At 70.0% G+C, this 55,927-nt stretch carries 53 protein-coding genes, 1 tRNA gene and 1 riboswitch (1 of these 55 only partly in view); of the genes, 31 read left to right on the top strand and 23 right to left on the bottom strand.

Annotation, left to right across the window (positions count from 1 at the left end; translation table 11 throughout):
- Positions 1 to 126: 126 nt before the first annotated feature.
- Positions 127 to 474, bottom strand: coding sequence for an ATP-dependent helicase (locus LGR69_RS08665; protein ID WP_230365785.1), 348 nt, complete (start codon positions 472 to 474; stop codon positions 127 to 129).
- Positions 475 to 728: 254 nt separating this feature from the next.
- Between LGR69_RS08665 and LGR69_RS08660 the strand changes: the two genes are divergently transcribed.
- Together LGR69_RS08660 and LGR69_RS08655 are read left to right on the top strand one after the other, a co-directional pair.
- A complete protein-coding gene (locus LGR69_RS08660) occupies positions 729 to 1,178 on the top strand; it encodes a hypothetical protein (RefSeq protein WP_230365784.1) in 450 nt (149 codons plus the stop codon).
- Between the two features lie 106 nt (positions 1,179 to 1,284).
- The gene (locus LGR69_RS08655) at positions 1,285 to 1,530 is read left to right on the top strand and encodes a hypothetical protein (RefSeq protein ID WP_007561348.1); all 246 of its coding nucleotides are present in this window, start codon (positions 1,285 to 1,287) and stop codon (positions 1,528 to 1,530) included.
- A gap of 10 nt (positions 1,531 to 1,540) precedes the next feature.
- On the opposite strand, the gene LGR69_RS08650 is transcribed toward LGR69_RS08655, so the two are convergent.
- The 3 genes from LGR69_RS08650 to LGR69_RS08640 all read right to left on the bottom strand — a co-directional run bounded on the left by LGR69_RS08650 (position 1,541) and on the right by LGR69_RS08640 (position 3,950).
- Entirely contained in the window at positions 1,541 to 2,608 is a 1,068-nt protein-coding gene (locus tag LGR69_RS08650) for an acyltransferase family protein (protein WP_230365783.1), read from the bottom strand.
- Positions 2,609 to 2,713: 105 nt separating this feature from the next.
- The gene (locus tag LGR69_RS08645) at positions 2,714 to 3,088 is read right to left on the bottom strand and encodes an HNH endonuclease family protein (protein WP_007561344.1); all 375 of its coding nucleotides are present in this window, start codon (positions 3,086 to 3,088) and stop codon (positions 2,714 to 2,716) included.
- A 22-nt stretch (positions 3,089 to 3,110) separates the two neighbouring features.
- Entirely contained in the window at positions 3,111 to 3,950 is an 840-nt protein-coding gene (locus tag LGR69_RS08640) for an alpha/beta hydrolase (protein WP_230365782.1), read from the bottom strand.
- 196 nt (positions 3,951 to 4,146) lie between these two features.
- Positions 4,147 to 4,252, top strand: a riboswitch (TPP riboswitch).
- A gap of 70 nt (positions 4,253 to 4,322) precedes the next feature.
- On the opposite strand from LGR69_RS08640, the gene thiC reads away from it, so the two are divergent.
- From thiC to LGR69_RS08615, 5 genes are all read left to right on the top strand, one after another.
- Entirely contained in the window at positions 4,323 to 6,209 is a 1,887-nt protein-coding gene (gene thiC / locus LGR69_RS08635) for a phosphomethylpyrimidine synthase ThiC (RefSeq protein WP_230365781.1), read from the top strand.
- A 186-nt stretch (positions 6,210 to 6,395) separates the two neighbouring features.
- Positions 6,396 to 6,734, top strand: coding sequence for a flagellar protein FlaG (locus LGR69_RS08630; RefSeq protein ID WP_007561339.1), 339 nt, complete (start codon positions 6,396 to 6,398; stop codon positions 6,732 to 6,734).
- 180 nt (positions 6,735 to 6,914) lie between these two features.
- A tRNA-Gly gene (locus LGR69_RS08625) sits at positions 6,915 to 6,989 on the top strand.
- Positions 6,990 to 7,350: 361 nt separating this feature from the next.
- Positions 7,351 to 8,670, top strand: a complete 1,320-nt coding sequence (locus tag LGR69_RS08620) for an O-antigen ligase family protein (protein WP_230365780.1) — start codon at positions 7,351 to 7,353, stop codon at positions 8,668 to 8,670.
- 292 nt (positions 8,671 to 8,962) lie between these two features.
- The gene (locus LGR69_RS08615; protein WP_230365779.1) at positions 8,963 to 9,772 is read left to right on the top strand and encodes a glycosyltransferase family 25 protein; all 810 of its coding nucleotides are present in this window, start codon (positions 8,963 to 8,965) and stop codon (positions 9,770 to 9,772) included.
- Positions 9,773 to 9,833: 61 nt separating this feature from the next.
- Here LGR69_RS08615 and LGR69_RS08610 read toward each other — a convergent pair whose 3' ends face one another.
- A complete protein-coding gene (locus LGR69_RS08610) occupies positions 9,834 to 10,523 on the bottom strand; it encodes a class I SAM-dependent methyltransferase (RefSeq protein WP_230365778.1) in 690 nt (229 codons plus the stop codon).
- Between the two features lie 546 nt (positions 10,524 to 11,069).
- On the opposite strand from LGR69_RS08610, the gene LGR69_RS08605 reads away from it, so the two are divergent.
- The 6 genes from LGR69_RS08605 (at position 11,070) to LGR69_RS08580 (ending at position 16,741) form a co-directional block, all read left to right on the top strand.
- Positions 11,070 to 12,752: a hypothetical protein gene (locus tag LGR69_RS08605; protein WP_230365777.1), complete on the top strand. Its 1,683-nt coding sequence runs from the start codon at positions 11,070 to 11,072 to the stop codon at positions 12,750 to 12,752.
- Positions 12,749 to 13,150 carry a DCC1-like thiol-disulfide oxidoreductase family protein gene (locus LGR69_RS08600; RefSeq protein ID WP_230365776.1) on the top strand — a complete coding sequence of 134 codons (402 nt, stop codon included), beginning with the start codon at positions 12,749 to 12,751 and terminating at the stop codon, positions 13,148 to 13,150. The genes LGR69_RS08605 and LGR69_RS08600 overlap by 4 nt, the downstream gene beginning before the upstream one ends.
- Positions 13,151 to 13,341: 191 nt before the next feature.
- Entirely contained in the window at positions 13,342 to 14,103 is a 762-nt protein-coding gene (locus LGR69_RS08595; RefSeq protein ID WP_230365775.1) for a 5-oxoprolinase subunit PxpA, read from the top strand.
- Entirely contained in the window at positions 14,100 to 14,837 is a 738-nt protein-coding gene (locus LGR69_RS08590; protein WP_230365774.1) for a 5-oxoprolinase subunit B family protein, read from the top strand. The genes LGR69_RS08595 and LGR69_RS08590 overlap by 4 nt, the downstream gene beginning before the upstream one ends.
- The gene (locus tag LGR69_RS08585) at positions 14,834 to 15,850 is read left to right on the top strand and encodes a 5-oxoprolinase subunit C family protein (protein ID WP_230365773.1); all 1,017 of its coding nucleotides are present in this window, start codon (positions 14,834 to 14,836) and stop codon (positions 15,848 to 15,850) included. The genes LGR69_RS08590 and LGR69_RS08585 overlap by 4 nt, the downstream gene beginning before the upstream one ends.
- Positions 15,851 to 15,952: 102 nt before the next feature.
- Complete coding sequence (locus LGR69_RS08580; protein ID WP_230365772.1) at positions 15,953 to 16,741, top strand: aldolase; 789 nt, start codon at positions 15,953 to 15,955, stop codon at positions 16,739 to 16,741.
- Here the strand turns inward: LGR69_RS08580 and LGR69_RS08575 are convergent, their stop codons facing one another.
- A complete protein-coding gene (locus LGR69_RS08575; RefSeq protein ID WP_230365771.1) occupies positions 16,742 to 18,040 on the bottom strand; it encodes a lytic murein transglycosylase in 1,299 nt (432 codons plus the stop codon).
- Between the two features lie 285 nt (positions 18,041 to 18,325).
- Here LGR69_RS08575 and LGR69_RS08570 point away from each other — a divergent pair, with 285 nt between their 5' ends.
- The 3 genes from LGR69_RS08570 (at position 18,326) to LGR69_RS08560 (ending at position 20,587) form a co-directional block, all read left to right on the top strand.
- Positions 18,326 to 18,823, top strand: coding sequence for an SRPBCC family protein (locus LGR69_RS08570; RefSeq protein WP_230365770.1), 498 nt, complete (start codon positions 18,326 to 18,328; stop codon positions 18,821 to 18,823).
- A gap of 139 nt (positions 18,824 to 18,962) precedes the next feature.
- Entirely contained in the window at positions 18,963 to 20,375 is a 1,413-nt protein-coding gene (gene pyk / locus LGR69_RS08565) for a pyruvate kinase (protein WP_230365916.1), read from the top strand.
- 83 nt (positions 20,376 to 20,458) lie between these two features.
- Positions 20,459 to 20,587, top strand: coding sequence for a hypothetical protein (locus tag LGR69_RS08560; RefSeq protein WP_007561257.1), 129 nt, complete (start codon positions 20,459 to 20,461; stop codon positions 20,585 to 20,587).
- Between the two features lie 54 nt (positions 20,588 to 20,641).
- On the opposite strand, the gene LGR69_RS08555 is transcribed toward LGR69_RS08560, so the two are convergent.
- Positions 20,642 to 21,829 (bottom strand): patatin-like phospholipase family protein, encoded by a 1,188-nt coding sequence (locus LGR69_RS08555; protein WP_091860456.1) that lies wholly within the window; start codon positions 21,827 to 21,829, stop codon positions 20,642 to 20,644.
- Between the two features lie 417 nt (positions 21,830 to 22,246).
- On the opposite strand from LGR69_RS08555, the gene LGR69_RS08550 reads away from it, so the two are divergent.
- A complete protein-coding gene (locus tag LGR69_RS08550) occupies positions 22,247 to 22,777 on the top strand; it encodes a GcrA family cell cycle regulator (protein WP_007561252.1) in 531 nt (176 codons plus the stop codon).
- Positions 22,778 to 22,788: 11 nt separating this feature from the next.
- Here LGR69_RS08550 and LGR69_RS08545 read toward each other — a convergent pair whose 3' ends face one another.
- Positions 22,789 to 23,751 (bottom strand): TAXI family TRAP transporter solute-binding subunit, encoded by a 963-nt coding sequence (locus LGR69_RS08545; protein ID WP_230365769.1) that lies wholly within the window; start codon positions 23,749 to 23,751, stop codon positions 22,789 to 22,791.
- Positions 23,752 to 24,032: 281 nt separating this feature from the next.
- On the opposite strand from LGR69_RS08545, the gene cysK reads away from it, so the two are divergent.
- The 5 genes from cysK (at position 24,033) to LGR69_RS08520 (ending at position 26,815) form a co-directional block, all read left to right on the top strand.
- A complete protein-coding gene (gene cysK, locus LGR69_RS08540; RefSeq protein ID WP_230365768.1) occupies positions 24,033 to 25,007 on the top strand; it encodes a cysteine synthase A in 975 nt (324 codons plus the stop codon).
- Positions 25,008 to 25,393: 386 nt separating this feature from the next.
- A complete protein-coding gene (locus tag LGR69_RS08535) occupies positions 25,394 to 25,891 on the top strand; it encodes a hypothetical protein (RefSeq protein ID WP_230365767.1) in 498 nt (165 codons plus the stop codon).
- Between the two features lie 123 nt (positions 25,892 to 26,014).
- Entirely contained in the window at positions 26,015 to 26,353 is a 339-nt protein-coding gene (locus LGR69_RS08530) for a hypothetical protein (RefSeq protein WP_007561244.1), read from the top strand.
- A complete protein-coding gene (locus LGR69_RS08525; RefSeq protein WP_230365766.1) occupies positions 26,353 to 26,670 on the top strand; it encodes a hypothetical protein in 318 nt (105 codons plus the stop codon). The genes LGR69_RS08530 and LGR69_RS08525 overlap by 1 nt, the downstream gene beginning before the upstream one ends.
- On the top strand, positions 26,663 to 26,815 hold the full coding sequence (locus LGR69_RS08520) for a hypothetical protein (protein ID WP_007561240.1): 153 nt from the start codon (positions 26,663 to 26,665) through the stop codon (positions 26,813 to 26,815). Before LGR69_RS08525 ends, LGR69_RS08520 begins: the two co-directional genes overlap by 8 nt.
- A 427-nt stretch (positions 26,816 to 27,242) precedes the next feature.
- Here the strand turns inward: LGR69_RS08520 and typA are convergent, their stop codons facing one another.
- The gene (gene typA, locus LGR69_RS08515) at positions 27,243 to 29,069 is read right to left on the bottom strand and encodes a translational GTPase TypA (RefSeq protein WP_007561238.1); all 1,827 of its coding nucleotides are present in this window, start codon (positions 29,067 to 29,069) and stop codon (positions 27,243 to 27,245) included.
- A gap of 368 nt (positions 29,070 to 29,437) precedes the next feature.
- Here typA and LGR69_RS08510 point away from each other — a divergent pair, with 368 nt between their 5' ends.
- The 3 genes from LGR69_RS08510 to LGR69_RS08500 all read left to right on the top strand — a co-directional run bounded on the left by LGR69_RS08510 (position 29,438) and on the right by LGR69_RS08500 (position 34,684).
- The gene (locus tag LGR69_RS08510; protein ID WP_007561237.1) at positions 29,438 to 30,139 is read left to right on the top strand and encodes an SDR family oxidoreductase; all 702 of its coding nucleotides are present in this window, start codon (positions 29,438 to 29,440) and stop codon (positions 30,137 to 30,139) included.
- A 330-nt stretch (positions 30,140 to 30,469) separates the two neighbouring features.
- On the top strand, positions 30,470 to 33,118 hold the full coding sequence (locus LGR69_RS08505; protein WP_122162520.1) for an ABC transporter ATP-binding protein: 2,649 nt from the start codon (positions 30,470 to 30,472) through the stop codon (positions 33,116 to 33,118).
- A gap of 120 nt (positions 33,119 to 33,238) precedes the next feature.
- Positions 33,239 to 34,684, top strand: a complete 1,446-nt coding sequence (locus LGR69_RS08500) for a cytochrome P450 (RefSeq protein WP_230365765.1) — start codon at positions 33,239 to 33,241, stop codon at positions 34,682 to 34,684.
- Here LGR69_RS08500 and LGR69_RS08495 read toward each other — a convergent pair.
- The 5 genes from LGR69_RS08495 to minC (LGR69_RS08475) all read right to left on the bottom strand — a co-directional run bounded on the left by LGR69_RS08495 (position 34,665) and on the right by minC (LGR69_RS08475) (position 38,859).
- On the bottom strand, positions 34,665 to 35,549 hold the full coding sequence (locus LGR69_RS08495; RefSeq protein WP_230365764.1) for an alpha/beta fold hydrolase: 885 nt from the start codon (positions 35,547 to 35,549) through the stop codon (positions 34,665 to 34,667). The two genes, LGR69_RS08500 and LGR69_RS08495, sit on opposite strands and share 20 nt — an antisense overlap.
- 159 nt (positions 35,550 to 35,708) lie before the next feature.
- Positions 35,709 to 36,047 carry a cell division topological specificity factor MinE gene (minE, locus tag LGR69_RS08490; RefSeq protein WP_007561229.1) on the bottom strand — a complete coding sequence of 113 codons (339 nt, stop codon included), beginning with the start codon at positions 36,045 to 36,047 and terminating at the stop codon, positions 35,709 to 35,711.
- Positions 36,044 to 36,859, bottom strand: coding sequence for a septum site-determining protein MinD (minD, locus tag LGR69_RS08485; RefSeq protein WP_007561227.1), 816 nt, complete (start codon positions 36,857 to 36,859; stop codon positions 36,044 to 36,046). The genes minE and minD overlap by 4 nt, the downstream gene beginning before the upstream one ends.
- Positions 36,860 to 36,887: 28 nt before the next feature.
- The gene (gene minC, locus LGR69_RS08480) at positions 36,888 to 37,616 is read right to left on the bottom strand and encodes a septum site-determining protein MinC (RefSeq protein ID WP_230365763.1); all 729 of its coding nucleotides are present in this window, start codon (positions 37,614 to 37,616) and stop codon (positions 36,888 to 36,890) included.
- Between the two features lie 487 nt (positions 37,617 to 38,103).
- Positions 38,104 to 38,859 (bottom strand): septum site-determining protein MinC, encoded by a 756-nt coding sequence (gene minC / locus LGR69_RS08475; RefSeq protein WP_230365762.1) that lies wholly within the window; start codon positions 38,857 to 38,859, stop codon positions 38,104 to 38,106.
- 112 nt (positions 38,860 to 38,971) lie between these two features.
- Between minC (LGR69_RS08475) and addA the strand changes: the two genes are divergently transcribed.
- The gene (gene addA, locus LGR69_RS08470) at positions 38,972 to 42,460 is read left to right on the top strand and encodes a double-strand break repair helicase AddA (RefSeq protein ID WP_230365761.1); all 3,489 of its coding nucleotides are present in this window, start codon (positions 38,972 to 38,974) and stop codon (positions 42,458 to 42,460) included.
- Positions 42,461 to 42,809: 349 nt separating this feature from the next.
- Positions 42,810 to 43,133, top strand: a complete 324-nt coding sequence (gene trxA, locus LGR69_RS08465) for a thioredoxin (RefSeq protein ID WP_007561219.1) — start codon at positions 42,810 to 42,812, stop codon at positions 43,131 to 43,133.
- 119 nt (positions 43,134 to 43,252) lie between these two features.
- Here the strand turns inward: trxA and LGR69_RS08460 are convergent, their stop codons facing one another.
- The 4 genes from LGR69_RS08460 to trpA form a co-directional block, all read right to left on the bottom strand.
- The gene (locus LGR69_RS08460) at positions 43,253 to 44,152 is read right to left on the bottom strand and encodes an outer membrane protein (RefSeq protein WP_122162514.1); all 900 of its coding nucleotides are present in this window, start codon (positions 44,150 to 44,152) and stop codon (positions 43,253 to 43,255) included.
- A 206-nt stretch (positions 44,153 to 44,358) separates the two neighbouring features.
- On the bottom strand, positions 44,359 to 45,684 hold the full coding sequence (locus tag LGR69_RS08455; protein ID WP_007561216.1) for a bifunctional folylpolyglutamate synthase/dihydrofolate synthase: 1,326 nt from the start codon (positions 45,682 to 45,684) through the stop codon (positions 44,359 to 44,361).
- Between the two features lie 9 nt (positions 45,685 to 45,693).
- Complete coding sequence (gene accD / locus LGR69_RS08450; RefSeq protein WP_007561214.1) at positions 45,694 to 46,590, bottom strand: acetyl-CoA carboxylase, carboxyltransferase subunit beta; 897 nt, start codon at positions 46,588 to 46,590, stop codon at positions 45,694 to 45,696.
- A gap of 72 nt (positions 46,591 to 46,662) precedes the next feature.
- Entirely contained in the window at positions 46,663 to 47,502 is an 840-nt protein-coding gene (gene trpA / locus LGR69_RS08445) for a tryptophan synthase subunit alpha (protein ID WP_230365760.1), read from the bottom strand.
- A 189-nt stretch (positions 47,503 to 47,691) separates the two neighbouring features.
- Here trpA and LGR69_RS08440 point away from each other — a divergent pair, with 189 nt between their 5' ends.
- The 3 genes from LGR69_RS08440 to LGR69_RS08430 all read left to right on the top strand — a co-directional run bounded on the left by LGR69_RS08440 (position 47,692) and on the right by LGR69_RS08430 (position 51,670).
- Positions 47,692 to 47,928 carry a hypothetical protein gene (locus LGR69_RS08440; RefSeq protein WP_007561210.1) on the top strand — a complete coding sequence of 79 codons (237 nt, stop codon included), beginning with the start codon at positions 47,692 to 47,694 and terminating at the stop codon, positions 47,926 to 47,928.
- Positions 47,929 to 48,011: 83 nt separating this feature from the next.
- The gene (locus LGR69_RS08435; protein WP_230365759.1) at positions 48,012 to 48,677 is read left to right on the top strand and encodes an HAD-IA family hydrolase; all 666 of its coding nucleotides are present in this window, start codon (positions 48,012 to 48,014) and stop codon (positions 48,675 to 48,677) included.
- A gap of 341 nt (positions 48,678 to 49,018) precedes the next feature.
- A complete protein-coding gene (locus LGR69_RS08430; RefSeq protein WP_230365758.1) occupies positions 49,019 to 51,670 on the top strand; it encodes an MGH1-like glycoside hydrolase domain-containing protein in 2,652 nt (883 codons plus the stop codon).
- A 39-nt stretch (positions 51,671 to 51,709) separates the two neighbouring features.
- Here LGR69_RS08430 and LGR69_RS08425 read toward each other — a convergent pair whose 3' ends face one another.
- On the bottom strand, positions 51,710 to 52,117 hold the full coding sequence (locus LGR69_RS08425; protein ID WP_007561203.1) for a Ros/MucR family transcriptional regulator: 408 nt from the start codon (positions 52,115 to 52,117) through the stop codon (positions 51,710 to 51,712).
- Between the two features lie 304 nt (positions 52,118 to 52,421).
- On the opposite strand from LGR69_RS08425, the gene LGR69_RS08420 reads away from it, so the two are divergent.
- A complete protein-coding gene (locus tag LGR69_RS08420) occupies positions 52,422 to 53,519 on the top strand; it encodes an NAD(P)/FAD-dependent oxidoreductase (protein WP_230365757.1) in 1,098 nt (365 codons plus the stop codon).
- Between the two features lie 3 nt (positions 53,520 to 53,522).
- On the opposite strand, the gene LGR69_RS08415 is transcribed toward LGR69_RS08420, so the two are convergent.
- The 4 genes from LGR69_RS08415 to LGR69_RS08400 form a co-directional block, all read right to left on the bottom strand.
- Positions 53,523 to 54,239 carry an LrgB family protein gene (locus LGR69_RS08415; protein ID WP_050733821.1) on the bottom strand — a complete coding sequence of 239 codons (717 nt, stop codon included), beginning with the start codon at positions 54,237 to 54,239 and terminating at the stop codon, positions 53,523 to 53,525.
- A gap of 3 nt (positions 54,240 to 54,242) precedes the next feature.
- Entirely contained in the window at positions 54,243 to 54,644 is a 402-nt protein-coding gene (locus LGR69_RS08410) for a CidA/LrgA family protein (RefSeq protein ID WP_050733820.1), read from the bottom strand.
- Positions 54,645 to 54,659: 15 nt separating this feature from the next.
- On the bottom strand, positions 54,660 to 55,121 hold the full coding sequence (locus LGR69_RS08405; protein ID WP_007561194.1) for a tellurite resistance TerB family protein: 462 nt from the start codon (positions 55,119 to 55,121) through the stop codon (positions 54,660 to 54,662).
- A gap of 108 nt (positions 55,122 to 55,229) precedes the next feature.
- Positions 55,230 to 55,927 carry the 3' portion of a DJ-1/PfpI family protein gene (locus tag LGR69_RS08400; protein ID WP_230365756.1) on the bottom strand. Its footprint extends 85 nt past the window's final position, so only the last 698 of its 783 coding nucleotides appear in the window; the start codon falls outside the window, past its right edge — the gene reads right to left on this strand; the stop codon is at positions 55,230 to 55,232.

The following is a 55,927-nucleotide window of genomic DNA, read 5'->3' as shown; positions in this document are numbered from 1 at the left end:
GGACGCACCGCCGAGCGCCGGCAATCGATCGCGCGATGCCGGCGGAACTCCTTTGAACGGGGGCTCGCGTTCCGACAGCGCTTTCGCTGCGCGTCCGCCCGATGACAGCTTAAGGCGATCTTGGCTTTAACCGGCCGCCGTCGGATCCTGGCCGAGCACCCGACGCGCCTCGGCAAGCAGCACCGGGTGCCGGACCGACTGAGGGCCGGCATCGGGGGTCTCGCGCCCGAGCCGGGCGATGCGCGATTTGAACAGGCGCCGGCGCAGCCCGAACCGGCCGATGCTGGCCTTCAACGCCAGCAGGACGGTCCGCACCGCCTCGGTGCGTTCGCGCTCCTCGACAATCTCAGCCTTCAGCACGGCCTCGCGTTGCAGGGCCGCGTCGAGTTCCAGACGCACGGCGGCGCGGGACGCCTCGTCCTGCCGCGCGGCTTCGAGCTGCAGCCGGCATTCCTGCAGCGCGCTGAGGATCATGAGCTCCTGCGCCGACGCATCCCGCATTGGTTCCTCCCGACGCGCCAGTCCCGGTGGACAATCCGGCGCGCGCCCGATCCCTGTCACACGATATCGGTCCCGGCCTGCGACCGCGTGTGGACCGTCATGGGTTCGCCATACCGGTGCCGGGCTCTAGCCGGAAGCCACCGCGCCGCGATATCGAGGCCGCGATCAACGGCCAGAAAGGGATCGACGACGTGCGTTGCAGGATTGCCGTGGCCCTCGGAGGCCTCTTGCTCGGCCCAGCTCTGGTCGAGCCAGCATCGGCGCGGGTCGAGCAGCTCGACACGGTGAACCTGGTCGCGTGCGCCCAGGACGGCGGGGTGTGCCGGATGCCCTACCCGACCAATGTCTATTACGGCGTGCCCGGCAAGACCAACGGCCGGCCGTTCCCGCAGGGCGGCATGGTCCCGTGCAACAGCCAGACGTTCGGGGATCCCGCCCCGGGCCAGCCCAAGAGCTGCTGGTACGCGCCGCGCCTCAGCGAAACCCTCGGTGGCGGCCCGCGCGCCCGTGACCGCGACCGCGACGACGATTACGACGACCGCCGGCGCGACGATTACCGGCGGCGCGACGATTATCGCGACGGCCGCGACTACGACCGCCCGCGGCCGCGCCGGTCCTACGACGAGGATTACGGCCCGCCCCGCCGCAGCTACCGGGATGACCGGGACGAGTATTGATCGGTCGGCGGCGAGATCAGTCTCGCCGCCATATCCGGGCTGTTAACCGGCTTCCGGCATCGTTCGGCTCGCGAATCTTGGCTTCGCGGGCCGGGTGGAGGGTGCGATGACGGAGGATCGCCGCGGGGCATTCCGCAAGAATGCCTTCACGTTCGGCACATTGCTGCTTGCCTGCGGCGAGGTCGGCTGCCTCGTCTGGGACGCGACCGAGACGGGCGCACAGATCGAGGTCGAGAGCGATCAGGCGGTGCCGGACCGGTTCCCGATCCGCCTCGCCGAGGGCGCAGACCCGCGGCCGGCCGCGGTGGCCTGGCGGCGGAGCCGCCGGATCGGCGTCGCCTTCGAAGGCTGACCTCCGCCGCTCAGGTCGTCGCCAAGGTCGAGCGCGGGCGGGGCCGGCTCGCAAGCCGAAACAGCTTCGGGCGCACGAACAGCAGGTTAAGCGGCGTATCGCGCACCAGCCGCTCGAGTGCCAGCGGCAGCAGGAGGGCGGCGGCCATCACGATCAGCCCGGCAAGACCGATATCCGTCACGAGGCCGGTGCGGATTAGGACTTCTCGGGTCGCGGCCATCGGCAGCGAGAAGGCGAGATAGATCACGATCGAGCGTTGGCCGCAGATCCGCAGGGTCTCGGCCAGGACGCCGCCAGCCCGCTCGATCAGCGCGGCCGTGACCACGATCGCCAGCGCGCCGGCCGCACCGAGGCCGAGGCTGACCAGCGGCAGGCTGGCCAGCGTCGGGTAGACCGGGTTGCCCGTCGCCGTCAGGGCGAGCCATCCCTCCAGGCCGGCCCAGGCGGCGAGACCGCAGAGGGCGAGGCCGGCATGCCGGCGGGCATCCTCCGCCAAAGCGAAGATCCGGCCGGCGAAGAGGTAGCCCGCCACGAAGTAGACGTAGCGGCCGCAGAACTCCTCGATCAGGGTCGCGTCGCTGCGGAGATCGGCCATCTGCAGGAGGGCGGCCCCGGCCAGCAGGAGAGCCCCCGGGCATCGGCGCAGGGCCTTGGTCACCACCGAGAAGACGGCCAGTAGGTAGACGAACCACAGGCTGGAATACGGTTCGATCAGCGCGTGGGCGAGATGTGCGGCGAACGCCCCGGGCCCGGCCTCGCCGACGAGGCTGCCGTATCGGGCCGCCGACTGGATCACGAGCCAGAGCAGGTAGAAATACGCGAAATGCACCACCCGGCGGTCGGCGAACAGGCGCCAGTCCCGGTCGATCACCCGGCCCAGGAACAGGCCGGACAGGAGGAAGAAGTCCGGGATCCGGAACGGCTTGGCGAAGGCCACGACCGGGTGGAGGAACCCCTCGCCCCCCATCGCCAGGCCGGTGCCGATGACGGAATGCATCATCACCACCAGGAGGATGCAGATCCCCTTAGCGACATCGACCCAGGCCAGCCGGCCATCCGCGTCCCCTGCCCCGCCCATCACGCCACTCCGAGACCGAGGCGAGCGTGCACCGAGAAGGTTGACGGGGATGCGTGAGCCGGGCCGTAACCTCAGGATGTGCTGAGCGCCGGGTAAACGGCGCGCTCAGTCCCGGCGCCGGCCGGCACGCCGGTCCCGGGTCATGCGCGTGGCGGCGTAGAAATCGTCGGGCTTGCCGCGGATCCAGACCAGGAAGCGCGCGATCTCGGGATCGGCCCGCAGCGCGTCCACGTCGGCGAGGCGCTTGGCGATCTCGGCCTCGCTGTAGCGGGCATGGATCGCCGAATGACAGATCTGGTGCAGGCGGACCGTGCCCTGGTGTGTGCCGCCCTTCAGCTTCGGCGTGAGGTGATGCAGGCTGGAGCGGGCGCGCGGCGGGATCGATCGGCCGCAGAGCGGGCAGACCGGGTCCGCCCGGGGAACGGCGCCGGGCATCTCCGGATCGTCGGCGTTCCAGCGCCGGGAGCGGCGTCCGACCAAGCAATCCCTCCTCTCAACCCGATCACGGCACGGCGCCGTCCGCAGGACAACAGGCCGTCCCGACGCGACCGCGAAACGCCACCTCGGCCTCGCGATCCCGCACGCCGAAGATCGAGACGTGATCGCCCGGGACCAGCGCGAACCGCGCCCGCGGCCCCGCGGCCTCGGCCAAAGCCCGCGCGAGCTTGGCCGGCACCACCGGGTCGTCGGTGCCCTGGACGATCAGGACCGGCTCGGTTCCGCCGCGGATGCGCAGGTCCGAGCGGTAGGTGTCGCGCAGGAGCCAGGACGGGGCCAGCGGGACATGCAGCCGCACGGCATGGGCGAGCGAGTCGAACGGCGCCTCGAGATAGAGCCCGATCGACGCGATGCGCCCGGCCAGCGCTACCGCCACCGCAGCCCCCAGGGAATGGCCGTGCAGCAGGATCGGCGCCCCCGGGGCCCGCTCCTGCACGGCCGCGATCGCCGCCGCCCCATCGCGGATCAGCCCGTCCTCGGTCGGCGTCCCGGTCGAGCCGGGATATCCGCGATAGGCGGGTGCCAGCAGGCCCCACCCGGCGGCCCGCCAGGGATCCGCGGCGAAGCGGGCGGCATGCGGCTCCGGCCGGGACCCGTTGCCGTGGAAGCTGACGATGACCCCGCATCCCGGCCTCGGCGCCCGCCACAGGGCGAAGAGCCGCTCGCCGTCCTCCGTGGTCAGGGTGATCGGCTCGGTCCCGGGCGGGGTGAAGCGGCCGATCGCGGGCTCACCCTTCCAGGCGGCGCCGGGATAGATCAGCCGCCGCTGGAACACCGCGAGTGCGATGAGCGCGGCCAGATAGATCAGGGCCACGACGGCCAGCAGCAGGAGCAGGATGCGCATCGGCGATGTTCGGCGGCTTCAGGCGGCGAAGGTTATAGCCGCGTTTCACCTGCCCGGGAGGCAAGTCCGATCCGACAGCGCGCGGCCTCACCGCATTGTCGGCGGTCCGCCGGAGCATTGAGACCGAGTCCCACTGTCCTGTCAGCCTCCGCGCTTGCCGCAGCATTGACAAACCCTTTGCCGGGGCCGAGTCTTGAACCGTTCCGAGGGGGGCCCTGCAGGGGGCTGAGATTGGGCACGCTGCCCTGACCCTTGAACCTGATCCGGCTCATACCGGCGGAGGGACGGGAACCTGCGGCTGCCTGCGTGCAGCCGGATCTCATCTCAGCCATCGCGTGGTCCGGAGCACTCCAACACGAGGAGAGGCCCACGATGAACGCACCCGTTCTTCCCAAGGACGTGAAAGGCAGCCCGGAGACCGTGACCACCGGTCCGGTCACCGGATCGCGCAAGGTCTATGCGAGCCCGGCGGGCCGGTCGGACATCCGCGTCCCCTATCGCGAGATCGTCCTGTCCGATCCGAAAGAGGAGCCGGTGCGGGTCTACGATCCGTCGGGCCCATACACGGAGACCGACGCGCGCATCGACCTCACCGCCGGCCTGCCCGGCGTGCGCGAGCCCTGGATCGCCGCGCGCGGCTACGCCGCCGTCGAGCCCCGCGCGGTCAAGCCCGAGGATAACGGCTTCGCCGGCGACAAGCTCGTGGCCCCCTGCCCGGCCGAGCGGACGATCCGCAAGGCGGCGCCCGGCCAGATGGTGACGCAGTACGAGTTCGCCCGCGCCGGGATCATCACCGAGGAGATGATTTACGTCGCCCATCGCGAGAATGCCTGCCGCGACGCGATGCTGGCGGGCGCCGAGGCCACGCTCGCCGACGGCCAGAGTTTCGGCGCCTCGGTCCCGCCGTTCATCACCCCCGAATTCGTACGCGACGAGATCGCCCGCGGCCGGGCGATCATCCCGGCCAACATCAACCACACCGAGCTGGAGCCGATGGCGATCGGCCGGAATTTCCTGGTCAAGATCAACGCGAATATCGGCAACTCGGCCGTTACCTCGTCGGCGGCGGAAGAGGTCGAGAAGCTCGTCTGGTCGATCCGCTGGGGCGCCGACACGGTCATGGACCTGTCCACCGGGCGCAACATCCACAACATCCGCTCGTGGATCATCCGCAACAGCCCGGTGCCGATCGGGACCGTGCCGATCTACCAGGCGCTGGAGAAGGTCGGCGGCGACCCGCTGAAGCTCGACTGGGAGGTGTTCAAGGATACCCTGATCGAGCAGGCCGAGCAGGGCATCGATTACTTCACCATCCATGCCGGCGTGCGGCTCGCCCACGTGCCGCTCACCGCCCGCCGGGTCACCGGCATCGTCTCGCGCGGCGGCTCGATCATGGCGCGCTGGTGCCTAGCCGGGCACCGGGAATCGTTCCTGTACGAGCATTTCGACGAGATCTGCGACATCATGCGGGCCTACGATGTCTCGTTCTCGCTGGGCGACGGCCTGCGCCCGGGCTCGATCGCCGACGCCAACGACGCCGCGCAGTTCGGTGAGCTCGAGACGCTGGGTGAGCTGACCAAGGTCGCCTGGGACAAGGGCTGCCAGGTGATGATCGAGGGCCCCGGCCACGTGCCGATGCACAAGATCAAGGTCAACATGGAGAAGCAGCTGCGGGAATGCGGCGAGGCGCCGTTCTACACCCTCGGCCCGCTGACCACCGACATCGCCCCCGGCTACGACCACATCACCTCGGGCATCGGCGCCGCGATGATCGGCTGGTTCGGTACCGCGATGCTCTGCTACGTCACCCCGAAGGAGCATCTCGGGCTCCCGGACCGGGACGACGTGAAGACCGGGGTGATCACCTACAAGATCGCCGCCCACGCCGCCGACCTCGCCAAGGGCCACCCGGCCGCCCAGCTGCGCGACGACGCGCTCAGCCGCGCCCGGTTCGACTTCCGCTGGGAGGACCAGTTCAACCTGGGCCTCGATCCGGATACGGCCCGCCGCTACCACGACGAGACCCTGCCAAAGGACGCCCACAAGGTCGCGCATTTCTGCTCGATGTGCGGCCCGAAATTCTGCTCGATGAAGATCACGCAGGATCTCCGCGCCGAGGTGCTGGCGATGGAGGAGGCCGGCGAGGTGGTGGGCGCGTCGCCGATCATGTCCAAGGCCGAGGCCGAAGCCGGCATGCGGGCGAAGTCGCAGGAGTTCCTGGCCGAGGGCGGCAAGCTCTACGTCGACGCCGCCGAGTGAGGGCCGGGCACGCCTCGCCCGTTCAGGGCGGGGCGTGCCGGTCAATTTATCCTGATCCGGTAACCCGATCTTCATCGCGAGTCCGGACGGGCGGCGCCCATCCCGCCCGGCGGGGGGCGGTGTTAACGAACGCTTAGGCGCCAGATCCGCTGAATCCCCCGATCACAGGATCGTAGGAGATCAGCCATGGATATCCGTCCGCTCAGTGCGACGACGCCGGGGCCTCAGGGTCTCGACGCCCTCGCGGCATCCGCGGCCTCGGCCGTCACGCAGCAGAACACGCCGGCGCAGGACGCGACCACCCCGCTCGAACCCGCGGTGAAGCTCGACATCGCCCCGGCCGGCGACAAGGCGCGCTATATCCAGGATCCGGACACCAGTTCGATCGTGTTCCAGGTGGTCGATCCGAATTCCGGCACCGTGATCGACCAACTCCCGAGCGAGACGGCGTTGCGCAACCGCGCCTACGACGCTGCGCGCGAAGCGCGCGAGGCCCAGCCCGGAAAACTGTCCCGCGTCGCCTGACCCGATCCCGGCTCCGCACGTCACGTCGCGGAGGCCACGGGCCGCCGATCCTGTCGAAACCGCAAAACCCCGTTTGACGCCATCGCCGCGGGGCTGCTAGATCAATTCCGTACACGGGCGTGCGGAGCCCCGACGGCGCTGCGGCCTCGTCGGTGCCGAGAACACCGCACCGATCGTGTCGCGGGCGTAGTTCAGTGGTAGAACGTCAGCTTCCCAAGCTGAATGTCGTCGGTTCGATCCCGATCGCCCGCTCCATCGTCTTTCCTGTCATGGTCGAACGGCCTTGCGAACCCGCATCAGGGTGATCGCCTGTCTGCGCCATGCAGACTATGCCCCCGCACGGCGCTCGGCCGGAAGCCATCCGGTTTTCCGACGCGGCGCCTACGAGCCCCCCGTCTCCGCGCATGCTGCGAAACGCGGAGGCGCCGCGTTCGCGGATCGGTCGTCGAACCGGATGGAACGGCCTAGCCAAGCTGCTGGTCGGATCGATTACCCATCCGGCCTACCTCGATTGGCGGATTCGGCCCGGCACCGCGCCCCGATAGACTGCCCTTCGTAAGGAACCCCCGACGCCTCCGCCCGGCGGCGGCGATCGGGAGGTTCGGGACGGGGTGCGATGGCTTTGCGTCGAGATACGGCCGGCTTCGGGTTGGACCACGCCGCCGGGCTGAACTGGCTCGCGACGGGCGCCCCGGGGGCGGCGGTGGAGCGGGCCTCCGGACGGGGCGCGGGACGCCGGAACCGCCCCGCTGACTTGCCGCGCCTCGGGCTCGCCGCCATCCCCTGGATCCTGCTGATCCTGCTGGCGCCGTTGAGCGGGGAGCAGCTCAAGCTTCCGGGACTCGATAAGGCCGTCTGGCTCGGCGCCGACCTGGCCGCCCTGGCCTTCCTGGTCCTGCGGCGGGATCTGACCAGCACGCTGTTCGGAAGCCGACCGATCCTTCTGCTCTGGCCGGCGCTGGCCATGCTGTCGGCGGCTTGGTCCCTGACGCCGGGCATCACGGCCTATCACGGCCTCCAGCTGCTCGCCACGATCGTGGCCGGCATCGCCCTGCGCGCCACGGTGGGACTGTCGGGCATCGTCCGGATCGTGTTCCTCGGGCTGCTCGGCGGTCAGATCCTGTCGATCGTGCTGGGCGTGGCCGCCCCCGGCATGACCCGCGGGCTCAGCGGCGAATGGTCCGGCGTCTACTCGCACAAGAACGTGCTGGGCAGCCTGATGAGCCTCCAGCTCCTCTGCGCCGCGTGCCTGTTCCTCCAGGGCTGGCACCGGCTCCTGACCGGTGCCGCCTTTCTCGGAGCGCTGGGGCTGCTCGCATCGTCCCATTCCGCCACCGCCCTCGTGGCCGGTGCCCTGGGGCTCGCGCCGCTCGTCGTCATCATCGCTTGGCGCCAGGGAAACCTCGTCACGGGCTTCTGCCTCGGCGTGGCCATCGCGCTTGCCGGCATCGGCATCCTGATCGCGGCGACCCATGGGGCTGCCCTGTCGACCAGCCTCCTCTCGGATCTCGGGAAGGACACGACGCTCACCGGGCGTACGATCCTCTGGCAATTCGGCATCGACCAGTTCTGGCGGGAGCCCTTCATCGGGATCGGCTACAAGGCCTATTGGGAAAGCCCGATCACCACGGCCCCCTATCTCCACTTCACCACCAAGCAGAAGGTCTGGTTCTTCCACAACAACTTCATCGACATCGCCGTGGCCTTCGGAACCGTCGGCCTGCTCGTCTTCGCCTGCGTCCTGCTCGATACGGCGCGCCGGATCATCCGGCACTTCGCCCGATCGCCCGGCTACGTGGAAGCCTGGCCGATCCTGTTCCTCGCGCAGATCACCGTGCTGATCTGTTTCGAATGCCCGCTCTTCGTGAACCACGGCGTGCATCAATTCCTGATGGCCGCGATCCTGCCGGTCCTGCGGTCACGGCGGGCGCACTGACGATCCGCTGCCGGGCACGTGAACCGGCATTGAGACGCAGGAAGGTGATTCGCTCGAAGCTCCCACGCTTCGCGTGGAGTATCTTTGGCTGCCCTTTCGTCAGATGCCGGTCGTTAGCCTTGAACTCCGATTTTTTATAGTCATACGGGCAGATTTACATATTCCGGTCACACCGAAAATCATGAACTCACCCTGCGTTTCCGGTCGTCTATTCACACGCATACAGTCGTAAAATCTATTTCGCACAGAGCGGTCAGTTGCGAAATCTTCATCGGCTCGATTACTGAATTCGATGAAGATTTTCATTGCAATACATCGAACAAATGCGCATTATTGCGCATCAAAGGTCGGTTTCATGTGCTGCATTGCAATATCCGCACCGCGGTATCGCGAGAGACATGCTTATATCACCCGGCATCTCCATTCTATCTGGGGGCCGGACTTCGAGATCATGGGCATCGACGGAACGATAGCCGGCCGCGACGCGTCGCCCAATTCCGATCTGACGCCGGAACAGGTCGGCTGCGCCCTGTCGCATCTGGCGGCCTACGAGTCGGTGATAGCCCGCAAGATGCCCTGGGCGCTGATCGTCGCGGATGACGCTGTCCTGCCGCCCGACATTCACGACATTCTGGTTCGGGTCGAGGCAACGCTGCGCCGGGGTGACGTGGTGCTGCTTCACAATCGCCCGCCGCACCGCGCCAGCTTCAGCACCGTGGATGCCGTCTCGATCGGCGATTATCGGCTGTGCCTGCCGATGCGCATGAGCGGGCTCGGCACGAGTGCAGCTTACGTGATCACCCGGCAGGCCGCGGAAGGCATCCTGGCGGCGAACCGGCCGGTCGTGGCGGCCGCGTATGAGTGGGGATACTTCTACGAGCGCAAGGCTGTCAGCCGGGCGCGCGTGATGTCGCCGAATCCGGTCTCGATCCATGCCTTCGATGCGCCGCTTCTCCCGGCCGGGTCGAACGCCCGCGGCCTCGTGAAGGGCAGCCTCCGGCCATTGCTCGCTGCCGGCCGCAGGTTCCTGGACGCGCGCATGGCAGGAACCACGGTCTTCGTGGACGAAGCCTCGCCCTACGGGACCATGTCGCCGCAATAGCGGCGCGAATTGGGGCTCCGGTCGGGGCGCTTTGCCCGGCCGAAGCCCCGCATGAGACCGTTCAGTTCAGCTTCTTCGTCAGCCGCAGGCAGAGGATGCCGGGCTTGTCCGAGCCAGGGAACGGATGGCGGTCCGTCAGGCTGCCGTACACGTCGTGATCGTCCCGGATCCCGAACACCTCGATGCGTGCGACGGTGAAGTCGTCGAACTGGCCGACGATGCTCATGTCCAGCAGGTGCGGCTCGGTGACGGTCGGCGGATGGTTGATCTCGACGATCAGCAGGATCGTCCCGCCGGGCGCGCAGACGCGCTTGAGCTCGCCGACGGTGCGGCCAACATCCTCGACGTGATCGAGGGCGTTGAACATCGTGACGACGTCGAACCGGCCGTTGGGGAACGGAATGTTCTCGCTCGGCGCCGCGACGTAGCGCATCTGGTGGAGGCCGCGATTGAGCTTCACGTAGGAATCCGCCAGCGGATCGAGACCGACCCGCTCCAGAGCCTCGGTGGCCCATTCCAGGCTTCCGACCGGGCCGCACCCGACATCGAGAACTCGTTTGCCGGCATAGAACTCGCGATCCAGGCCGAAGAACGTCGTGTAGAACGGCACCAGATGCGCGTTGTAGAAGCGCCCCTTCGACTTCCACAGGGTCTTGCGCCAGAAGGCCAGTTCGACCAGCTCCTTAATCGACGACCGCAGGGCGGGCCGCTGGGCGAGGAACCGGCCGGCGCTCTGCTTGATCAGCAGCATCTCATATCCTCCTGTCTCGATCGCGTCGCGTGCGTGGCACCCTTCGTCGCGTGGCTGGCGATCCCCTGAACTGTTCGCGCGCGTCTTCTCGGTGATCGCCGGATCCGGGCGGTGAACTCACGCTGTGCCGGCGCGTCGGGCTCGGGCCACGAGCGAACCCATCTCGCAGGCGTTCGGGCGGAGAGGCAGGTCATCCTTTCGGATAAAGACGCCGGGCCGCACGAGGTATCTGGGACCCGCCATGGGGCCGGTCGCCCTGACAGCCGCGAACCCCGTCGCGCTGGCCGGACGATGCGCCGAAACGGAATGCGAAGCTTGGCTTTGTTCGCCAGCTCAGACCGAAAGGCGTAGCCGGCATCCGCCGACTTTGCGCTTGGTCCGAACTGCGACCGTGGCACGCTCGCCGTCGAAGCACTGGACCGCTCGAGGACCACGCGCACAGGGGTGATGCCCCTCGCCGGTCCCACGGCCCCGCGCCTTCAGGAGCCACCCGGCCGCCGCGCTGCCGCTGCGTCCGCCACGCGAAGCTGGCAGCGAAGATCGACGATGATCAGATCTCTTTCAGGCCTGGGTCCGAACGGTACGGTCCGGCTCCGGGAATCCCGGCTGGCGGGCACGGTCTCCTTCGCACAGGCGCGGCCCTACCTGATCCTGCTCGCGCAGATCGCCGCCCTCCTGACGATCATCAAGCTGTCCCGGGTCATCGACGAGCGGAACAACTATTACATCATGGTCCTGCCGTTGGTGCTCGCCGCCGCGATGCTCCGCCGAACCTATGCGGACTCGGACAGGGCCGCGGTCCGGCTGCTCCAGTTGATCGGCGTGATCTCGGGCGCCTACGCGCTCGTTCACTACCCGCTCTTCCCGATGGTCGCGCACGGTTTCAAGGCGACGATAACGCTCTGGGCCATCGTGGGCCTCTGGATCGCGTCGGTGGCGTCCGGAATCCTGTGCCTGCGCTGGCCGTCGCTCGGCGTCGTCGGGGCGGCCTATCTGGTCTGGAGCAAGCTTGCCGTCAGCCGGGTGACGGGTCTCTGGCACGGGCACATCATCGATGTCGTCCCCCTCGCGGAAGTCAGCTTCTGCCTGCTGGCCGGCCTCGCCGTCATCGCAGTGACCGATCGCGTGCGCGCCCGGCCGGACCTGACCGAGTCCGCGCGGGGGGACGTGGCGACGGCGAGCGCGCTGTTCTCGAAAATCCTGATCGCCGCGGCGATCAGCATCCATCTGGGCAACTACTACTCGTCGTTCCTAGCAAAGGTGACCTTGGATGCCGGCCCGACATCGTGGCTGCTCGCCAACGACCCCGCGAAACTGTTCAGCGTCGGTCTCGACAACAACCACGTGTTCTACGCGAGCTGGTCCTGGCTGGTGGAGGGCATGCGGACGGTCCTGAACCATGGCGGAGCGGTGACGAATGCGCTCATTCTGCTGGCGCAGGGCGCGGCGCTGGTCGGCATCCTCATGCCACGGCGCTGGCTCCTGCTCCTGCTCCTCGGCTTCGACGCGATGCACCTGTCCATCGTGATCGTCATGGGCGCCAATTTCGCCCCCTGGATCCTGCTGAACCTCGCGATCGGCGCCGTGGTCGTCAGCCGGCATTATCAGCGGCCGCCGCTGATGGTCGGCATCTTGTCGGTGCTGTTCATCCTGACCGACAACAGCTTCATGACCCAGGCGCGGCTGGGCTGGTACGACACCGCCGCAAACAACAAGATGTATTTTCAGGCGGTCGATAAGGATGGCGGACGCCACTACGTTCCGACGAACTTCTTCACCTTCTACTCGTATCCGTTCGCCCACATGGCCTACGGATCGCCGGACGCCGAGACCGCCTTCGCCCTCGACAACCCGAACGGCGGAACGCAGGTCTACCGTAAGGTGCTGGCCTCGCTGACATGCGACGTCCCGGTCCTGACCGCCCGGGACGGCGCCGGTCAGGACCTCTCGAAGAACGAGATCGACCGGCCCGCCGTCGATGCCTATATCCGCGGCTATCACGGCCTGGTCAGCCGGATCGCCGACACGCTCGGATCCTTCCCGCACGCCCTCTACCCGCATCACTTCTTCGTCCCGCTGCAGCACGGGGCGAGCTTCGACGGCGTGGCCCTGAACGACATCGTCGCCTACATCTACCGGCGCGAATCCGTCTGCCTCGGCATGCAGGACGGCGTGCCGGTCCGGCGGCTGGTCTCGCAAGCCGAGCATCGGATCGAGCTGAGGCCATGAGCGATGCCAATCTGACGGTCGTCTACGACGGCGAATGCCCGTTCTGCAGCAATTACGTGCGCCTGATGGCCCTGCGCCGGTCGGTCGGCACCGTGGCGCTGGTCGATGCCCGGGGCGGCGGGCCTCTGGTCGAGGATCTGGCCCGGCGCGGCTATGATCTCGACAACGGCATGGTCGTGCGCCACGGCCGCAGCCTGTATTACGGGCCGGATGCTCTGGTCCTGCTCTCGACCTTGAGCGAGGACAGGGGCGCAATCGGCCGGGTGCTGTCGCGGCTGCTTCGGAGCCCGACCCGCGCCCGCCTGCTCTATCCGGCGATGAAGCTCGGGCGGCGCGCGACGCTCGCGCTCCTCGGCCGCGGGCTGATCGCCCGGCCGGATCCCGGCCTGCCGCGCTGAAGCCTCCGGCCCGCGCGGCCGGTTTCTGAGCCGTCGACGGTCCCCCGGCATCGGCCTTGCTGGTGCTCGCGCGCCTTCCTCCGACGCGATACTCTCGACTTCTGAGCGTGGGCGGTGTGGAAGGTGCACCATCCGGTCGCGATGCGCGCTGCCTGCCCGGGCCGGTGCGCAGCACAGAGGGGACGAGTCCGTTGGCCAGCGTGGACCTGAACTCCGATCTCGGCGAGGGCTACGGCGCCTACGCCTGCGGCGATGACGCGGCGATCCTCGGCATCGTCACCTCGGCCAACGTCGCCTGCGGCCTGCACGCGGGCGATCCCGAAATCATGGCCCGCACGTTCGCGCTGGCCAAGGACCGTGGCGTGGCGGTCGGCGCCCATCCCGGCTTCCCCGACCTCTGGGGCTTCGGACGGCGGCGCATGCCGTTCACCCCGCCCGAGATCGAGCGGCTGGTCGCCTACCAAGTGGGTGCCGCGCAGGCGCTCGCCGCCTATGCCGGCCACCGGATCACCTACGTGAAGGCGCACGGGGCGCTCGCCAATCTCGCCGCCGAGGATCGCGCGGTGGCCGACGCGATCGCGAAGGCGGTCCGGGCGGTCGACCGGGACCTGGCTCTGCTCGCCATCGCGCTCACCGCCCAAGTCGAGGCGGGTGAGGCGTGCGGCCTCGAAGTCCACCAGGAAATCTTCGCCGACCGCGGCTACACCGAGGCGGGCCTGCTGATCCCGCGCAACCAGCCCGGCGCCCTGATCACCGAGGCCGATGCGGCCGCGGAGCGGGTCCTGCGCATGGTCGAGGGCGGGGCGATCCTCACCGCCTCCGGCAAGGCGCTGCCGACGCCGATCCGCTCGATCTGCGTTCACGGGGATTCCGCCCACGCCGTCGCCACGGCCCGGGCGGTGCGGGCCCGGTTGGAAGGCGCCGGCATCGCGCTGGCGCCATTTCGCCCATGAGCGACGCCGAGCACGAGCCGCGGCTGCTCGATTCTGGCGAGGCGGCGCTGGTGGTGGAGTTCGGCAGCACGGTCGATCCCGACATCAGCGATCGCGTCCTGGCCTTGGACGACGCCCTCGGCGCCGATCCGCCCGAGGGCCTGCGCGAGCGCGTGCCGACCTACCGCTCCCTGATGCTCCACTACGATCCGCTGGTGCTCGATCGGGAGACGCTTGTCGCCCGCGTCCGCACGCTGGCCGCACAGACCTCCGCGCGCGCCGGCACGGCGACCCTCTGGACGTTGCCCTGCTGCTACGACGCTCCGCACGGGGAGGATATCGGCCAGGTCGCCGAGCGCACCGGGCTATCACCCGATGCTGTGGTGGCCACCCATGCGGGCGCGACCTACCGGGTCTACATGTACGGGTTCGCGCCGGGCTTCGCCTATCTCGGCGGCCTGCCCAAAACTCTGGCGGTGCCCCGGCGGGCGAGCCCGCGTCCGCCGCATCCGCGCAACGCCGTGGTGATCGGCGGCGGCCTCGCCGCGGTGGCGACGGTGCCGATGCCGACCGGCTGGTACGTGATCGGCGCGACGCCGGCCCGGCTCTACGCTCCGGAACGCGACGAGAGCTTCTTCGTGGGCGCCGGCGACCTGATCCGGTTCGAGCCGGTCGATGCCGCGACCTTCGCTGCGCTGGATGCCCGGGAAGCGGCCGGCGAGCGTGTCGCCCGTCGCGAAGAGGTTCGCCGATGACCGCCCTGGTCGTCGAGGCCGCGGGCCCCGGCCTCACGCTGCAGGATGGCGGCCGGCACGGCTACCTGCGCTACGGCATCACGGCCGCGGGTCCGATGGATCCGCTGATGCACGCGACCGCCAACCGCGCGGTGGGCAATCCCCTGGACGCCACCGCGATCGAGGTTTCCACCGGCGGCCTGACGGTCACGGCCGAGCGAGGCGCTGTCGGGATCGCGATGGTGTCCCGGAGCTTCAGGATCGCCCTCGACGGCGCGGCACTGCCGGATGCCGTGGCGGTGACGCTCGAACCCGGCCAGACGCTGACGGTCCGCGCGGGCGCTTCGGGCGCCTGGGGCTACCTCGCCGTGCGCGGGCGCATCGACGTGGCGCCGGTTCTCGGATCGACCGCGACGCATACCCGCTCCGGCCTCGGCGGGCTGAATGGGCGCGGGCTCGCGGCCGGCGACCGCCTTCCCGTGGCCGAGGCCAGGCCCGGCGAGGTCTCCCCGCACCGGCTGATCGCCCCCTGGCTCGACCGGGATCCCAAAGAGATCCGGGTCGTGCTCGGCCCGCAGGACGACTATTTCGCCCCCGACCAGATCGCCGCCTTCCTGGCCGGCCCCTGGACCGTCTCGCCGCGCGGCGACCGCATGGCCTGTTTCCTGGACGGGACCCCGCTCAAGCACGCCAAGGGCCACGACATCGTCTCCGACGGCGTGGCGATGGGGGCGATCCAGGTGCCCGGCAACGGCCTGCCGATCATTCTGATGGCCGACCGGCAATCCACCGGCGGCTATCCGAAGATCGCCACCGTGATCGGCCCGGATCTCGGGCGCCTCGCGCAGGCGCAGGGCGGGACGCTCCTGTCGTTCCGGAGCGTCACTGTCGCAGAGGCGGTGGCCGCGCGCCGGGCCGAGCGCGACACGCTGCGCGAGCCGGTGCCGCGCGAGCCTGTGGTGCGGACGGATTTGGCGTCGGATTTCCTGCTCGGGCTCAACCTCGTCGACGGCGTCACCGATGGGCGCGCCTGATCGACGGGGCGCAGGGTGGTTCACCGCGCCGCAGGACCGCGTAACATGCCGGGCCGGCCGAGTCCGGCGGCCCAGATCCGAACCGAGAGAGAGCCCTCACGCATGGCGCACGCCGTCACCGCTTCGAGCACGCTGCCCCTGCGCAGCAACGAGCCCCTGAACGCGGACAGCGTCCGGCGCGCCCGGGTCGACCTAGCCGCCTGCCTGCGCTGGGCCGCGCGCAACGGCCTCGAAGAGGGAATCTGCAACCATTTCTCTGCGGTCCTGCCGGACCGGCCGGACCTGTTCCTGGTCAACCCCTACGGCCTGGCCTTCGCCGAGGTGACGGCCTCGAGCCTGCTTCTGTGCGACTTCCACGGCAACGTCGTGGAGGGCGACGGCCAGCCCGAGGCGACGGCGTTCCACATCCATGCCGAGCTGCACCGGCTGAAGCCGAAGGCCCGGGCCGCCTTCCACACCCACATGCCCTACGCCACGGCTCTGGCCATGCTGGAGGGCCAGCCACTGCTCTGGGCCGGGCAGACCGCCCTGCGCTTCTACGGCCGCATCGCCGTGGACGAGGATTACAACGGGCTGGCGCTGGACTCTCGCGAGGGCGAGCGGATCGCCCGCAGCGCGGGAGACGCCGACGTGGTGTTCCTGAAGAACCACGGCGTGATGGTGCTGGGCGAGACCATCGCGGAGGCCTGGGACGACCTCTACTATCTGGAGCGCGCCGCCCAGGCGCAGGTGCTCGCCATGAGCACGGGACGCACCCTGAAGGTCGTGCCGGAAGAGATCGTCAGGCACGTCGCCGCCCAGGAAGCCGCCGGACGCGCCGAGAGCGCGCGGCTGCACCTGGAAAGCGTCAAGCGCGTGCTGGCCCGGGACGAGCCGGCCTTCCTGGCCTGATCAGGGCGCCGTCCGGATCCGCTCCAGCAGAGCCGGATCGGCGTAGCCGTCCGCCGGCAGGCCCTGCGATCCCTGATAGGCCCGCAGGGCCGCCCGGGTCTTCGGGCCGATCTTCCCGTCGACGCCGCCGGTGGCGTAACCGCGCTCGGTCAGCCGGGTCTGGAGGTCGCGGCGCTCGTCGCCGGTGAGGGCGCGGTCGCCCCGGGGCCAGTCGCGCGACAGACCCGGATCGCCGCGCAGGCGGTCCGAGAGCAGCGCCACCGTCAGCGCGTAGGCGAGCGCCGTGTTGTAGCGCAGGATCACCGCGAAATTCGGCCGGAGCAGGAAGGCGGGGCCGCGGATGCCCGCCGGGAGGATCAGGGTCGCCTGCGCGGAATCATCCGCGATCGGACGGTCATGGGCGGGCCTCACGCCGAGGTCCCGCCAGGCCGCGAGACTGCGCGGTGTCGTCTCGTCGGCGCGTGCGGCGTCGAACCCCTCCGGGAGCACGACCTCGTAGCCCCAGCCTTCGCCGGATCGCCAGCCATGGGCGCGCAGGTAATTCGCCGTGGAGGCGAGCGCGTCCGGCGCCGAGGTCCAGATGTCCCGCTTTCCGTCGCCGTCGAAATCGACTGCGTGGCGCTGGTACACGGTCGGCATGAACTGGGTATGGCCCAGGGCGCCGGCCCAGGACCCGGTCAGGCCGCCGGGCATCCGGTCGAGCGGCGCCTCGTCGCGCGCTAGGATCTGCAGGGCGGCGGTCAGCTCGTCGCGCCAGTAGGCGGCTCGGGTGGGATCGCCGCAGCTCAGGGTCGCGAGCGAGCGCACCACCGGCTTCACCACGCCGGGATTGTCGAGCACGGTGCCGTAGGTCGACTCCACCCCCCAGAAGGCGACCAGGGTGTAGCGGTCCACCCCATACTGGGTCTCGATCGCAGCGAGCGGCCCTGCCAACGCGGCGAGCTTGCGCTGCCCCGCCTCGATCCGCGCCGGCGTGACGCTGGCGTCGATGTAGTCCCAGATCGGCCGGACGAACTCGCCCTGGTTCTGGGTGGCGGCCAGCACGTCCGGGTCCGGCTCCAGGCCGCCGAGCTGCGCCTGGGCGACGGCCTGCGGTACGTCGTGCGCGGTCGCCCAGGCGATCAGATCGGTGCGGCAGGTCTCGAAGGATGGGGCGGGCGCGGGAGGCGGCGCTGGCTCCGGCGCCGCGACGGCCAGCCCTGGAGCCAGCGCCAGAGCCGCGATCCCGAGCCTGAAGGCGCACAACCCCGGATGCCTGCCGTGCCGCGATGGGGAAGCCGACTTGATGCGATCGTCCATCGACCTCTCCGGCTCCAAGCCTGACATGCGGTTTCCGGTCGAAGCGCGCCCTACCGTCATCGCGAGCGCAGCGAAGCAACCGGGGGAAACGCGACATTCGAAGATCGCGCGCCGCACCGGGTCGCTTCGGTGCGCTCGCAATGACGGCGAGCGGCCGAGCGATCGACCCCGTGCCGTCTTATCGGCTGAGCCCGGCGGTTTCCAGGGATCGGCCGCCAGGGCCCGGATGGGTTTCCGCCACCAGAGGCCCTACTTTCGTTCGGGACATCCGGCGGAGCCCCAACCGTGAAGCGATCCGTCCGTGCCGTGTCCGGCATCGCAGCCCTGGTGAGCGCCGGTCCGGCCTGCGCCCTGGAAGTCACCCGCAGCCGGGATATCCCAGTGCCGCCCGCGGCGGTCTGGGCGCTGGTCGGCGAGTTCTGCGCCATTGGCCTGTGGCATCCGCAGGTCGAGCGCTGCATCCTGTCGCGCGAAGACGACGACGACGGCATCCGCGCGCAGATCCGCGGCCTCGTGACCAAAGGCGGGCTCGGGACGATCGTCGAGGTCGAGACCGCTCGCGACGAGGCGGCCATGAGCTACAGCTACAGCTTCATCCAGGGCCCGCTGCCGGTGCGCGCCTACAACGCGACGCTGGCGGTTCGGCCGAACGGCGCGGGCGCGACCGTGATCTGGACCGCCACCTTCGACGCGGAGGGCATGACCGACGCGGAGGCCGTCAAGGACATCACCGGCGTCTACGACGCGGGCCTTGCCGGCATCGCCCGCGAGGTCGCCCGCTAGGCGGCCGGTCCGCACAGGCAATTGACGCGGTGCAGCAGAAAAAGCTCGCCTCCGTGCGCATCCTTACCAATGTGAGCAGCGTCGGCGGGCCCGATCGCCCGGCCGATTCCCGGAGGTCGTGTTGAAGGCAGAGACCCGCATGCGCCGTCACCGCCACGCCAAGATCGTCGCCACGGTCGGTCCCGCAAGCTTCGCGCCCGACCGGCTGCACGCCCTGTTCCTCGCCGGGGTCGATACCTTCCGGCTCAATTTCAGCCACGGGGTGCAGGAGGATCACGCCAAGGTCCATGCCGCGATCCGGGCGCTGGAGCGCGAGGTCGGCCGCCCGATCGGCATCCTGCAGGACCTGCAGGGCCCCAAGATCCGGATCGGTACGCTGCAGGGCGGCCGCCTCGATCTGGTGGCCGGCGAGACGATCCGCTTCGTGCTCGAAGGAGCCGAAGGCGACAAGCAGGCCATTCCGCTCCACCATCCGGAGATCTTCGCCGCGGTGGTGCCCGGGCAGGAACTCCTGATCGACGACGGGCGTGTGCGGGTGCGCGTCGTCGGGCCGGACCGGGATTCGATCACCGCCGAGGTTGTGACCGGCGGCCCGATCTCGAACCGCAAGGGCGTCAACCTGCCCGGCACCCTGCTGGACCTGTCGCCGCTCACCGAGAAGGACCGGGCCGACCTCGCCTTCGGGCTCGAACTCGGCGTCGATTGGGTCGCCCTGTCCTTCGTCCAGAAGCCGTCCGACGTGATCGAGGCGCGCGGGATCATCGGCGACCGCGCCGGCATCATGTCGAAGATCGAGAAGCCGCAGGCGCTCGAGCGGATCGACGACATCATCCGGCTCTCGGACGCCGTGATGGTCGCCCGCGGCGATCTCGGCGTCGAGATTCCGCACGAGGACGTGCCCGGGCGGCAGAAGGAGTTGATCCGCGCCTGCCGGCTCGCCGTGAAGCCGGTGATCGTGGCGACCCAGATGCTCGACTCGATGGTCCAGGCGCCGGCACCGACCCGGGCGGAGGCCTCCGATGTCGCCACGGCCATCTACGACGGCGCCGATGCGGTGATGCTCTCGGCGGAATCAGCCACCGGGAAATATCCGGTGGAGGCGGTCTCAATGATGGACCGGATCATCCGCAGCGTGGAGGGCCACAAGCTCTACCACTCGATCGTGGCCGCCTCCGAGCCCGGCGAGGAGGAGACGCCGCCCCATGCCGTGGCGACCGCCACCGCGGATCTCGCCGAGGCGGTGCGGGCCGCCGCGATCGTGACCTACACGACGAGCGGCACGACGGCGGCGCGTGTCGCCCGCAAGCGCCCGGCCTCGTCGATCCTGGCGCTCACACCGAGCCTCGCCACGTCCCGCCGGCTCTGCCTGCTCTGGGGCGCGCACAGCGTGCATACCGACGATGTCGATTCCTACGAGGAGATGACCGCCAAGGCCGGCCTGCACGCGCAGGCGGAGGGCTTCGCCAAGCCGAACGACATCATCGTCGTCACCGCCGGCATCCCGTTCCATACGATGGGCAACACCAACAACATTCGCCTGATGCAGGTGTGAGGCCGGGAGCCGGGGAACGTCGCCCGCGCATCGTCCGTTAATGGACAAGCTGCGCCGTTTTGGCGCGAATGCCGGAGAGAGCCATGAGCCTGATCGGACGCATCGTCACCAAGCTTCTCGGCAACGAGAACCGCCCCATCGACCGCGACGACCGGAACGCCAGCACGGCGACCCCGATCGGCCGTCTGGTCACCAAGATCCTGGGCAAGTAAAGGTCCCGATCGCCGCGCGCCCGAGAGGGCGCGCGGCGCTAATTATTAGCGCTATCAGTTCGCCACCGCGTTTGCGGTCTGCTTGAGCGTCGGCGACGCCGGAACGGTGTGCTGCCAGAAGGTGCCGGTCCGGCCCTTTTCCAGCCCCTCCTGATACAGGGCCCGCATGTAGGCCGTATCGAAGCCCTTGGCGGCGGACACCTTCGGGCCGTTCTCGTCGATATAGGTGAGGTTGAAGCCCATCCCGTTGTTGCGCGCGAGCGCATAGGTCGCCGACAACGTGGCGCGCGAGCGGGCGCGGCTCGCCGTCGTGAACGAGCGCTCGACGATCGACAGGGTGTTGTTCTTCGTCACCTCGAAATCCGGCTCGAGACGGCCGTTGATCACCACGTAGATGTTGGCCTTGCCGCCGGTGCGGATCCTGCCGTCACGCAGCAGCAGCGTCTGCGGGAGCGTGAAGACCGGCGTGACCACCGAGCCGTCGACATGCATCTCCTGGAAGCGGGAATCGGCGGCCGTCACGTCGATCATCTGCGGCGGGAACACCGCCGGGATGCTGGCCGAAGCGGCCAGGACGTCGCGGAACAGCTCCAGCGCGTTCGGTGCGCCGCTCGAGGCGATCACGCCCATGTTCCAGATCACGGCGCGCTGCGAATCGAGATTGGTGGTGACCACCATGAGCCGCCGGCCCTTGGCGTGCTCCTCCGCGATGGCCGTGAGCAGCTCCGGGGTGACGTAGCGGCCGATCAGGTTGCGCAGCCGCCCGTCCCCGAACAGGCCCGAGCCGAACACGATGTTGGCGAGGTTGGGCGAGGTCACCAGCTCGCCGGCGACGCCACTGGTGTAGAACTCGGTGAGGTAGGGATCGTAGGCCGGGCCCAGGAACGCGAAGGGGGCGATCAGCGCGCCGGTCGAGACGCCGGAGACCAGCGTGAATTCCGGACGGGTGCCGGAGGCGGTCCAGCCGTTAAGCACGCCGGCCCCGTAGGCGCCGTCCCCGCCGCCGCCCGACAGTGCCAGGTAGTTGAAGCCGGCGGACCGGCGCTGCGGATTTCCGGCAAGCTCGGCGATGGTCTCGACCGACGCGTCGGCATAGACCCGCGCGCCCGGGATGCCGGGCACGCTGGCGAAGGCCGCCTGCTCGGCCGTGTAGGCAGTGCGCGGGACGCTGCCGCAGGCCGCGACCTGGCCGGCCAGCGCGAGCGCGACCAGCGCCCGCAGCGACCCCTGACGGTAACCCATCGTCCTCACCCTAAATAACAGCAACGCTCGCCCCTTCTGCCACACGAAAGCAGCTTGGCCGTGACCACGTTCCGGTCACGCCGAGCATTCGGTGCGATTGCTCCAGCCTGTGACGCCGGCGCCACGCCCCGCCGAGCCCGAGGCGGCGGTAACCACCTTCCCCGATGCGGCGGCCATTGCCGGTGGACAGGGCCGGTCTCGGTCTCGGGGCCGCCCTTGCAAGCGTCGCGAGCGCCGCGCTAGGGTCCGGTCGTGGCCTGACGAGACAGGGTGTCGCACGCGGTGCGGCAGCCGACGCGCATGGGTGACGCGCAAGGGTGCGGTCCGCACGGCCTTCCGGCCGAGGTTCCTGGCCGACCCGGACCGCAGATCGTCGCCCAGTCACAGCGCACGGGCCGCAGGGGGCGGAGGGGGACTATGGAAGCGGGCCTGAGTTGGACGGATGATCGCGTGGCGCTCCTGCGCCGGTTGTGGGAAGACGGGCAGAGCGCGAGCAAGATCGCGGCGCAACTCGGCGGCGTCACGCGCAATGCGGTGATCGGCAAGGTGCATCGCCTCGGCCTGGGCGGTCGTGCCCGGGGCGGCGAGGAAGCTCAGGTTGCGCCGCAGGCCGCCAAGGCCGTGGAGATCGAGACCGCCATCGCGGTGGTCGAGACCCAGGCGCCCGAGCCGGTGGCGATCCTCTCGCATCGCCCTGCGCCGGTCTTCCCGACGCCCGCCCCGGCGGCACCGGAGCCCGTGGCGCTGTCGGTGTCGCAGCGCGTCACGATCATGGACCTGCGGGAATCCATGTGCCGCTGGCCGCTCGGCGATCCGACCACGCCGGAATTCCGGTTTTGCGGCGCCCGCTCGATCACCGGCCTGCCCTACTGCACGCACCACGCCGAGATCGCCTATCAGCCGGCCGCGGAGCGCAAGCGCGACCGGCGCGTCGCCTCGTTCCGCTAGGATCGGGTGCCTTAGCGGATCGGGACCCCGACCTCGCTGAGGTAGCGACGGGTGCCGTCATGGATCTGCGCGGCCGGCGCGATCTCGGAGAGGTTCTTCGGCTGGCTCGCCGAGCCCTGCGGGTGGCGCGCCGCCATGTCTGACCGGGCCAGCGCGCGGACGATCCTGTAGGCCGTGTCGGCCGCGAAGCCGGGCCGGACGAGAACGAGGCTCCAGGATCCGATCGTCTCGATCGCATCGGCCTGGCCGGGAAAGCTTCCGGGCGGGACCGTCAGCCACCGGAGCGTCGCGCCCGGCTGGGCGAGGCGGGCGATGCCGGCCTCCGACGGTCCGAAGAACCGAGCGCCGCCGGGCGCATGCGCCAGGGCGAGGAAGCCCGGCCAACCGAGCCCACCGCCCCAGAGTGCCTCCGCGCGCCCCTCCAGCACCATCGGCGGCCCGTCGCCGGCCCGGTCGAGCAGGATCGGGCGGATGTCGCGTTCGGGGTCGAGCCCCGAAGCCTGGAGCGCGCTGCGGCCCATCACCGTGAGGCCGGAATTGTGCGTGCCGAGCACCACGGTCCGGCCGCGCAAGTCGTCGACGGTGCGGATCGCGCTCCCCGCCGGCACAGCGAACAGGCCGGGCGTCGGATACATCGGAGCGAGGATCGTGAGACCGCCGGGCTCGGCCAGGGCCGGGGTGGCGTATTCTCCCTGGACCAAAGCCAGGTCGACCCGGCCGGCACGCAGCAGCCCGACATTCTCCGCCGAGCCGCCACTGGCCCGTGCCTCGATGATCAGATCGGGATCCGCCGCCTGGATCGCCGCCGCGAAGGCATCTCCGAAAGCCGGAAAGCCGCCGCCCGGCGTCGCGGTGGCGAGGACGACGCGCGTCGGCTCCGCCGCATGGGCCGACCGGCCGAGGAGGAGGCCCAGGGCGGCGAGCAGCCCGGCGCGGCGAGTCGGTCCGCCGCCAACGGTCAAATGGCGCGTCATTTGACAATCCTGGTCGTCCGCCCCGGGCGTCCGCGACGGACAGCCTTCGTCCGGAGAACGATATTCCAGAAAAGGCCGGCGCATCAGAGACCTTCTTCCACGATTTCGGGTATTCCCCAGCGCCGGCAAAAAGAACTTTCGTACAGGACACTTAGCCTGATTGCCCCGGCTTCGGCGACGCGATATCGCAGCCTCGTGTCCGGCGGCGCGCCAGTGCTTCCCTTGGCTCGGGCCCGCCGGACCCGACATTGATCCGACCCGACACCTGCAGGAGTTCCGCGATGGCCGATTCCCTCAACGCGCCGGCGAAGGTCGGCCACGGTCGTGTCTACGGCTCGATCACTGAGACCATCGGCAACACCCCGCTGGTGCGCCTCAACCGCCTGCCCAAGGAGCACGGCGTCGACGCCGAGATCCTGCTGAAGCTCGAATTCTTCAACCCGATCGCGAGCGTGAAGGACCGCATCGGCGTCAACATGATCGACGCGCTCGAGGCCTCCGGCAAGCTGCAGCCCGGCGGCACGCTGGTCGAGCCGACTTCCGGCAACACTGGCATCGCGCTGGCCTTCGTGGCCGCGGCCCGGGGCTACCGGCTGGTCCTGGTGATGCCCGAGACGATGTCCCTGGAGCGGCGCAAGATGCTGGCCTTCCTGGGTGCCGAGCTGGCGCTCACCCCGGGCGCGCAGGGCATGAAGGGCGCCATCGCCAAGGCCGAGGAGCTCCTGAAGGAGATCCCGGGCTCGGTGATGCCGCAGCAATTCTCGAACCCGGCCAACCCCGAGATCCACCGCAAGACCACCGCGGAGGAGATCTGGACCGATACCGGCGGTCAGCTCGATGCGTTCGTGGCCGGCGTCGGCACCGGCGGCACCGTGACCGGTGTCGGCGAGGTGCTGAAGCCGCGCCTGCCGAACCTCAAGGTCTTTGCGGTCGAGCCGGTGGATTCCCCGGTGATCTCCGGCGGCCAGCCCGGCCCGCACAAGATCCAGGGCATCGGCGCGGGCTTCATCCCGGAGAACCTGCACACCGACATCCTCGACGGCGTGCTCAAGGTCTCCAACGACACCGCCTTCGAGACCTCGCGGGCGCTGGCCCGTCTGGAGGGGATTCCGGGCGGCATCTCGACCGGCGGCAACGTCGCGGCCGCGCTGGAACTGGCCAAGCGGCCGGAATTCCAGGGCAAGCGGATCGTCACGATCGCCTGCTCGTTCGCCGAGCGCTACATCTCGTCGGCCCTGTTCGACGGCATCGGCTAGCCCGGTTTGGCGAAGGCGCGCCGCGCGCCGACGCTGACGTTTCAAGCCGCGTCTGTCCCCATGGGGCCGGCGCGGCTTTTTCTTTGGCGGGAGGCCGGGACGATACCGTGCCTAAGAAATGTTTCAGTATTCAACCTTCGTTACTCTTCAACTGCTGCAGATGACGGAAGACCTCTTGGCGACCGAAATGGACAGCAACGATTTTACGGCCGAAAAAATCCGAAGATTTGACGCGGTCGCAGCCACCATCCTTTCACTTTGACTTGGCCATGCACCCGGAGCGGCGCTGTTCCCGGATGAGAACCTTGGAAAAACCGCGCGCATAGGTCATCTGGATCACGGGCCGTCGCTCCACCCGCGATCCGGCACCGGACGGACTGACTCGCATGCGCTGGCTTCTCGTTCTCATCAGTTGCCTGCTCGCCCAGACGGCGCAGGCTCAGGGCTTCGCGAGCCACGATCTCACAAGCGTCGTGGATCAGGTCAGGATCGCGATCGACCCGAAGGCGTCGGTGCAGGCGACGCCGCTGAGCCTGACCATGACGTGTTCCGCGTGCAAGGGTTCGGCCACGGTCGACATCGAGCTCGGACGGCTGACCGACGGGACCGAGAAGCGCGTGCGATCCGGGGAGACGTCCTTCGCCAAGCTCGAATCGCTCTGCATCAAGCAGAACCCCGATTGCCGCCTCTCATCCCTGCCGGTCAGCCCGGCGGTCGGATGGATCACGGTCTACGGGCTCGGCAATGGCGGGGGATCGACCGCGGTGATCCTGCGCGACGGCGACCTCCTGACGATCCAGGCCAAGGCGGACAGCCCCGGCCACGCCGAGGATTCGGTTCGGGCGCTCGTCCAGGGCATGACACCCAGGATCGTCGGGCCCTGACGCTGCAGCGGGCACGATTGCGCCAGGCGGAGCACCGCCCGCGCCGGATCGGAACGCCCGACGCAACTCTGGTCTCCCGCCCCCGTTGTCCCGCAACAGCGCGACACAGGAGAGGCAGACGCCATGGCAGAGCAGACGAAGCGGCCGTCGTTGAAGGATTTCAACGCCAACGCGGACCGCAATGGCCAGGATCTCGGCCAGGATTCGCCCCTCGACGTGGGCTTGGCGGCCAACACCCAGACCGACCTCAAGCGGGACCCGGCGGGCGACGCCCAGGCGGCCCGGATCGCCTCCGGCACGCCCGGCTCCGATGCCACGGACGCCACCGAGGCCGAGACGCCGCCTGAGAACCTGAAGAAGTTGCAGGGCGATTTCGGCACCGCGTCCGGCAAGGGTTCGAATTTGGGCGAAGCGATCGACCGGGCGACCGCCGCGGTCGGCCAGGATGACGGGAAGCGGTGATGGGTAGAATCACCAGCGATTCCGGCACGGTCACCCGGAAGCCGGACGATACGGTCGGGTCACCGGGCGAGCACCCGGCCGGCGGTGGTCACCAGACCGCCGAACAGGCGGCGATCACCGATATGGGCGCGGGCGGAGCGGCCAAGACCGAATCCAAGGAGGGCTGGGGCAAATCCGGCGAGGCCGGACGCGCACCGCCCGCCATCGGCGGCTCGTCGGGCGGCCATTCCGACCAGACAGCGTCGCGGGGCCCGGCTGCTGACCAAAAGGTGGCCGACGGCCACTATCGCGTCGAGCAGGAGAACAAGAATGAGTGAGCGTGAAGATCCGAAACCGAAGAAGCCGGCCAACGTGGCGCCCGACGCGGTGAAGGACCCGAACGAGAAGACCGACGGCAAGCCCGGGATGGGTCCGCAGGGCGGCAAGAGCCAGAACGACGAGACCGATCCGGGCAGCAGCTGAGGATCCTAAGGGGCGCCGGCGACCGCGAGGCACGCGTCTCGAGGTCGGCCGGAGGTCCTTCCCGCAAGACAGCAGGACGTGAAGCGGCTGGGCCGCCCGGACGATCTTTGACCGGTGCGCATTAGGCCGCGGCGCAGGCGTGCCAAACCTCGTCCTGTCGGTGCGCGCCCCCCTGCCCTGCCACCGGTTTCGGCGGCGACCCATCGGTCCGCGCGATCCTCGCAGACGTCAGCGGCCCAAATCGAACGCGACAGCGGTCGGCCCGGCGCCAGATCGGGCGTCGGACCCACGGGTTTCACGCAGCCCTCTCAAAGCAGATCCGCCGAGCCCAGAGGCTCGGCGGCAGGATTCGATGCGGCAACGCGGGAGGACAGGGATTTCCACCGGCGACCGGGCATGAAGGCCCGGTCGTGATGCGCCCTTCAGCTCAGGCGGCGGTATCCTTCGACGAGCGCTCGACGCGCTTGCGGTCGTTGGGATCGAGCACGGTCTTACGCAGCCGGATCGACTTCGGCGTGACCTCGACCAGCTCGTCGTCCTGGATCCAGGCGAGCGAGCGCTCGAGGGTCATCCGGATCGGCGGCGTCAGGCGCACGGCCTCGTCCTTCGAGGTGGTGCGGATGTTGGTCAGCTTCTTACCCTTGAGCACGTTCACCTCGAGATCGTTCTCGCGGTTGTGCTCGCCGATGATCATGCCCTGATAGACCTTCCAGCCGGGCTCAATCATCATCGGGCCGCGATCCTCGAGGTTCCACATGGCGTAGGCCACGGCCTCGCCCTTGTCGTTCGAGATCAGAACGCCGTTGCGGCGTCCGGCGATCTCGCCCTTGAAGGGCTCGTAGGCTTTGAACAGGCGGTTCATGATCGCCGTGCCGCGGGTGTCGGTCAGCAGCTCGCCCTGGTAGCCGATCAGGCCGCGGGTCGGGGCGTGGAACACGAGGCGCAGGCGATCGCCGCCCGACGGCCGCATCTCCAGCATCTCGGCTTTGCGCTCGGACATCTTCTGCACGACGACGCCGGAATGCTCCTCATCGACGTCGATCACGACCTCTTCGATCGGCTCGAGCAGGTTACCCTCTTCGTCCTTCTCGTAGACCACGCGCGGCCGGGAGACGGCGATCTCGAAACCCTCGCGCCGCATCGTCTCGATCAGGATGGCGAGCTGGAGCTCGCCGCGGCCGGACACGTAGAACGAGTCCTTGTCGGCGGCCTCTTCGATCTTGAGCGTGACGTTGCCCTCGCCCTCCTTGAACAGGCGGTCGCGGATCATGCGGCTGGTGACCTTGTCACCCTCGGTGCCGGCGAGCGGCGAGTCGTTGACGATGAACGACATGGTCACGGTGGGCGGATCGATCGGCTGGGCTTGGATCGGGGTGTCCACCTGCGGGTCGCAGAACGTGTCGGCCACCGTGCCCTTGATTAGGCCGGCGATGGAGACGATGTCGCCCGCCTCGCCGACATCGATCGGGGCGCGCTCCAGGCCGCGGAAAGCCAGGATCTTGGAGACGCGACCGGTCTCGACCACCTTGCCGTCCCGCGACAGGACCTTGATCTGCTGGTTCGGCTTGACGGTGCCGGAGGCGATGCGGCCGGTGATGATCCGGCCCAGGAACGGGTTGGCCTCGAGCAGGGTGCCGAGCATCCGGAACGGGCCGTCCTCGACCTTGGCTGGCGGCACGTGCTTGAGCACGAGCTCGAACAGCGGCTTGAGGCCCACCGACGGGTCGGCATCCGGGCTGTCGGCCATCCAGCCGTTGCGGCCCGACCCGTAGAGGATCGGGAAGTCGAGCTGCTCGTCCGTGGCGTCGAGAGCCGCGAACAGGTCGAACACCTCGTTCACGACCTCGTTGATGCGCGCATCCGGACGGTCGACCTTGTTGATCGCCACGATGGGGCGCAGGCCGATCTTGAGGGCCTTGCCGACCACGAACTTGGTCTGGGGCATCGGCCCCTCGGCGGCATCCACCAGCACGATCACGCCGTCGACCATCGACAGGATGCGCTCGACCTCGCCGCCGAAATCGGCGTGGCCGGGGGTGTCGACGATGTTGACGCGGGTGTCCTCCCAGACGACCGAGGTCGCCTTGGCCAGGATCGTGATGCCACGCTCCTTCTCCAGGTCGTTGGAGTCCATCGCCCGCTCCTCGACCCGCTGATTCTCGCGGAAGGTGCCGGACTGGGCCAGCAGCTTGTCGACGAGCGTCGTCTTGCCGTGGTCGACGTGGGCAATGATGGCGATGTTGCGCAGATTCATGGCGGCCCGAAACGGGTTGTGCCGGCTCCCTGGCGGCCGCGCGGCGCGGCCGTCCGCGCCGGGTGAGGTACGGTCGTGGTGGTTGCGTCGCAATATAAGCCCACGCGTCCGCCCGCAAGGCCGTCGCGCACATGCCGGCCTTTCGTGGCGTGCGTCGTGCCCGGCTAAACCACACGTGGTGCCAGGATTTTTCTGCCGGCGACGCCGCGATCGGCCTGCCGGCCGGCTGCACGGCGCGATATTTTCAGGAGAAGCCGCTGCGTTCGACGGCTCCGGTGCCGTAAACGGACCCGGTCTGCCGGCGGTGGCGATTCGCCGCCCCTGTCCCGGCGGCGGTCGCATTGCCGGGCGAGAACGGAGCGTACGCTATGAGCAGGAAGGTGGCCCTCGTCACGGCAGGCGGCAGCGGCATGGGGGCGGCCGCCGCCCGGAAGCTCGCGGCCGAGGGCTATGCGGTCGCGATCCTGTCGTCGTCCGGCAAGGGGGAGGCGCTGGCGCAGGAGCTGGGCGGTTTCGGGATTACCGGCTCGAACCAATCCACCGAGGATCTGGAGCGCTTGGTCGGCGGGGCGATGGCCCGGTGGGAGCGGATCGACGTCCTGGTCAACAGCGCCGGCCACGGGCCCCGGGCACCGTTGCTCGACATCACGGACGCGCAATGGCACGCCGGCCTGGATACCTATCTCCTGAACGTGGTGCGGCCGGCACGCCTCGTGACGCCGGTCATGCAGGCGCAGCGTGCCGGCGCGATCATCAACATCTCGACCGCCTGGGCCTTCGAGCCGAGCCCGATGTTCCCGACCTCGGCGGTGTTCCGGGCCGGGCTCGCCGCGTACACCAAGCTGTTCGCCGACACCTACGCGGCCGACAATGTTCGGATGAACAACGTGCTTCCCGGCTGGATCGACAGTCTGCCCGCCACGGAGGAGCGCCGGCAGAGCGTCCCGATGGGCCGTTACGGAAGCACGGACGAGATCGCCGCTACGATCGCGTTCCTCGCCTCGGACGGCGCGGCCTACATCACCGGTCAGAACCTGCGCGTCGACGGCGGCCTGACCCGCTCGATCTGACCCGGCGTCCCGCGCGGATTGCGCAGGCGCAAGTTCTGATCCGCGGCGGTGCCGCCCTACGGCCCTGTTGCCCTATATGACGGTGGAATGACGCTGCTGTCTCGCATCGGGGAAGCGGAGTCGCGCCGACGGACGCAGCGCTGCCGGAGCCCGGTTGTTCGGGCCCGGCCGGCGGCACCGGTCCGTTGACGCGCCCCCGAAGCCCCGCTCCCCGCCAGGCCTCTTGAATGGAACTGCGACCCTCAATGGCGTTCCGGCTCGGATCTGTGCGCGGGCGCACGACAAACCCGCATCGACTCCGCCAGTACGGGCGCACACCGGACGGACGCGATGCGCGAGCTTGAGCCGCGACTTTTCCCGTATATCTGGCGCTACTCCAAGGCCGACCAGCTCAAGATCTGCGCGGTGGTCCTGGCGTCGCTGCCATTCTACTTCGCGTCGCTCGATCTGCCGAAGCGCATCGTCAACGACGCGATTACCGGCAAGGCGTTCGCGCATGGCGAGGCGACCGCTCCGTTCCTCGAGATCACGATCGACTGGCCGGCCCCGCTGGGCGGCGGGACCACGCGGCTGTTCGAGGGGTTTCAGTTCGACCGGTTCGAGCTGCTGCTGGGCCTGTCGACCCTGTTCCTGGCACTCGTCCTGATCAACGGCGCCTTCAAGTTCTGGATCAACCTGCAGAAAGGCATCCTCGGCGAGCGGATGCTGCGCCGGCTGCGCTTCCAGCTGTTCTCGCTGATGCTGCGCTTCACCCCGGAGGCGCAGCGCGAGGTGAAGTCGTCCGAGACGGCGACGATCATCCGCGACGAGGTCGAGCCGATCGGCTCCTTCATCGGCGACGCGATCGTGGTCCCGGTCTTCCTCGGCACCCAGGCGGCGACCGCCCTGGCCTTCATCATGATGCAGAACGTCTGGCTGGGCCTCGCGGCCGGCGGGATGGTGGCGGTGCAGATGACCGTGATCCCGCGGCTGCGGCGCCAGATCATCCTGCTCAGCCGCCAGCGCCAGATCGCCTCGCGCAACCTGGCCGGCCGGGTCGCCGAGGTGCTCGACGGCCTGCCGGCGGTGACGCTCAACGACACCGGCCGCTGGGAGCGGGCCGAGATCGGCGGCCGGCTCTACAGCCTCTACGACCTGCGCCTGCGCATCTACCGCCGGAAATTTGCGGTCAAATATCTCAACAACCTGCTCGCGCAGGTGACCCCGTTCCTGTTCTACGCCATCGGCGGCGTGTTCGCGCTCAAGGGCGAGCTCGATATCGGCCAGCTCGTGGCGGTGCTCGCCGCCTATCGTGACCTGCCGCCGCCCCTGAAGGAGCTGATCGACTGGGACCAGCAACGCCTCGACGTCGAGGTGAAGTACGAGACCGTGGCGGCGCATTTCGGGCCGCAGCGCCTCCAACCTGCGGAGCGGGAGATCCATGGGACGCCGCCGCGGCTCGGCAGCCCGCTGCGGGTCGAGGCGCTGGCGCTGCGCGATCCCCAGGGGGGCCTGCCGATCGAGGTCGGCGACATCCAGGCCGACCTGCCCGCCCAGCTCGCCCTGGTTCCCCCCGGGCCGGTCGCGCAGGAATTCGCCCGCGTGCTGGCCGGCTTGCGCGTTCCCCCCAGCGGCACGGTGCGGATCGGCGATCACGACCTGTCCACCCTGCCGCGCGCGACCCGGTCCCGCCGCATCGCCTTCGCGGATCTCGAACCGGTCCTGTTCCCCGGCACGGTACGCGACAACCTGCTCTACGGATTGCGGATCAAGCCGCTGCGGACCAAGGGCATCGACCTGAGCAAGACGCGGATCAACGAGGCGGTGAAGACCGGCAATCCCGCCGACAGCATCGACGATCCGTGGATCGACTACGGCCGGTTCGGCGTCCGCGACGCCCGGGAGCTCGACGAGCGCCTGCTCGACCTGCTCTTCCGCCTCGATCTCGGCGACGACCTGTACCGGTTCGGCCTCGGCGCCCTCAGCACGGTGGTCCACGATACCCCGGCGGGCCAGCGCATGATCGCGGCCCGGGAGCATCTGCGCGAGCATTTCGCCCGGAGCGGGCTCGCCGACCTGGTAATCCCGTTCTCCCGCGGGACCTACAACCAGCAAGCGACCGTGGCGGAGAACCTGATGTTCGGGGTGCCGCGCGACCCGAGCCTGACGGATCCGCGACGGCTGGCCAGCGTGCGGCTGTTCCGGGAGGCCCTGGAGCGGGTGAAGCTGCTGGACGACCTCGACCGCATGGGCGTGGCGATCGCCCAGAACCTCAAGGACATCTTCGCGGACGTGCCGCCCGGTCACCCGCTGTTCCGGCGCTTCTCGCTGATCACCCCGGACGCGCTGCCGGATTACCTGCGCCGGCTCGCCCGCCTGCCCGCGGAGGGCCGCCTGGACGAGGCCGACAGCGTCGCGTTCCTGGCGCTCGCGCTGGCCTATGTCGAGCCGCGGATGCGCTTCGGCCTGCTCGACCAGCCGCTCAAGCTCCGCATCGTCGGTGCCCGCGGCGTGGTGCAGGCGTTCATGCACGGCCATGACGGCTGCGATATCGAATCCTACGATCCCAACCGGATCAACCCGCGCAGCACGGTGCTCGACAATCTCCTGTTCGGCCGCATCGACACGGCCCGGATGCACGGCGAGGCGATCATCCAGCGCGAGGCCCGGGCCGTGTTCCGCCAGTTCGACCTCGAGCGCCCGGTCCAGAGACGCGGCCTCGATAGGGAGGTCGGCAATCGCGGTCAGCTCCTCACCGACCGGGTGCGCGTCCGGATCGGCCTGGGCCGGGCGCTGCTGCGCGACCCGGAGATCCTGGTGGTGGACCGGGTGAGCGAGCAGCTGGAGCGCGGCGTCGAGACCTTGCTCGACGTGACCGCGGCGGTCCTGCCGCGCGCCAGCCTGGTCGCCAGCGTGTCCAGCGAGGCCGACGCCGCCCGTTTCCCCGCGCGGCTGCCGCTGCGACCCAACGAATCCCGCCTGCGCAACGCAGCCGAGTGATCCCCGCGCGGCCGGCCCGGACGCCGCTCCGGTGGTGCGCGCGTTCGATGAGCCGCGACGCGCGACCCGCGTCGCCCGGCGGTTTACAGTGCGGGCCGTCTCCGGCACAGGATGTCCGACATGCCCCCATTATCGGACGCGATCGCGAGTTCGGCCCGGTCCAGCCCGAGCCTCGCCGGCCTGCCGCGCCTGGTGCCGCCGCACCCGGCCCTGGCGGAGCACGAGCTGCCGCTCCCGGCCTATCTGCGCTCGATCCGTGACAACGGTCTGGCGGGCTTCCCCCGGCGCGCCTTCGAGGAACCGATCACCCGCCGCGGCCTGCTCGGCCGGTCGAGCTACGTGCTGAGCGATCCCGAGGCGATCCGCCATTTCCTGGTCGAGAACCAGGCCAACTACGCCCGCACCAGCGGGACGGTGCGGATCCTGCGCCCGATCCTCGGCGACGGGCTGCTGATCAGCGAGGGCTCAGCCTGGCGCCACCAGCGCCGGACCCTGGCACCGGCCTTCACGCCCCGGGCGATCGACGGGCTGGTGCCGCACATCGCCGCCGCCGTGGACGACGGCATGGAGCGGATCGTCACCGAGGCGGCGGCCGGTCCGATCGACCTGTTCATGGCCTTCCACCGGCTGGCTCTGGAGATCGCCGGCCGGAGCATGTTCTCGGTCGGCATGGACCAGTACGGCCCGGAGCTGCGCGATTTCATCGCCGAGTACAGCATCAAGATCGGCCGGCCCCATCTCCTCGACATCGTGATCCCGCCGGGCTGGCCGGTGCCGCTCGATTGGTCCCGGGCGCGCTTCCGGCGGCGCTGGATCCCGTTCCTTGACCGGATCATCTCGGCCCGCCAGGCGGCGACGCGCGAGGCGGGCCATTCCGGCGACCTGCTCGACCTGCTCGCCACCGCCCGCAACCCGGATACCGGCGCCCCTTTCAGTGCCGCGGAGCTGCGCGATCAGGTGGCGACCATGATCCTGGCCGGCCACGAGACCACGGCCGGGACCCTGTTCTGGGCCGCCTACATGCTGGCGCTTGCCCCCGAATTGCAGGAGCGGCTCGCCGCCGAGGCGCGAGCAGCCGACCTCACCGACCCGACCCATTGCCAGAGCGACGGGCGGCTGCCGCTCATCCGCGCGACGGTGGACGAGACCCTGCGTCTCTACCCGGCGGCCTTCGTCATCGTCCGCCGGGCGCTGGGCCCCGACACGATCGCAGGTCACCCGGTCAAGAAGAGCGACATCGTCATGGTGAGCCCGTGGGTGCTCCACCGGCACCGGACGCTCTGGTCCGATCCGGAGGCCTTCGACCCCAGCCGCTTCCTGCCGGGAGCGAAACCGCCGGCCCGCTTCTCCTACCTGCCGTTCGGGGCGGGGCCGCGCGTCTGCATCGGTGCGCAATTCGCGCTGATCGAGACGGTCCTGTCGTTGGCGCGGCTGCTCGCCCGCTTCCGGCTGGTGCTGGAGGACCGCGAGCCGATCCTGCCGCACGCGGTGGTCACCACCCAGCCGCAGCGTTTCGCCAAGTTCCGGCTGATCCCGCGGGATCCGCTCAGCCCCGGATCCCCGTGATGGTCGTCGAGACCGCCCGCGGGTCGCGCATCGGCCAGCGTCCGCTCTCGACCTGCGCCAGGAACCCATCGAGCAGGTGATTGTAGGCGTCGGGCTCCTCGACGCTCAGCGCGTGGCCCGTATTGGGCAGGATCGCGAGGGCGGCCGACGGGATGACCCGCTTCAGCATCAGGCTCGGGGCGAGGCAGGGCCAATCCTCGTCGCCCGAGACGATCAGGGTCGGCACGGAGATCTGCGCCAGGGCGTCCTGCAGGTCGTAGAGCGAGGGCCGCCCCTTCTGGACGCCGGCCTGGGTGTTGGCCGAGCCGGTCGCGGAATGCTCCGCCAGCATGCGCTTGAACTCGGCGTGCCCGCGGGGGTCCTTAGTCTCGAACTGCACCCGCGTCGGCCCGTAGGCGTAGCGCTCGGCGAAGGCCTCCATGCCGTCGCGACGCAGGATCTCCGCCGTGGCTTCGGCCTCGGCGCGGAACATCTCCTGCCGGTCCGGCTCAGCGCCGTAGCCGCAACCGCCGAGGCACAGGGACAGGGCGCGATCGGGGTGGCGCAGCCCGAAATGCAGGGTCGCGAAGGCACCCATCGAGATCCCGGCCACATGGGCCCGGGGCGCCCCGATGGCGTCGAGGATCGACAGGATGTCGTCGGCGGCACGGGCCTGCGAGTAGGCGGTGACGGATTCCGGCACGTCCGAGGGCGGGTAGCCTCGGGCATTGAACGCGATCGCGCGGTACCGCCGGCCGAAATGGCGCAGCTGCGCTTCGTAGCTGCGGTGATCCCCGGCGAATTCGTGCACGAAGATCAGCGGCGTCCCGGTGCCGCTCTCTTCGTAATGCAGTCGGACACCGTCATCCGTGGTGGCGCTCGGCACGGTCAACTCCCCGACGCGGTCGACGGTCAGCCGCCGCCGTGCGGACGAGATGGGGCGGCACCGCTCCCGGTCGAGGCCCCTTAAAAAGGCGAAGCCGCACCCGGCTCAGCGGGCGCGGCTCGCGCAGGTTCGTGTCGGCGGTGGCGCGTGCGGCCGGGCTCAAGCGGCCTTCTTGGCGGCCGGCTTGCGTCCGACCTTGTTCGCCGCGACCTCGGCGAGCTTGGCCGCCAGCTTCGCATCGAGCTTGGCCGAGGCACCGAGCGGAAGCTCGATGTCGAGGCCCAGCGTCGAGACGCCCTCGCCGCGCTCCAGGGTGACCTTCACCTTGTCCGGCTCGACCGAGACGTGGTTGGCGATCACCGCCAGGATCTCCTCGCGGAGCTGGATCACCAGGTCGGGGCGACCCGACTCGGCGCGCTCATGGGCGAGGATCAGCTGCAGGCGGTCGCGGGCGACCGCGCCAGAATTGCGCTTCTGGAAGATACCGAGGATGCTCATGCCGCCCTCCGCATGAACAGCTTGTCGAGGAAGGACTTCCGCTCGGTCGGCATGCTCATCGGCACGTCCTCGCCCTTCAGCCGGCGCGCCGCATCGGCGTAGGCCCGCGCCGGGGCGCAGAGGGGGTTGTTGAGGGTGACCGGGCAGCCGAGGTTCGAGGCGCGCAGCACCTCCTGGCTCTCGGGGATGATCGCCAGCAGCGGGATCGACAGGATGTCGAGCACGTCCTCGGTCTTGAGCATGTCGCCGCGGTCGGCCCGCATTGGGTCGTAGCGGGTGAGGATCAGGTGCTTCTCCATCTCCTCGCCCTTCTCCGCCTTGGCGGTCTTGGAATCGAGGAGGCCGATGATCCGGTCGGAGTCGCGCACCGAGGAGACCTCGGGGTTGGTCACCACCACGGCCACGTCGGCGTGGTGCATGGCGAGCTGGGCGCCGCGCTCGATGCCGGCCGGCGAGTCGCACACCACCCAGTCGAACCGCTCGCGCAGCTCTTCCATCACCCGGGCGACGCCGGCATCGGTGAGCGCGTCCTTGTCGCGGGTCTGCGAGGCCGGCAGCAGGTGCAGGGTGTCGAGCCGCTTGTCCTTGATCAGGGCCTGCGGCAGCTTGGCGTCGCCGTTGACCACGTTGATGAGGTCGTAGACCACCCGGCGCTCGGCACCCATGACGAGGTCGAGGTTACGCAGGCCGACGTCGAAATCGACGACGCACACGCTCTGCCCACCCTGCGCCAGGGCCGCTCCGAGGGCCGCGGTCGTCGTCGTCTTGCCGACGCCGCCCTTGCCCGATGTGACGACGAGAACCTTTGCCACGCGTCGATCTCCCTTGATCCTGAGCTTACTAGTCTAAGCTTGCCATTCGGATGTTGCCGCCATCGAGCCAGACCTGAGCGGCCTTGCCGCGCAGGGCCGTGCCCATGTCCTCCGCCGTCCGCACGAGGCGGTCGATCCCCAGCAACTCGGGCTCGAATTTGCGGCAGTAGATTCGTGCTCGCGGGTTGCGCGCCGCACCGGCGATCGCGCGGCCCCGCAGGGCGCCGTAGACGTGGATCGAGCCGCCCGCCAGGATCTCGGCGCCGGAGGAGACGGAGCCCATCACGGTGACGTCGCCGGTCGGGTTGATCACGCTCTGTCCGGAGCGCACCGAACCCTCGACGGTGATCGACGTGACCACCTGCGGCTCCGGCTCGGCGGGGGCGGCCGGCATCTCGACCGTGTCCGACGGGCGCCCCTGCACCAGCAGCGGCGGCAATCCGGACGCGACGGTGTCGATCCCCTCAATCCCCAGGACCGCGATGCCGCGGGCCTTGAGCTCGGCCATTAACGTTTCGAGCGCGTCCGGCTCGGGCTTGAGCTGGGCGCAGTCCAGGATCACGGCCCGGCCTTTCAGCAGGGTCGGCGAGCGCTTGAGCGCCGCGTCGAGGCCCGCGAGCCACTCCGGAAGCGGCGGCTCGGGGGTGAGGGCCAGGCCCTTGAACGCCCGCCCGCGAAGGCTGAGCGGCCGGGGCGCAGGAGCCGCCGCTGGGGCGGTCTCCGGGTCGTCGATCGGCTCGGGGAGGGTTTCGCTCATGTCGGCCCGTTAAGAGTCCTTACCGGACCATTGACGGCGGGCATGGTTACCGAAGGGTTAAGTTTTGGATCCGGTCGGCAAATTCTGCCGGGATCCTGGGATCGGCGGACCAAGGGGTCGGTGCGGCCCGTGGTCAGATGGGGCCCGACCACCGCCTGGTTTCCGGCTGACGCAGTCCGATAGTACGTCGCGACCGCGCAGGGTCGATCCTGGCTAAGCTCTTAGCGCAGATCGCATTTGCCGATGCGACGCGATTGCTCGGACCTGCACGGTGCATCTGCAGTGCGCGATATTCGCGGCACGCTGAACATCACCGCGCGCGCCGCTTACCGCGGTTGGACGCCAATGCGATCCCGGCGCAGCTTCGCGCGATCCTTCGCGTATTCATCAATATCCCGGGCAGGTTTTCCGCCCTTCAGGCTCTGCCCCTGCGTCCGCGCGTGGCGTTGGCTCAGCGGCGAACGCGGGTCCGTGCCGCCTGCTTTCCTCACCCCCGCTCGAACAACCCCAGCTTGATCGCATCCTCCACCAGCCGAACCTCCACGGCCTGGCCGCGGAAGCCCGGGTCGAGGTCGTCGGCGGCGCGGTAGAGGCCGTCGATCGCCACCAGTTCCGGCTCGAAGCGGCGGCACCAGATCCGCGCGCCCGGGTTGCCGGCGGCGCCCGCCACCGCCCGGCCGCGCAGGGCGCCGTAGACGTGGATCGAGCCGCCGGCGATCACCTCGGCGCCCGAGGCGACGGCGCCGAGCACGGTCACGTCGCCCTCGAGATGCAGTACGGTCTGGCCGGAGCGCACCGGCGCGTCGAGGATCAGCGAGCGCGCGGCGTTCTCCTTGAGCGCCGGCTCGGGCGGCGTTTCCTCGCCCGGTGTGGCGACCTCGCCGGCCGGGCGACCGCCCGACAGGGCCGGCGGCAGCTCGGGGGTGAGGATCGACGGCGGCGCGCCCTCGATGCCAAGGATCGCGATCCTGCGGGCTGCGAGTTCCGCCAGCAGGCCGTCGAGATCCTCCCGGGTGAGCTTCAGCCCGGCGAGGTCGAGGATCACCGGCCGGCCGGCGAAGAAGTTGGGCGCGCGCCGGTTCAGGGCGTCGAGGTCGCCGAACCACTCGGCCACGGGCGGTATCGGGGCCAGCACGGTGGCCATGAAGGAGCGGCCGCGGAAGCGGATCGGCGGGCGCGCCGGCTCGGATGTCGGCTGGGTCACGGGCGTTTTCGGTGTCGTGAGGATGTCTGACGCATCCATGCGGCGCGGCTGCGCCCGGGGCAATCCCGCTCGGCGCAGTGTGACGCCTTGCTCGGCCCGCCGGTGCATTTCTGTTGTAGAGAGGTCGGCCAGCCCAATCCGGACGAGACCGTTGAGCAGCGTACACGCGCCCAGACCCTTCGTCGTCGACGATCTGACCCAGGCCAACCAGCGCCGGGCGGCCGATCCGCGGGCCTCGGCCTGGGTCTCGGCCAATGCCGGGGCCGGCAAGACCAAGGTGCTCACCGACCGGGTGGTGCGGCTGCTCCTCGACGGCGCGCCTCCGGGCCGGATCCTGTGCCTGACCTTTACCAAGGCGGCGGCCGCCAACATGGCGATCCGGGTGTTCCGCCTCCTCGGCCGCTGGGTGACCCTGGACGATTCCGCGCTCGCCGCCGAGCTGGAGGCGCTGACCGGGGAGCGGGCCGACGCGGAGCGGCTGCGCATGGCCCGGCGCCTGTTCGCCCGGGCGGTGGAGACGCCGGGGGGCCTCAAGATCGAGACTCTGCACGCCCTGTGCGAGCGGCTCCTGCACATGTTCCCGTTCGAGGCGAATGTGCCCGCCCGCTTCGTGGTGCTGGACGAGACCAAGGCCCGGGAGATCTTCGACATCGAGATGGCCAACGTGCTGGCCGATGCGGTCTCGAACGGCGACACGCCGCTCAGCGCCGCGCTGGCGCGGGTCACCCCGGAGGCCACCGGCGACACCCTGCGGGCGGCGATCCGCTCCGCGTTGCGCGCGCGGAGTCTGATCGGCGACCGGGCCCGGATGGACCGGTCCTTCGAAGACTTGCACGGGGCTTTGGGGCTTGCCGCCGAAGAGAACGCGGAGGCGCTCGAGGCCGCGATCCTGGAGGGCGGCCCGGGCTGCCGCCCCGAGGATCGAGCGGCGTTGATCGAGGCTTTGCGCACCGGCAAGGCCAACGACGAGAAGCTCGCCGAGGCTCTGGCGGCGGCCGAGGCCGAGCGGGCGCAGTCGGAGGGTCTGCCGGACCGGTCCGAGGCGCTCGATCTCTACCGTGGGGTGTTCTTCACCCAGAAGGACGAGCCCAAGGCCGACAGCAGTCTCGGCACAAAGAGCGTCCCGGCCGCAGCGAAGGAATGCCTGATCGCCGAGCGCGACCGGCTGGCGCCGCTGTTCGACCGCCTGCGCGCCGCCCGGGCCCATGCCCGGACGCAGGCGCTGTTCCAGCTCGCGGCCGAGATCCACCGCCGGGTCGAGGCCCAGAAGGCGCGGCTCGGGGCGCTGGATTTCGACGACCTGATCCACAAGGCCCTCGACCTACTGGCCCGGGTCGGGGCCGGCTGGGTGCTGTACAAGCTCGACCGCGGCATCGACCATGTGCTGGTCGACGAGGCGCAGGATACCAACCCGGAGCAGTGGGAGATCCTGCGGGCGATCACCCAGGAATTTGCCGCCGGCGAGGGAGCCCGGGCCGGGACCCGGACCCGCTTCGCCGTGGGCGACCCGAAGCAGTCGATCTATGGCTTCCAGGGCGCCGAGCCGCGGGAATTCGCCCTCACCCGGGCGGCCTGGATTCAGGAATCGCGCGCGGCCGGCCTCACCTTCGAGGACGTGCCGCTGACCCTGTCGTTCCGCTCTACCGGCCTGGTCCTCCAGGCGGTCGACGCGGTCTTCGCCCTCGACGCGCATAACGAGGGCCTGTCCTTCGAGGATTCCGCGCGGCGGACGGTCCATGCCAGCGCCCGGCCCGGCGCCCCCGGGGCGGTGGAGTTGTGGCCGATCGCCGAGCCCGAGCCGACGCCGGAGCCGGATGCCTGGACGGCGCCGGTGGACGCCCCCGAGACCAGCGCCCCGGCGATCGTCACGGCCCGCCGGGTCGCGCAGGCGGTGCGGACCTGGACGAGCCAGGGCGACGCCACCGGCCGGGTCTGGCGCCCGGGCGACGTGCTGATCCTGGTGCGCAAGCGCGGGCCGGCCTTCGAGGAGGTGATCCGCGCCCTGAAGAATCTCGGGGTGCCGGTCGCCGGCCAGGACCGGCTGGAAGTCTCCGCCCATATCGCGGTGGCCGACCTCGTCGCCGCCGGACGGGCCGGGCTGCTGCCGGCTGACGATTTGACCCTCGCCACCGCGCTCAAGACGCCGCTGGTCGGGCTCACGGACGAGGATCTGGTGCGGCTCGCCGCCCGCCGCGACCTGTCGGAGACCCTGGAGGATGCCCTGCACCGCCACGCCGCGGCCGGCGATCCGGCGGCGATCCGCGGCCTCTCCGCGCTCTCGGACTGGATCGCGCTCGCGGGGCTCCACGGCCCGTTCGGCTTCTACGCGCGGCTCCTCGGGCCGCAGGGCGGGCGCGCGAAGCTGGTCGCCCGGCTGGGCGGCGAGGCGGGGGACGCCATCGACGTGTTTCTCGCCGCCGCCGCCCAGGCCGAGACCGGCGAGGACGCGCCCTCGCTCGGCGGCTTCCTGGCCCGCTATGTCGGCACCGAGGCCGGCCACACGGTCAAGCGCGACATGGAATCCGGCCGCGACGAGGTGCGGGTGATGACCGTGCACGGGGCCAAGGGCCTCGAGGCGCCGGTGGTCGTGGTCCTGGATGGCTGCGAGCCGCTGGGGCGCAACGACCCGCCGCTCCTGCCGCTGGCGGGCACCAGCACGGCTCTGCCGCCGGTCTGGTCGAGCGGGAAGACACAGGATTGCGCCGCCACCGGCGAGGCCCGGGCGGCCCTCCTCGCCCGGGCCCGACAGGAGCACAACCGCCTGCTCTACGTCGCGATGACCCGGGCGGCCGACCGGCTCATCGTGGCACCGTTCCGGGGCCATGAGCGCGAGAGCGAGGCGGCCTGGTGCCGGATGGTCCGGGCCGGTCTGGAAGCCGCCCTCGGCGCGGGCCAGGCTCTGGAGCTGCCCTACGGTCCCGCGACCCTGTGGCGGGACGGCACCGAGACGCTGCGCCCGCCGGAGCTTCCGGTCGCGGCGGCAGCGGCCCGCATGGCCGAGCCGGACTGGCTGCGCAGTCCGGTCCCGCCGGAGCCGGAGATCCCGGTCCTCAACCCGTCCGGCGCCCTGCAAGCGGCCGACGGCTCGCGGGTGCCGCCGCCCCGCCTGGCGGATGCCCAGGCGCGCCGTCGCGGCATCCTGATCCATTCCCTGTTGCAGCACCTGCCCCGGATCGAGACGGAGCGCCGGGAATCGGCCGGCCTCGCCTTCGTGCGGGCCCGGGCCCCCGGCCTGCCGCGCCCGGCGACCCACGGCATCGTCCGCTCGGTCCTGCGCCTGATCGACGATCCCGACCTCGCCCCCCTGTTCGCCCCCGACGCCCGCGCCGAGGTGAACCTCACGGGCCGCGTCCGGGCCGGCGGGGCCGAGCGGGTGGTGCAGGGCCGCGTCGATCGCCTCGCCGTCTCCGCCGACACGATCCGGATCGCCGATTTCAAGACCGGGCGCCCCCCGGCCGAGGACGAGCCCCTGCCCCCCGCCGAAGCCGGCCAGATCGCGCTCTACGCGAAGCTGCTGGGCCAGATCTATCCGGACCGGACGATTCGCCCGATGCTGATCTGGACCTCGGGGCCGGTGATCCGGCCCTTAAGCGGCGACGACATCCGGGCGGCTTTGGACCAGGCGGGAATCGCGGGCTGACGGGCGCGCACCGTCATGGCGAGCGCAGCGAAGCAACCCAGGGAAACACTACATTCGGAGAAGGCGCGCCGCATTGGGTCGCTTCGCTACGCTCGCACTGACGGCGGGAAGCGGTTTTCGGCGAAGGAAGCAACAACACGGCCCCATGCTGTGGAAGGGCCTTCTCCCCCGCCCCTCCCCGGCCGACATGCGCCAGCGCACATTGCAATGCGCCCCTCGAGGCGCCCTCATGCATCGGCGGGCGGACTGCTTGACCGGGCGGTGGGCCGTCGCCAATTCTGGTCGAACCGCGCGGGCCCCTGCCCGTCCGAGGCCGCCCGACCGGCGGCCGGTTGCGAAAGGTGACGTTATGGCGACGGTGAAAGTAACCGACGCGAGCTTCGAGCAGGACGTTCTCAAGTCCGCCGAGCCCGTCGTGGTGGATTTCTGGGCGGAGTGGTGCGGCCCCTGCCGCCAGATCGGCCCGGCGCTCGAGGAGATCGCCACCGATCTCCAGGGCAAGGTGAAGATCGCCAAGGTCAACGTCGACGAGAACCCGCAGATCGCCGCCCAGTACGGCATCCGCTCGATCCCGACGCTGCTGCTGTTCAAGAACGGCGAGCGGGTCGATCAGAAGGTCGGCGCCGCTCCCAAGGGCGATCTCTCCCGCTGGATCGGCGCACAGGTCGCCTGAGCCACCGCCCCCTCCGGCGCGACGACAAAAAGAAAGCCCGGCCGCAAGGCCGGGCTTTCTCGGTTTCGGGACCCAATCCCGTGGTCCCGGGCTTGGCGCCCGGGACCGATCGTCCGGTCTTAGTACGAGCCGAACTTGTAGTTCAGGCCGGCGCGGACGACGGCGAAGTCGTTCGTGTTGCGGCTGGTGTTGCCGGTGACGGCGTAGACCGGCAGCACGGTGCCGGTGTTGAGGGCAGCGCCGACCAGCGGCAGGCCGGTGCGGTTGCGGTCGAGGCTCACGTACAGACCTTCGACCTTGAACGTCACGGCCGACGACCGGAAGAAGTTCAGGAACGAGTCGGTGGGGAGCGCGAACTCGGCGCCGCCGCCGACGGTGTAGCCGGTCTTGAAGTCGTCGCGACGGCCAGCGAAGTTCTGGAAGGCGACGCCCTGGGTGCCCTGGTCGCCGGTGGCGTAAGCGAAACCGCCGGTGGCGTACACGAGGGTCTTGTCGAAGGCGTAGCCGAGACGGCCGCGCACGGTGCCGAAGAAGTCCAGCGTGTTCAGGGTGCCGTTGACCGGGATGAAGCCCTGGTTGATGACGGCGGCGTTCGTGGCGTAGCGCGGACGGCCACCGAAATCGAGGTACTGCGCGTCGGCCTCGAAGCCGATCACGACGCCCGAGCCCGGGGTGAACTGGTAGTTGTAGCCGATCTGGCCACCGCCGGAGAAGCCTTCGCGGTTGTTCTTGTTGTAGATCAGCGACGAGCCGAGCGGCGCGAGGGCGCGGTACGGCACGAGGCCGTTGGCGCCGAGAACGGCCGGGCTACCGGCGGTCTGGACGAAGCCGCGGTTGCTGTCGGTGTCGCTGGCATCGAAAGCGTAGCCGGCGTTGATACCGAAGTAGAAGCCGGTCCAGGTGAACACCGGAACGGGGGTGAACACCGGCGGCGGCGCGGCGCGACGCGGCAGGTCGGCAGCGGAGGCCGCCGCGGTGAGCGCGGTAAACGCCGCGAGAGAGGTGAGAAGCGTCTTCATGTCTGTGATCCCCATCACAAGCCCGATCGAACCCGAAGCTAGGGGATCAAACCTATGCAGGATGTAGCTTCGCGGCCACAGCCGGGGGAAAGCGTGGCCGTGGGAGCGATTTCGCGGCGTCGAATGCGGCGAATCGACGGCGATTACCGGGCGCTAACCAAACCTTCGCGAAAAAGCCAGTGCCCAAGACTGAGGCATGACGCGCCTCACACAGGCGGCGTGTCGTTGGCCGCCAGGACCAGCCCGGCCAGGTAGAGCGAGCCGCAGATCAGGATTCGCGGCGGCTGCTCGAAGGCGATGTCCTTCACCTGGGCCAGCGCCGCCTCGATGCTCGGCGCCGTCCGAGTCGACAGGCCGACATCCTCGCCGATTCGCGCCACCTCTTCGGCCGGTCGCGCCGCCATCGAGGTGGTGATCGGGACCGCGATGAGCGCCCGGGCCAGACCGACGAAGTTGCGCAGGAACCCGTCGGCGTCCTTGGTGCTGAGGAGACCGACGATCAGGACCAGCGGCACGTCGCTGCGCTCGCCGAGATCGGCCATGGCGGCGGCAAGGATCCGGCCGCCATCGATGTTATGGCCGCCGTCGAGCCACAGCTCGGCGCCGGGATCGAGCTGCGCGGCCAGCCGCCCGCGGCCGAGCCGCTGCAGCCGCCCGGGCCAGTCGACCTCGGTGAGGCCGCGCTCCAGGGCGGCGTTGCCGATATCGCCGAACCCAGCCGCCCGCAGAGCCGTGATCGCGGTGCCGGCATTGACCAGCTGATGGCGTCCGGCCAGGCGCGGCCGCGGCAGGTCGAACAGGTCGGTCTCGTCCTGGTAGACGAGGCGGCCGCGCTCCTCGTGGACGGAGAAATCCTGGTTTCCGATCAGGATCGGGCCCGCCCCCACGGCCTCGGCGTGCCGGCAGAGGACGGCGTCGGCCTCGGCATAGTCCTGGGCGGCGATCACCGCCGGGCAACCGCGCTTGAAGATCCCGGCCTTCTCGGCGGCCACCGATTCGACCGTGTCGCCGAGATACTCGGCATGGTCGCGGCCGATCGGGGTCACGACCGCGCAGGCCGGCTGGGCGATGACGTTGGTGGCATCGAGCCGCCCGCCCAGCCCGACCTCGAGGAGCAGCACGTCGGCCGGGCTCGCCGAGAACAGCAGCAGAGCCGCCGCCGTGGTGATCTCGAACATGGTGATCGGCTCGCCGGCATTGGCGGCCTCGCAGCGCGAGAACGCATCGGCCAGCCGGTCTTCGTCCACGAACTGGCCGCCGCCGATCCCGCCGAGCCGGATCCGCTCGTGGAACCGGACGAGATGGGGCGAGGTGTAGACATGCGCGGCCAGGCCCCCGGCCTCCAGGATCGCCCGCATGAACGCGATGGTCGAGCCCTTGCCGTTGGTCCCGGCGACGTGGATCACCGGCGGCAGGCGCCGCTCCGGATGGTTCAGCCGGGACAGCAGCCGCTCGATCCGCCCCAGCGACAGGTCGATGGTGCGCGGATGGAGCGCGAGGAATCGCGCCATGAGGGCGTCGGAGGATGCCATCGCGGCCGGCTAGGCCGCTGCCTGGGCGGGGACCGGCGCATCGCTCGTCGCGGCGTTGGTCAGCAGGCCGCAGAGGCGCGTGATCGTCTCCTTCAGGGCGTGACGGTGGACCACCTGATCGACCATGCCGTGCTCGCGCAGGTATTCCGCCCGCTGGAATCCGTCCGGCAGCTTCTCGCGGATGGTCTGCTCGATCACCCGGGGGCCGGCGAAGCAGATCAGCGCACCCGGCTCGGCCAGGTGCACGTCGCCGAGCATCGCGTAAGAGGCGGTGACGCCGCCGGTGGTCGGGTTGGTCAGCACCACGATGTAGGGCAGACGCGCGGCGTTGAGCCGGCGCACCGCCACGGTGGTCCGGGGCATCTGCATGAGGGACAGGATGCCTTCCTGCATGCGTGCCCCGCCGGAGGCCGAGAACAGCACGTAGGGGGTGCGCTTCTCCAGGGCGGTCTCGGCGCCGCGTACGAAGGCCTCGCCGGCCGCCATGCCGAGGGATCCGGCCATGAAGCCGAATTCCTGCGCCGCCAGGGTCATGGGCAGGCCGCCGACCCGGCCGAAGCCGATCTTGAACGCGTCCTGCAGCCCGGTCTTGGCGCGGGCCTCCTTCAGGCGGTCGACGTAGCGCTTCTCGTCGCGGAACTTCAGCGGGTCGGTGGCGACCTCGGGCAGCGCCACGTCGATCCAGGTGCCCTCGTCGAACATCATCTTGAGGCGCGCGGTGGCGCTCATCTTCAGGTGATGCTCGGAGCCCGGAATCACCCAGTGATTGGCCTCCACCTCCTTGTGGAACACCATCTGGCCGGTATCCGGGCACTTGACCCAGAGGTTCTCGGGCGTCTCGCGCTTGAACAGGGTCTTGATCCGGGGGCGCACCACCTCCGAGATCCAGTTCATCGGTTCGACCATCGAATCGCGTCCGTTCGCTTCAAGCTCGCGCTGATATCAGGTGGTGTGGCCCCTTCCGCCAGGGCGCGCGGTTCAGGCGGCCCGCTCGACCCCGCCCGCGCGGACGCCGGCGGCCAGCTCCCGGACCAGCTCCGCCACGGCCGGGACCGTGCCGGCCTGCGGCCGCCCTTCCGAATCCAGCGAGCGGACCAGGGTGTCCACCAGCGCCGAGCCGACCACCACGCCGTCGGCGCCCTTGGCGATCGCCGTCGCGTGGGCGCCGGTCTTCACCCCGAAGCCGACCACCACGGGCAGGTCGGTGTGGCGGCGGATGCGGGCAACCGCCTCCGAGACCTTGCCGAAATCCGGTGTCGCCGTGCCGGTGATGCCGGTGATCGACACGTAGTAGACGAAGCCCGCGGTGTTCGCGAGCACGGCCGGCAGGCGGCGCTCGTCGGTGGTCGGCGTGGCGAGCCGGATGAAGGCGAGCCCCTTGGCCAAGGCCGGCAGGCAGAGCTCCGAATCCTCCTCCGGGGGCAGGTCGACCACGATCAGCCCGTCGACCCCGGCCGCGACCGCGTCGTCGAGGAACCGATCGACCCCGTAGGTGTGGATCGGGTTGAAATAGCCCATCAGTACGATCGGCGTGCCGTCGTTCTCGGCGCGAAAGCGGCGCACGAGGTCGAGCGTGCCGGCCACGCCCTGGCCGGCCTTGAGGGCGCGCAGGCCCGCGGCCTGGATCGCCGGGCCGTCGGCCATCGGGTCGGTGAAGGGCAGGCCGAATTCCAGGATGTCGGCGCCGGCGCCGGGGAGCGCCTTCAGGATCTCCAGGGAGGTCTCCGGGTCGGGATCGCCCGCCATCACGTAGGTGACCAGGACGGCCCGGTTCTCCGCGCGGGCACGGGCGAAGGTGGCGTCGATGCGGCTCGGCATGGATCTGATACGGGTTTTCGCGGCGTCGGGACCGGATCCGGCCCAGGATTATCTCCGCGCTACACCATCGGCGTCGGCCCGTGAAGCGCTCGCCCCTGCGGCCACGGGGTCGGCCGCCCCCGCCTTGTCCTGCCGATCGCGGACTCCATCTCCCGGCGTCCACACCCCCAGGATGATGAGGAGCGCGACATGGCGAAGGCCGACAAGCACCACATGGGCCCGGGCGGTCACGGCAAGGGCTCGGGCAGCGGCGGCATGACCGATCTGCCGGACGGCGTGCTCGGCGAGAACGAGGTCCTGAGCAACCGGGACAAGTCCCGGCACAGCGACGAGCGCGGGCTCGACGGCAAGGCGGTCCAGACCGAGCAGTACCAGGACCACGCGGCCAACCGGCAGGCGCCCGGCTCCGAGACGAAGGAGTCCTGAGGCCGGTCAACGGGGACCGGGCGGGCAGCGGCCGTGCGCGCGGCGCGGTTGCCGGCCCGCCCCGGCCCGCGTAGCCCTCGGGCATGACGACCCAAGACCTCCCGACGCGCCGCTTCGCCGCCTTCCTGTTCGACATGGACGGGACGATCATCAGCTCGATCGCTTCGGCGGAGCGGGCCTGGACGCGCTGGGCACAGAGCCACAGCCTCGACGTGGCGCGTTTCCTGCCGACGATCCACGGGGTCCGCTCGGTGGACACGATCCGCCGGCTCGGCCTGCCCGGTGTCGATCCGGAGGCCGAGGCCGCCGCCATCACCCGGGCGGAGATCGAGGATGTCGGCGACATCGCCGAGATCCCGGGCGCCCGCGCGTTCCTGCAAGCTCTGCCGCCCGAGCGCTGGGCGATCGTCACCTCGGCGCCCCGGGAGCTCGCCCTGCGCCGCCTGGACGCCGCCGGCATGCCGGTTCCGGCCCTGCTCGTCGCCGCCGAGGACATCGATCGGGGCAAGCCCGCGCCGGATTGTTTCCTGCTGGCCGCCGAGCGCCTGGGCGTCGCGGCCGCGGATTGCCTGGTGTTCGAGGATGCCCCGGCCGGCATCCAAGCCGGCGCGGCGGCGGGCGCCACGGTCGTTGTGGTCACGGCGACCCACCACGCCCCGATCGAGACGGCGCACGCGACGATTCCCGATTATCGGGCGCTGACGGTCGATGCCGGGCCGGATGGTCTCCGTATCGCTTCTGCCCACTGAGCGCGGTCAATCCGGACAACCGTATCTGGACATACGATCCGCCAAAATCCCAGGCCTTGCATCGCCGCATAAGCCTTCACACGGTCATCCCGGGGCGCCGGAGGCGAGCCCGGAATCCAGAGCCGCCGACGGTGCAAGATCCTGCTCGACCTATGGTTTCGGATTCCGGGCTCCGCTTCGCGGCCCCGGGTTGACAGGGTTGATTATCCTGCGGTCGCTCGAGTGCTGCTCGCAGAATCGATGAGCGCGATCCGGGAGACCGCGCCCCGATTGACTTCTCCCTGCTCAACCACGGCAGTATCCGGGCGTACATCCAGAACGTGCGCGGGAGCATCGACCGTATGACCAAGCCGAACGGCGTCCCGGGCCTCTTCGAGACTGCGGAGGGGCAGCGGCTGGTGCAGGCGCGCACCGACCCGGCCTGGCGGCGCTGGGGGCCGTATCTCAGCGACCGGCAATGGGGCACGGTGCGGGAGGATTACAGCGCCGACGGCGAGGCCTGGGACTCGCTGCCCCACGACCACGCCCGCTCCCGGGCCTATCGCTGGGGCGAGGACGGGATCGGCGGCTTCGGCGACCGGCACCTGAACTGGTGCCTGGCGCTCGCCCTGTGGAATGGCCGCGACCCGATCCTGAAGGAGCGCCTGTTCGGCCTGACCAACGCCGAGGGCAACCACGGCGAGGACGTCAAGGAGCTGTACTACTACCTCGACGGTATCCCGACCCACGCCTTCATGCGGATGCTCTACAAGTACCCGCAGGGCGCGTTCCCCTATCAGCGCCTGGTCGAGGAGAACCGCAGCCGCGGCCTCGACGACCCGGAATTCGAGCTGCTCGACACCGGCCTGTTCGACGAAGGCCGCTACTTCGATGTCGAGATCGCCTACGCCAAGGCCGGCCCCGACGACGTGCTGATGCGGGTCACCGCCACCAACCGCGGCCCGGAGCCCGCCGACCTCACCCTGCTGCCGCAGCTCTGGGCCCGGAACCTGTGGTCGTGGAAGGCGGGGACCGAGAAGCCCGAATTGTCCGCCGGCTCGGACGGGTCGGTCTGGGCGCGCCATCCGAGCGTGGCGCCGATGCGTTTCTTCGCCGAGGGCGCGGCCGAGCTGCTGTTCACCGAGAACGAGACCAACACGCACCGGCTGTTCGGCAGCGGGCCGGAGGCGGGTTTCTACAAGGACGGGATCGACCGGCGCGTCGTCCGGGGCGAGGCCGAAGCCGCCAACCACCTGTCCGGCACCAAATGCGCGGCCCGCTACGACCTGCATCTCGGCCCGGGGGAGTCGCGCATTCTCCGGTTGCGCCTGCGCCCGGAGACGGCGCCGGGCGAGCCCTTCGCGGATTTCGACGCGGTGTTCGCGGCCCGCGCGGACGAGGCCGACGCGTTCTACGACGCCCTGCAGGCGTCGATCCCCGATCCCGAGATGCGGCTCGTCCAGCGGCAGGCGCTGGCCGGCATGCTCTGGTCGAAGCAGCTCTACCATTACGACGTGCGCGAGTGGCTGGCCGGCGATCCGGCCCAGCCGCCCCCCGCCCCCGCGCGGCGGCACGGCCGCAACGCCGACTGGGCGCATCTGCGCGCCAACGACATCATCTCGATGCCGGATGCCTGGGAATATCCCTGGTTCGCCTCCTGGGACCTCGCCCTCCAGGCGATCGTGTTCGCCCTGTTCGATCCGGATTTCGCCAAGAACCAGCTGCTGCTGCTCGTCGACGAGGCCTATGCCCACCCGAACGCGGCGCTTCCCGCCTATGAATGGGGGTTCGGGGACGCCAACCCGCCGATCCACGGGCTCGCCGCCTGGCGGGTATTCGAGATCGACCGGGCGCTCACCGGCACGCCCGACCACGTCTTCCTGAAGCGCATCTTCAACAAGCTGACCCTGAATTTCACCTGGTGGGTCAACCGCAAGGATTCCGACGACCGCAACCTGTTCCAGGGCGGCTTCCTCGGGCTCGACAATATCGGCATCTTCGACCGCTCGAAGCCGGTCGGCGACGGCGCCACCCTCACCCAGTCCGACGCGACCGCCTGGATGGCGGCCTACGCGCTCAACCTGATGCGCATCGCCATCGAGCTGGCGATGCAGGACCCGACCTACGAGGACATGGCGGAGAAGTTCTTCGAGCATTTCCTGCTCATCGCCGCGGCGACCGGCGACGGCGTCTGGGACGAGACGGACGGTTTTTTCTACGACGTGATCGAGGCCCGCGACGGGAACCGCCTGCCGATCCGTGTCCGGACCATGGTCGGGCTGATCCCGATCTTCGCGGTCACGACGATCAGCGAGCGCGATCTGGAGAAGCTGCCCTCTCTCCGGAGCCGGATGGCGTTCTTCCTCCGGAACCGCCCCGATCTGGCCACCCTGGTCTCGCGCTGGAACGTGCCCGGCGAAGGCCAGACCGTGCTGCTGTCGCTGCTGCGCGGCCACCGGCTGAAGGCGCTGCTGCACCGGGCCCTCGACCCGGCAGAGTTCCTGTCCGAGCACGGGCTGCGGGCGGTCTCGCGCAGCTACGCGGACCAGCCGTTCTGCTTCCCGTGGAACGGCCGGGACATGGGGCTCGCCTACGAGCCGGCGGAATCGCGCTCACGCCTGTTCGGCGGCAATTCCAACTGGCGCGGGCCGGTCTGGATGCCGGTGAATTACCTGCTGATCGCCGGCTTGAGACAGTTCTACGCCTATTACGGCCCGGATTTCCGCGTGGAGGCGCCGACCGGCTCGGGGCGGACCTACTCGCTCCGGGAGATCGCCGAGAAGCTGTCCCTGCGGCTCATCGGCCTCTCGACCCGCGGCCCGGACGGACACCGGCCGGTCTACGGAACGAGCCGGATCGAGCAGGAGGATCCGCATTTCCGCGATCTGGTGCTGTTCTACGAATATTACGACGGCGATAACGGACGGGGCGTCGGCGCCTCGCATCAGACCGGCTGGTCCGGCCTCGTGGCGCTCCTGATCCAGGAGGTCTCGACAGCAGAGAGCCGGCCGTGACGGGCACGGCCGGCTCGATCGACCCGATGGGAACCGCTCCTACTCGGCCGCCTGCTGCATCCGCAGCTTCTGGCCGAGCCCGATCTCCCGGGAGATCTTCGAGCGCCGGGCGCTGTAGGCCGCCGAGACCAGCGGGTAATCCACCGGCAGGCCCCACTTGGCCTTGTACGCTTCCGGCGTGAGGCCGCGCAGGGTCAGGTGCCGGCGCAGGGCCTTGTAGGACTTGCCGTCCTCGAAGCTCATGATCGTATCGGGGCGGATCGACGCGCGGATCTGCGCCTCGGTCGGCCGCTTGACCTGACGCTCGGCCGGCGCATCCAGCGCGGTGATCGAGCGGTGCACCTCGGACAGAAGGCTGGGCAGAGCACCCGCCGGCACGCTGTTCTTGGTGACGTAGGCGCTTAGGATCTTGGCGGCGAGTTCGACGCTCGGGGAGGTCGTCTGCATGGTCATCTCCTAAGGTGTCTCGGTCGGACGATGCGGCTTTGTCGGGTCGTTAGGCTGTTGTGCTGTCGGCGGCCGGCGATGGAGCCCGGAACAGAAATCCGGTCCGCCATCGGGCAGCGCGTGGTGGCATTATGCGCCCGCTCGCTACGCTTACAACCACCGCGAGCATCTATTTGGCGCCTGTTTCTACTTAGAATTGATAAATACGGTCAACGCGGAATCAACATGCGGGCCTACGAGACGGCACGGGTGCGGTATTGAGGACTCACCGGCCCTGTTGGGGCGAACATCGAGAGTGGCGGGGATGGAGGTTCTGGTCGTCGGCGCCGGCGTGGTCGGCTTGGCCGTGGGGCGGGCCTTCGCGCTGCGCGGCCACGTCGTCATCGTGGCGGAGGCCGAGGAGGCGTTCGGGACCGGCGTGTCCGCCCGCAGCTCCGAAGTGATCCATGGCGGCATGTACTACCCGTCCGGTTCCGCCCGCGCCCGACACTGCGTCGACGGCGCCGAGAAGTTATACAACTTCTGCGCGAACCACGGGGTGCCGCACCGGGCCTGCGGCAAGTTAATCGTCGCCGGTGACGATGCCGAGGCCGACACGATCGCGGCGATCCGGCAGCAGGGCGAGGCCAACGGCGTCCGCGGGCTCGAGCTGCTCGACGCCGCAGCGGCGAAGCGCCTGGAGCCCAACCTTGCCTGCACCCTGGCGCTGCACGCGCCCCATACCGGGATCGTCGACAGCCACGCGCTGATGCTCGCGCTGCTCGGCGTGATCGAGGACCACGGCGGCGCCCTGGCCCTGCGCACGCCGGTGGAGCGCCTGTCCCGCCGGGACGGACAATGGCACGCGGCCTTCGGCGGCAGCGAGCCGGTCGAGCTGGCCTTCGACGCCGTGGTCAACGCCGCGAGCTTCGGGGCGCCCGCGCTCGCCGCACGCACGGAGGGCTATCCGGCCGAGCGCGTGCCGGTGCTGCGCCTCGCCCGGGGCAATTATTTCGGCTGCACCGGCAAGCCGGCCTTCTCGCGTCTGATCTATCCCGCGCCGCGGATCGACGGCGGGCTGGGCATCCACCTCACCCTGGATCTCGCCGGCCGCACCCGGTTCGGCCCCGACGTGGAATGGGTCGAGGGCTTCGACTACCGGGTCGACCCGACCCGCGCGGACAGTTTCTACGGCGCGATCCGCCGCTACTGGCCGGGCCTGCCGGACGGGGCGCTCTACCCGGACTATGCCGGCCTGCGCCCCAAGCTCACCGGCCCGGGCGAGACGGCGGCGGACTTTCGGATCGACGGACCGGAGGAGCACGGGCTGCCCGGGATCGTCCACCTGTTCGGGATCGAGAGCCCGGGGCTGACCTCGAGCCTGTCGCTCGCCGAGGCGGTGGCCGGGCAGCTCGACGCCTGAGGCTCAGAACAGCAGGTGCAGCGCCAGGGGCGCGAGGATCGCGGTCAGGAAGGCGTTGAGCCCCATGGCGATCCCCGCGAAGGTGCCGGCGGTCTCGCTCACCTGGAAGGCCCGGGCCGTGCCGATGCCGTGGGCGGCGAGCCCGGCCGCGAAGCCCCGGGCGCGCATGTCGCGGATCCGCAGGAGGTTCATCAGCGGCGTCACCAGGATCGCCCCGATGATGCCGGTGAGGATCACCAGGATCGCGGTGAGCGTCGGGTCGCCGCCCAGCGCCTCGGCGATGCCCATGGCCACCCCCGAGGTCACGGATTTCGGCGCCAGCGAGATCAGGATTGGCTGCGGGATGTCGAGGAGCCGCGCCAGCGCGATGACCACGGCCAGCGTCGTGGCCGCGCCGGCCAGGAGCGCGGCCAGCATCGGAACCAGGGCGCGCAGGACCGTGGCCCGGCGCTCGTAGAGGGGCATGGCCAGCACCACGGTGGCCGGCCCGAGCAGGAAGTGGACGAACTGCGCGCCCTCGAAATAGGTCGGATAGGGCGTGCCCGTCACCGCGAGGACGGTGCCGACCAGGATCACGGTGATCAGCACCGGGTTGGCGATCGGGTGCCGGCCGGTGGCGGCCGCGATCCGGTCGGCCAGGACGTAGGAGGTCAGGGTCACGGTCAGCCACAGCAGCGGCGTGCCGGCGAGATAGACCCAGAGCGAGAAATCGCCGTGCACCGCTCAGGCCTCCCCGTCGGGCCGGCGCCGCTCGACCCGGGACGCGACCGCGCGGAACACCAGCACGGTCACCAGCAGGGACAGGGCGGTGGAGACCACGAGCACGATGGCGAGCTTGAGCCCTTGCGCCCGGAGCAGGTCGAGGCGGCCGACGACGCCGACGCCGGCGGGGACGAACATCAGCGACAGGTTCATCAGGAGCCCCCGGGCCGTGGTCTCGAGGGTGCCGTCGGTGAGGGGCTTCGGCAGGATGCGCGGCAGGCCGAGGCGGCTGTCGCGCAGGAGCAGGAAGCCGAACATCAGCCCCATGCCGATCACCGGCCCCGGGACCGGAACGCCGGCGCCCCGGGCCAGGATCTCGCCCAGGAGCTGGGCGAGCAGGATCAGCGCCAGGCTCGCGATCATCGTCCGACCGGGCCGCTAGACGGCGCCGACGCCCCGCTGCCCGGTTCGACGGGACGCGGCGATCGCCGCCTCGTCGAAGCCCAGCAGCCGGCCGAGGCGCTCGACCAGCGCCTCCTCGAACTCGTCGACGGTCCCGTCGGCGGCGGCGACCGACCAGGCCATGGTCAGGAGGTCCTGGCGCTCGGCCTTGTTGGCCTCGTGCGGGATCATCTCGACCAGGCTCGCCAGGTCGCGGGTCTCGGCATCGACCGCGGTGGCGCGCGCGATCAGCGCCCGGGCGGCGTCCGGCCCCTCGGCATAGTGGCCCTGCACCAGCCGGGACAGGCGCTCGCTCTCGGCGGGGGCCAGGATGCCGTCGACCCGGGCGACGTGCACGAGGAGCGCGGTCGCGGCGAGATGGGTGTCGTCCACCGGCTCGGTGGCGCCGACGCCGAGGGCCTCGGTCGCGTAGGCGCGCAGGCGTGCGATCAGGGACATGTCGGCTCCGGTGGTTCCTGACGCACAGTTCGGTTCGTGGGACACGCCGTCAAGGATGCCGGATCACGTCGGCGGCCAGCGTGGCACGGCTGCATCGTTTTGGCGGTCTCACCCCCGAGCCGCCTCGGTCGCCCCCGCCACGAGCGGCGCCAGGATCGCGTCCGCCGCGCGCAGGATCGCCGGCCCGGCCTGCGCGGGGGTCCCGGCCCGGAACGGCGGCTCCGGGGCGTATTCCGCGACGAGTTGCGCGGTGCGGGCGTAGTCGGGGCCGCGCAGGCGAGCGGCGAGCGCCAAGGCGAGGTCGAGCCCGGCCGAGATGCCGGCGCCGGTGGCGCGGTTGCGGTCGAACACCACGCGCTCGGCCACCGGCACGGCACCGAGCAGCGGCAGGACGGCGTCGCGCACGCACCAGTGCGAAGTGGCGCGGTAGCCGTTCAGCAGGCCGGCCGCCCCGAGGATCAGCGATCCGGTGCAGACGCTCGTCACCCAGGCGGTGCGCGGCGCACGCGCGCGCAGGAAAGCCAACAGCGCAGCGTCGCGCATCTGGTCGGGCGTGCCGTCGCCGCCGGGGACGAAGAGGACGTCGAGATCGGGCGGGCAGGCCGCGAAGGTATGCGTTGCCACGAGGCTCAGGCCCGTGTCGCTCGCGACGGGGCCTTCGGCTTGCGCCACGCAATACAGGCTGCCGGGGGCGAGGCCGGCGAGCAGCGCCTGCGGGCCGACCAGGTCGAGAGCGGTCATGCCCGCATACAGCACCATGGCGATCCGGACCGGACGGTCCTGCGGGATCGGACCCGGCGCGTCGG

Origin of the sequence: Methylobacterium brachiatum, assembly GCF_020523825.1 — a bacterium.
Classification (GTDB): domain Bacteria; phylum Pseudomonadota; class Alphaproteobacteria; order Rhizobiales; family Beijerinckiaceae; genus Methylobacterium; species Methylobacterium brachiatum.
This window is presented reverse-complemented; position numbering and strand designations above follow the sequence as displayed.

Coding starts and splice junctions, on each gene's coding strand:
- LGR69_RS08620 (WP_230365780.1), top strand. CDS start 7,351: ATGGCTTTGCGTCGAGATACGGCCGGCTTCGGGTTGGACCACGCCGCC.
- LGR69_RS08420 (WP_230365757.1), top strand. CDS start 52,422: ATGGAGGTTCTGGTCGTCGGCGCCGGCGTGGTCGGCTTGGCCGTGGGG.
- LGR69_RS08535 (WP_230365767.1), top strand. CDS start 25,394: ATGCGCTGGCTTCTCGTTCTCATCAGTTGCCTGCTCGCCCAGACGGCG.
- LGR69_RS08605 (WP_230365777.1), top strand. CDS start 11,070: ATGATCAGATCTCTTTCAGGCCTGGGTCCGAACGGTACGGTCCGGCTC.
- cysK (WP_230365768.1), top strand. CDS start 24,033: ATGGCCGATTCCCTCAACGCGCCGGCGAAGGTCGGCCACGGTCGTGTC.
- minC (WP_230365763.1), bottom strand. CDS start 37,616: ATGAGCGAAACCCTCCCCGAGCCGATCGACGACCCGGAGACCGCCCCA.
- LGR69_RS08510 (WP_007561237.1), top strand. CDS start 29,438: ATGAGCAGGAAGGTGGCCCTCGTCACGGCAGGCGGCAGCGGCATGGGG.
- LGR69_RS08630 (WP_007561339.1), top strand. CDS start 6,396: ATGGATATCCGTCCGCTCAGTGCGACGACGCCGGGGCCTCAGGGTCTC.
- LGR69_RS08580 (WP_230365772.1), top strand. CDS start 15,953: ATGGCGCACGCCGTCACCGCTTCGAGCACGCTGCCCCTGCGCAGCAAC.
- LGR69_RS08575 (WP_230365771.1), bottom strand. CDS start 18,040: ATGGACGATCGCATCAAGTCGGCTTCCCCATCGCGGCACGGCAGGCAT.
- trxA (WP_007561219.1), top strand. CDS start 42,810: ATGGCGACGGTGAAAGTAACCGACGCGAGCTTCGAGCAGGACGTTCTC.
- LGR69_RS08525 (WP_230365766.1), top strand. CDS start 26,353: ATGGGTAGAATCACCAGCGATTCCGGCACGGTCACCCGGAAGCCGGAC.
- LGR69_RS08425 (WP_007561203.1), bottom strand. CDS start 52,117: ATGCAGACGACCTCCCCGAGCGTCGAACTCGCCGCCAAGATCCTAAGC.
- LGR69_RS08430 (WP_230365758.1), top strand. CDS start 49,019: ATGACCAAGCCGAACGGCGTCCCGGGCCTCTTCGAGACTGCGGAGGGG.
- LGR69_RS08560 (WP_007561257.1), top strand. CDS start 20,459: ATGAGCCTGATCGGACGCATCGTCACCAAGCTTCTCGGCAACGAGAAC.
- LGR69_RS08500 (WP_230365765.1), top strand. CDS start 33,239: ATGCCCCCATTATCGGACGCGATCGCGAGTTCGGCCCGGTCCAGCCCG.
- LGR69_RS08530 (WP_007561244.1), top strand. CDS start 26,015: ATGGCAGAGCAGACGAAGCGGCCGTCGTTGAAGGATTTCAACGCCAAC.
- LGR69_RS08440 (WP_007561210.1), top strand. CDS start 47,692: ATGGCGAAGGCCGACAAGCACCACATGGGCCCGGGCGGTCACGGCAAG.
- LGR69_RS08610 (WP_230365778.1), bottom strand. CDS start 10,523: ATGCTGCTGATCAAGCAGAGCGCCGGCCGGTTCCTCGCCCAGCGGCCC.
- LGR69_RS08640 (WP_230365782.1), bottom strand. CDS start 3,950: ATGCGCATCCTGCTCCTGCTGCTGGCCGTCGTGGCCCTGATCTATCTG.
- LGR69_RS08585 (WP_230365773.1), top strand. CDS start 14,834: ATGACCGCCCTGGTCGTCGAGGCCGCGGGCCCCGGCCTCACGCTGCAG.
- pyk (WP_230365916.1), top strand. CDS start 18,963: ATGCGCCGTCACCGCCACGCCAAGATCGTCGCCACGGTCGGTCCCGCA.
- minC (WP_230365762.1), bottom strand. CDS start 38,859: ATGGATGCGTCAGACATCCTCACGACACCGAAAACGCCCGTGACCCAG.
- LGR69_RS08600 (WP_230365776.1), top strand. CDS start 12,749: ATGAGCGATGCCAATCTGACGGTCGTCTACGACGGCGAATGCCCGTTC.
- LGR69_RS08520 (WP_007561240.1), top strand. CDS start 26,663: ATGAGTGAGCGTGAAGATCCGAAACCGAAGAAGCCGGCCAACGTGGCG.
- typA (WP_007561238.1), bottom strand. CDS start 29,069: ATGAATCTGCGCAACATCGCCATCATTGCCCACGTCGACCACGGCAAG.
- LGR69_RS08455 (WP_007561216.1), bottom strand. CDS start 45,684: ATGGCATCCTCCGACGCCCTCATGGCGCGATTCCTCGCGCTCCATCCG.
- LGR69_RS08545 (WP_230365769.1), bottom strand. CDS start 23,751: ATGACGCGCCATTTGACCGTTGGCGGCGGACCGACTCGCCGCGCCGGG.
- LGR69_RS08555 (WP_091860456.1), bottom strand. CDS start 21,829: ATGGGTTACCGTCAGGGGTCGCTGCGGGCGCTGGTCGCGCTCGCGCTG.
- LGR69_RS08650 (WP_230365783.1), bottom strand. CDS start 2,608: ATGGGCGGGGCAGGGGACGCGGATGGCCGGCTGGCCTGGGTCGATGTC.
- LGR69_RS08590 (WP_230365774.1), top strand. CDS start 14,100: ATGAGCGACGCCGAGCACGAGCCGCGGCTGCTCGATTCTGGCGAGGCG.
- LGR69_RS08615 (WP_230365779.1), top strand. CDS start 8,963: ATGAAGATTTTCATTGCAATACATCGAACAAATGCGCATTATTGCGCA.
- LGR69_RS08505 (WP_122162520.1), top strand. CDS start 30,470: ATGCGCGAGCTTGAGCCGCGACTTTTCCCGTATATCTGGCGCTACTCC.
- LGR69_RS08405 (WP_007561194.1), bottom strand. CDS start 55,121: ATGTCCCTGATCGCACGCCTGCGCGCCTACGCGACCGAGGCCCTCGGC.
- LGR69_RS08655 (WP_007561348.1), top strand. CDS start 1,285: ATGACGGAGGATCGCCGCGGGGCATTCCGCAAGAATGCCTTCACGTTC.
- LGR69_RS08435 (WP_230365759.1), top strand. CDS start 48,012: ATGACGACCCAAGACCTCCCGACGCGCCGCTTCGCCGCCTTCCTGTTC.
- minE (WP_007561229.1), bottom strand. CDS start 36,047: ATGAGCATCCTCGGTATCTTCCAGAAGCGCAATTCTGGCGCGGTCGCC.
- accD (WP_007561214.1), bottom strand. CDS start 46,590: ATGGTCGAACCGATGAACTGGATCTCGGAGGTGGTGCGCCCCCGGATC.
- LGR69_RS08460 (WP_122162514.1), bottom strand. CDS start 44,152: ATGAAGACGCTTCTCACCTCTCTCGCGGCGTTTACCGCGCTCACCGCG.
- LGR69_RS08665 (WP_230365785.1), bottom strand. CDS start 474: ATGATCCTCAGCGCGCTGCAGGAATGCCGGCTGCAGCTCGAAGCCGCG.
- thiC (WP_230365781.1), top strand. CDS start 4,323: ATGAACGCACCCGTTCTTCCCAAGGACGTGAAAGGCAGCCCGGAGACC.
- trpA (WP_230365760.1), bottom strand. CDS start 47,502: ATGCCGAGCCGCATCGACGCCACCTTCGCCCGTGCCCGCGCGGAGAAC.
- LGR69_RS08550 (WP_007561252.1), top strand. CDS start 22,247: ATGGAAGCGGGCCTGAGTTGGACGGATGATCGCGTGGCGCTCCTGCGC.
- LGR69_RS08410 (WP_050733820.1), bottom strand. CDS start 54,644: ATGATCGCGAGCCTGGCGCTGATCCTGCTCGCCCAGCTCCTGGGCGAG.